The sequence below is a fragment of the Streptomyces cylindrosporus genome (assembly GCF_022698165.1).
GTDB lineage: Bacteria > Actinomycetota > Actinomycetes > Streptomycetales > Streptomycetaceae > Streptomyces > Streptomyces cylindrosporus.
The window spans coordinates 228,279-283,447 of sequence record NZ_JALDAY010000005.1 but is presented as its reverse complement, the minus strand read 5'-3'; the positions used below and the strand labels follow the sequence as shown (position 1 = coordinate 283,447).

The window sequence follows — 55,169 nt, the reverse complement described above, 5'->3', positions numbered from 1 at the left end:
ACCTCACCGACACCCCGCAGGCGCTCGTCGTCGTCCCCACGCGCGAGCTGTGCACGCAGGTCACCAACGACCTGCTGACCGCGGGCAAGGTCCGCAACGTGCGCGTGACCGCGATCTACGGCGGCCGCGCCTACGAGCCCCAGGTGGAGGCCCTCAAGAAGGGCGTCGACGTGGTCGTCGGCACCCCGGGCCGGCTCCTCGACCTCGCGGGCCAGAAGAAGCTCAACCTCAAGCACATCAAGTCGCTCGTCCTCGACGAGGCCGACGAGATGCTCGACCTGGGTTTCCTGCCCGACGTCGAGAAGATCATCGACATGCTTCCGGCCAAGCGCCAGACCATGCTGTTCTCGGCGACCATGCCGGGCGCGGTCATCGGCCTGGCCCGCCGCTACATGTCGCAGCCCACGCACATCCGCGCCACCGCGCCGGACGACGAGGGCGTGACGGTCGCGAACATCTCACAGCACGTCTACCGCGCGCACAACATGGACAAGCCCGAGCTGGTCGCGCGCATACTGCAGGCCGACGGCCGGGGACTGGCCATGGTCTTCTGCCGCACCAAGCGCACCGCGGCCGACCTCGCCGACCAGCTCAAGCAGCGCGGGTTCGCCTCCGGCGCGGTCCACGGCGACCTCGGCCAGGGCGCCCGCGAGCAGGCCCTGCGCGCCTTCCGCAACGGCAAGGTCGACGTCCTGGTCTGTACGGACGTCGCCGCCCGAGGCATCGACGTCGAGGGCGTCACCCACGTCATCAACTACCAGTCCCCCGAGGACGAGAAGACGTACCTGCACCGCATCGGCCGCACGGGCCGCGCGGGTGCCAAGGGCATCGCGATCACCCTGGTCGACTGGGACGACATCCCGCGCTGGCAGCTGATCAACAAGGCGCTGGAGCTGTCCTTCAACGATCCGCCGGAGACGTACTCCACCTCCCCGCACCTCTTCGAGGAGCTGAGCATCCCCGCGGGCACCAAGGGTGTCCTGCCGCGTGCCGAGCGCACGCGTGCGGGCCTCGACGCGGAGGAGCTGGAGGACCTGGGCGAGACCGGCGGACGCGGCGCACGCGGACGCGGTGGCCGGGGCGACCGCAACGGCCGCCCCGAGGAGCGCGGCGCGGACCGCGAGCGTCCGGCGCGTACGCCGCGTCGCCGCCGCCGTACGCGCAGCGGTACGCCGCTGGACGGCGCCGCCGCCCCGGAAGCCACGCAGGAGACCACCTCGGCCCCCGAGGAGGCCACGGCCACCCGGACTCCGCGTCGCCGTCGCCGCACCCGCGCGGGCGCGTCCTCGGACCAGCTGCCGGCCACGGCAACGACGACGTCCGAGCCGGCGCAGTCCGCCGTGGCCACGGCGGAAGGCCCCGCCCCGGAGACCCAGGCCGAGCCGCGCCGCCGCACCCGCAAGGCGACGGCCGCGGCGGAGACCGCGGTCGACACCGCCGAGGGGACCACCGAGTCCGCCCCGGAGGCGACGGAGACGGCACCGCGCCGCCGTACGCGCAAGGCGACGGCACCCGCGGAGACCGCCACCGAGCCGGCCGAGGCAACGGAGGCCAAGCCGCGCACCCGCACCCGCAAGGCGACGACCACCGCCGAGACGGCAGTCGACACGGCCGAGGCCACCGAGGCGAAGCCCCGCACCCGGACGCGCAAGGCAACGGCCGCCGCCGAGACGGCAGTCGACACGGCGGAGGCGACGGAGGCCAAGCCGCGCCGCCGCACCCGCAAGGCCACCGAGGCGGTTACGGCGACGGAGCCCACGGCGTCCGAGCCCAAGCCGCGCACGCGCACCCGTAAGGCAACGGCCGCCGCCGAGACGGCAGTCGACACGGCCGAGGCGACCGAGGCCAAGCCGCGCCGCACCCGCAAGACCGCGGCCGCCGCCGAGATCCCGGCCCAGACCGCGACGGAGCCCGAGGCCAAGCCCCGAGCCCGCCGCACCCGCAAGGCGACGGCGGCGGAGGCGGCGGTCAACACGGCGGAAGCCACGGCCCCGAAGCCGCGCACGCGCAAGTCGGCGGCAGCGGCCGAGGCCGCCGTCGACACGGCGGAGGCAGCGGAAGCCAAGCCCCGCCGCCGCACGCGCAAGGCCACCGAGGCCGCCGAGGCGGTCACCACGCCGGAGACCACCGAGGCCAAGCCCCGCACCCGCACCCGCAAGGCGACGGCAGCGACGGAGGCCACCGAGGTCGCTGAGACCAAGCCGCGCCGCACCCGCAAGACCGCGGCCGCCGCCGAGATCCCGGCCCAGACCGCGACGGAGCCCGAGGCCAAGCCCCGAGCCCGCCGCACCCGCAAGACCGCAGCCACAGCGGAGCCCACGGAGAGCTGACCCTCTCCGCACCGACGGCCCGGCCCACCTCACGTGGCCCGGGCCGTCGGCATTCCAGACGCGACAACGGAATCCAGCCGAGTCCAGAAGCCGCATGCGGACGAGAGCGGACCAGTGAAGGACCCACCGACCGCCAGCCACCCACGCACGCACGCACGGGAGCACACCCGCAGCCCCACCCACCCGCAGCCGCCCACGCACGGGAGTGGGGCGGTGCGGCGCAACCCGCCGCGTACGACGCCAGACGGGCTCGCCCGCCTCTCGACCGACAGCGACACCACCGGCGGCGGGTTCGCCGTACCGCCCCGATCCCGACCCCACCCCCGACCCCCCGCGCACCCCCCGCGCACCACCCGCGGCAAGGGGCCAGGCACCCGGCCGGCCCCGACACCTCCCCGTCACCCTCGCCGGATAACCTCACCCCATGAGCCGCCCTCCGTCCTTCACCCCTCCCCCCGGCGCCCGCGCGGTCACCCTCCGCACCTCCCGCGGGGACTTCGCCGCGGTGGACGCCCCCGCGGCGGCCGGCGTCCCCCCGAAGGGCACCGCCCTCCTCCTCCCCGGCTTCACGGGCAGCAAGGAGGACTTCAACCCCCTCCACGAGGCGCTCAACGCCCGCGGCTACCACACCGTCGCCGTCGACGGCCGCGGCCAGTACGAGTCGGACGGCCCGGAGACCGACGAATCGGCCTACGCCCAGGAGGAGTTGGCCCGGGACGTCCTCGCCCAGGCCGCCGCCCTCGGCACCCTCGACACCCTCGGCGCCCTCGACACGCCCGTACACCTCGTCGGCCACTCCCTCGGCGGCCAGATCGCCCGGGCCGCCGTACTGCTGGACCACTCCCCCTTCCGCTCCCTCACCCTCATGGCCTCGGGCCCCGCCCAGATCTCCGTCTCCCAGCAGCAGCGCGTCAAGCTGCTCCGGGACGCGCTCGCCGTCATGACGATGGCGGAGGTGTGGGAGGCGATCCAGGCGATGGAGCCGCCGGAGGAGACCGAGACCGGGGAGGTGGAGGGAGGCCTGGACGAGGGACTGGCCGACCAGGAGGACCTGCGCCGCCGCTGGCTGGGCAACAAGCCCGCCCAACTCCTCGCCACCGGCCGCCAGTTGTGCGTCGAACCGGACCGCGTCGCGGAACTCGCCGCCGTCCCGATCCCGTTCCACGTCCTCTCGGGCTCCCGGGACGACACCTGGCCGGTGACGCTCCTCGACGACATGGCCCTGCGTCTGCGCGCCCACCGCACGGTCGTCCAGGGTGCCGAGCACTCCCCGAACACCGACAATCCCCTGGAAACGGCCCGGGCCTTCGCCGACTTCTGGGACCGGACGGACGCCACCGGCCCGCGGTAATAGTTGGGTCCGGACGGACACCGCCGTCGCCGGACCACGCTACTAGTACTACTAGTACTGCGCCTGCAGGTGCTCCCAGAACCCGTCCCGCAACGCCCGCCGCAGATCCGCCTGCCCGCGCAGCGAGTACTGCAGCAGCCCCTCCGCCTCCACCAGCAGATCCTGGTCGACGGACCCGGGCAGATACGGGTGCCCGGGCAGCAGCTCGACCAGGGCCTCCCGCCCCCGCGCCGCCAGCCACTTCGCCGCGATCTGCGCGCCGACGAAACGCACGTCCTCGCGCGTCGGCCGGGTCGCCGTGGCGTCATAGGCGGGGGCCGCCCGCCGGGAGACGTACGGCTTGAAGAACTCCAGGTCGAAGGTCCGCTGGCTGTCGACCTCCCACAGCAGCGGCTCGGCCTGGTTGCGCCCCTCGGGCGCCTCGATGCCCCACAGGTGCACCCGGGCGCCGTACCCCTGCGCGGCCTCCACCGCCGACACCAGGTCCTCGTCGCCGCCGAGCAGTGCGGCGTCGCTGATGGCCCGGTGTCTGGCCAGCGACTCCAGGTCCGTCCGGATCAGTGAGTCGACGCCCTTCTGCTGGTTGTTGGCGTTGAGGTTGCCCAACCGGACCTTCACGTCCGGGAGTTCGGCGATCGACTGCTGCTCAGCCGTATGAATACGCCGCCGAGCCCCGTCGTACCAGTACACCCGCAGCAGTCGACTGTCCGCGAAAATCGTCCGGGCCCGGTCGATGAGCGCCTCGATCAGCCCCTCGGCGTCCAGGTCGAACGCGCGCCGGTCCTCGGTGCCGGCGACGAGCCGTCCCGCGGCCGCGTACAGATATCCCGCGTCGACGAAGATCGCATGTGTCGAGGGCGTCTTCGCCACCTCGGCGAGCATGCGCTGCAGCAGCTCGTTCGTGCGGTCGATGCGGGCACTGAGGGCCGCGTGGTCGTCGTTCATCGCTTCCATTGTCCCGGCGGTCACGCTGCGAACACAACCGGTCCCGGTCAGTCTCCTTCAACCACCTCACGCATGACTTACCGGTCAGTAATTAGCCGTTCGAAAAATTTCTTTAGCGTAGGGAATGTTTGTAACACGCAGCCCGTTGACTACTACGGAACACAGCGAGACGAAGGGAGAGGCCATGCGCTTCGAAATCATGCGACTCGACGAGGTCGACGGCACGCCCGTGGACAGCACTGTCGTGGACGCCGCCTCCGTCAACCGGATCGTCCAGCAGGCCGCCGCGATCGGCCAGCGCCTCTGGATCCGGCCGGCCGAGAACACGGCCGCGTAAGAGACGCGGATCACCGCAGAAGCTTCGGAGCCCTGGTACGGCAGCGACGCCGCACCAGGGCTCTAACGCTTTCCGGCGCCTCACGCGCCCTCACGCGCCCTCACGCGCCCTTGATCACCTGGGTCACCCCGTTGATGATCTGCTGCACGGCGATGGCGGACAGCATCATCCCCGCGAGCCGGGTCACCAGCACCACACCCCCGTCCTTGATGACGCGGATGATCAGCAGCGAGTACCGCATGACCACCCACAGCACCACGTGAATCGCGAGGATCGCGCACCACACCGACACCTGCGTGGCCACGCTGTCCGCCTTCTGCACGGCGAGGATCACGGACACGATCGCCCCCGGCCCGGCCAGCAGCGGCATGCCCAGAGGTACGAGCGCCACGTTGACGTCCTTGGTCTGCTTCGGCTCGTCGGTCTTGCCGGTCAGCAGGTCCAGCGCGATCAGCAGGAGCAGCAGCCCGCCCGCGATCATCAGCGCGGGTACGGAGACATGCAGGTAGTTCAGGATCTGGTGCCCCAGAAGCCCGAACACCACGATCACACCGCCCGCCACGCACACGGCCTGGAAGGCCATCCGCTTCTGCACCTTGCCGGGCCGGCCGGCGGTGAGGGCGAGGAAGATCGGGGTGATCCCAGGGGGATCCATGATGACGAAAAGGGTCAGGAAGAGAGAGCCGAAGACGGCGGCGTCGAACATGACTGAAGAGGCCTTGCGGGAGATACGGGAGATGCGGGAGATACGAGGGTGAGCGGGGAGTCGGGGGCGGCTCTCAGACCCCGCCCGCGCCCGGCACCGGGAACGCCCCGGTCGCCCGCCGGGTGATCTCCCCGTACACCTCGGGATCCGTCACGTACTCCCCGAGCACGCACGTCTTCCGGCTGCCGTGGTAGTCGCTGGACCCGGTGACCAGCAGCCCCAGTTCCTTCGCCAGCCCCCGCAGCCGCGCCCGGGTCTCGGGGTCGTGGTCCATGTGGTCGACCTCGATGCCGTCCAGCCCGGCGGCCGCCATCTCGGCGATCGCCGACTCCGGCACCGTACGACCGCGCTTGCTGGCCCCCGGGTGCGCGAAGACGGTGACCCCGCCCGCGGCCTTGACCAGCCGGATCGCCTCGAAGGGGTCGGTCTCGTGCTTGTCCACGAAGGCCCGCCCGCCGTCGGCGAGCCACTCGGGCGTGAACGCGTCGCTCACGCTCGCGACGACCCCCAGCTCGACCAGCGCGGTGGCGACATGCGGCCGTCCGACCGAACCGCCGCCGGCGATCCGCTCGACCTGCTCCCAGGTGACCGGCACCCCGAGCCCGTTCAGCTTGGCGACCATGCCCTTGGCCCGCGGCACCCGGTCGTCCCGCACCAGCTCGCGCTCGGCGAGCAGGGCCGGCTCCTCGGGGTCGAAGAGGTAGGCGAGCATGTGCATCGAGATGCCGTCGATTCGGCAGGACAGCTCGGCGCCGGTGACGAGGGTCAGCCCCTCCGGCACCGCGGCGATCGCCTCGGCGTACCCGCGGGTGGTGTCGTGGTCGGTCAGCGCGACGACGTCCAGCCCGGCCGCCGCGGCGTTCCGCACCAGCTCGGCGGGGGTGTCCGTACCGTCGGAAGCGGTGGAGTGGGTGTGCAGATCGATGCGCACGACGCGGACTCCAGGCGGTGACGGTACGGAAGGGGACACCCAAGGATAACGGGACTCCAGGGGTGCCTTGTCACACCCGAACCCGCACCGCGCCCCCTACAGCCGACTCTCAGGGTTCCAACAGCCGGGGCGAGAGCGCCCCACAGGGAACCAGCTCGACCTCCGCCCCCGCGTCCCGCAGATCCGTCAGCACCAGCTCGTCGTACATCAGCAGCCCCGACTGCTCGGGCCACACCACGGCCCACAGCCACAGCCCGCGCGCCTCGCCCGCGAACACCGCGCGGTCGTCCGGTGTGCCGGAGACATGCCACAGCGGCGTGGGGCGGCCGCCGGCCAGGACCTTGGCCTGGGGTGGCTTCTCGACGGTCATGTACGGTCCCGGGTCCGGGCCGTCGATGCCCGCGTACCGCGCACCGAGGCCGACGCCCAGCTCCTCGGCGACGAGGATCAGCTCCCCTATGCCGCCGAGCGGGCCCGGTCCCGAGCAGGCCACCGCGGTGGCCCGCCCGCCGTGCCGGTCGTCGCCCGCGCAGGCCACGCCCGTGTGCAACCAGCCGACCGGCAGCGGCCACGGCATCCACACCGGCACCTGCGTGCGGTGCACCACCACACTGAGGGCCTCGACGCTGGGCGGGATCACGGGCTGCACCGGATGCACGGTGCCGTGCACATCGCACTGCCAGGTATCGGCGAAGAGTCCGGGAGCCCTGACCCGGCCACCACACTTCGGGCAACTGGGTTCGCCCCTCATAGGGCCCCACGGTCCTACCCTCGCTCCCCCACGTCAAGGACGATCACCCGTCCGGAGGGAACCCTTCTCCGGCAGGAACTAGATGCATCTTGCATTAATTAGCTGACCTAACTTACTATGTGCATATACCAACCATCTAGATCCGGGAGGGCACGAAGACATGGACCCCTTCGATGCGGGAGCCGGCGGCATCCTGCGCCAGCCCAAGGCCGTGTGGGCGACGGCGGGCGCGTCGGTCGTCGCCTTCATGGGCATCGGCCTCGTCGACCCGATCCTGCCGTCCATCGCCAAGGGCCTGGACGCCACGCCCAGTCAGGTCTCCCTCCTCTTCACCTCGTACTTCCTGATCACGGCCGTCGCGATGCTGGTCACCGGCTTCGTCTCCAGCCGCATCGGCGGCCGCAAGACCCTGCTGCTCGGCCTAGCCTTCGTGGTCGTCTTCGCCGGCCTCGCCGGCACCTCGGACTCGGTCGGCGAACTGGTCGGCTTCCGCGCGGGCTGGGGCCTCGGCAACGCCCTCTTCGTCTCGACCGCCCTCGCGGTCATCGTCGGCGCGGCGGCGGGAGGGAGCGCCGCGGCGATCCTGCTGTACGAGTCCGCGCTCGGCCTCGGCATGGCCTGCGGCCCCCTGCTGGGCGCGCTGCTCGGCAACCAGAGCTGGCGCTACCCCTTCTTCGGCACCGCGTTCCTGATGGCCGTCGGCTTCCTGTGCATCACGGTGTTCCTGAAGGAACAGCCGAAGCCGGCCCGCAAGACCTCGCTGCTCGACCCCATCAAGGCACTGGGGCACGGCGGCCTCGCCTCCGCCGCCGTCTCGGCGTTCTTCTACAACTACACGTTCTTCACCGTGCTGGCCTTCACGCCGTTCGTGCTGAACATGACCCCGTACAAGTCGGGTGCCGTGTTCTTCGCCTGGGGAGTGCTGCTCGCCGTCTTCTCGGTGATCGTGGCGCCGCGCATGCAGGCACGGTTCGGTTCGCTGAAGGTGCTCGGCGGCTCACTGGTGCTGCTCGCGGCCGACGTCCTGGTCCTCGGTTACGGCAGCCACACCGCGGCCGTCGTCTGCACGATCCTGTCCGGCGCCTTCATCGGCGTGAACAACACCGTCTACACCGAACTGGCGCTCGGCGTGTCGGACGCGCCGCGCCCGGTGGCGAGCGCCGGCTACAACTTCGTGCGGTGGTTCGCGGCGGCCGCGGCGCCCTACTTCGCGCCGAAGATCGAGGAGTGGACCGACATCCACGTCCCGTTCGTGGTCGCGGCGGTGACCGCGGTGCTGGGCGCGCTCGTGGTCGTCGTACGGCGGAAGGCACTCACGCACGAGGCCGAGGAACTGGAGACGAGGCACGCGACGGAGGACGGTGTGGCCGTGTTCGCCAACTGACGGTTTTCGGCCACGGGTTGGTGAGCTTGCTCACTTGGTCAGTCACTCCAGTGGGACGGACTTCCGGGAGGGATCGCGGAGGTCCGTGCCGTTCGTCAGCCAGCGTTCCTGGAGGGCCTGGGCGCCGTGGACGCGCTTCCAGGCCGCCTCGTTCGCCGTCATCGGGAGCAGGGGGAGGAAGCGGACCGGGTCGAGGGGCTCGTCGAGTTCGAGGTCCTCGATCAGACCGCCCGGCTCGGCGACCAGGACCGAGCTGAACGGGGCGCCGGGCCACAGCGGTTCACCGACGTCGAGAGAGGCGCCGGGGGCCACGATCACGCCCTCGACCTGCGGGGACGCGGCGAGCACGGCGAGCGGGCGCAGCGCCTTGTCGGTGTCGGCGAGACCTCCCCGTACCGAGAGAACCAGTTCGGCGCGCGGGCCTTTGACCGGGTCCGCGATCACCACGGTGGGGTCGCTCATCGGCTGCGCGGACATGCCGAGCGTGGCGTAGCGGACGATGTCCTCCGACCGGAAACGCAGCACCTCGATGCGGTCCGTGCCCAGGAAGGTGACGGCCGCGCGCGCGTCCGGTTCGCCCAGCGCGGAGCGCAACCGGGCCTCGACCAAGGGAAGAACATCAACCATGCGGCGAGCATAGAACTCGTCAGTACCGGGCAAAGCAGCGCCTTGACAGTTTGGGCGGCTGATACTCTGGCCCGGTCGTTCGGGCAGCACGCAGAAGCGTCGCGATCAAGTCCCGACGCGACAGGGACTCCCTTACGAGGGACCGGCCGGAGGAGGTGGGGCTGTCATGGATCGAAGTCACCCGTGCAGTACCACTCGCTCTTCCCGCCGCTGATACAGCTGATCCGGCTCTGGCTGACCGCCGCCTTTCACGCTCACGTCTTCTTGCGGAAGAGCGCTTCGTCTCGTTTTGCCTGATCCGTCTGATCTGACTCTGCAGCGAAGCTCACCACCGCGATGGTGCGGTGCTCCCCGCTTTGTGGACGTGCCAAACACCCGCAGCAGGACGTCCCCATTCCGGGTAGTTCCAGCCGTCGTCGGCGGTCTTTCGTTGCCTGCCACGAAGGAGCCAGCCATGTCGATGATCCGTGACCTCCGAGCCGCGGTCCGGCCCTCCCGCCCGTCCCTGCGCAAGGACACCGGCACGTACGACACGACGCGCGACCCCGGCACCCCGTCGGCCGTCGTCGACTGCGCGGTCTACCGCGACGGCGCCCGCGTCGACACCGGCAGGCCGCTCACCCCGCACGAGGCGATGCGCGCGGTGCGCCGCGACGGGGGCTTCGTCTGGATCGGCCTGCACGAGCCGACCGAGGCCGAATTCGCCGGTATCGCAAGCGAGTTCGGGCTGCACCCGCTGGCCGTGGAGGACGCGGTCCAGGCCCACCAGCGGCCCAAGCTGGAGCGCTACGACGACTCCCTCTTCACCGTCTTCAAGACCGTCCACTACGTCGAGCACGACCGGCTCACCGCCACCAGCGAGGTCGTGGAGTCCGGCGAGGTCATGTGCTTCACCGGCCGGGACTTCTTCATCACCGTCCGGCACGGCGGCCAGGGCTCGCTGCGTGCCCTGCGGCACCGGCTCCAGGACGACCCGGAGCTGCTCGCCAAGGGCCCCTCGGCGGTGCTGCACGCGATCGCCGACCATGTCGTCGACGGCTATGTGGCGGTCGCCGACGCCGTCCAGGACGACATCGACGAGGTGGAGACCGAGGTCTTCTCGCCCGGCCGACGCGGGGTCGCGCGCGGTGTGGACTCGGCGCGGATCTACCAGCTCAAGCGCGAGGTCCTGGAGTTCAAGCGCGCGGTCTCCCCGCTGCTGCGGCCCATGCAGCTGCTGAGCGAGCGGCCGATGCGGCTGGTCGACCCCGACATCCAGAAGTACTTCCGGGACGTCGCCGACCACCTCGCCCGCGTCCAGGAGCAGGTCCTCGGCTTCGACGAGCTGCTCAACTCGATCCTCCAGGCCAACCTCGCGCAGGCGTCCGTCGCGCAGAACGAGGACATGCGGAAGATCACCGCATGGGCCGCGATCATCGCCGTACCGACCATGGTGACCGGTGTGTACGGCATGAACTTCGACCACATGCCCGAGCTGCACTGGCGGTTCGGCTACCCGATGGTGCTGTGCCTGACCGTCGGGCTGTGTCTGGGCATCCACCGCACGCTGAAGCGCAACGGCTGGCTGTGAGCGGGCCTGGATAGGCTGGGCCCATGACAAGCGAGCTGCTCGACCAGGCCCTCGTCGAGGAGGCCACGAAGAAGTCCGGCCTCGTCTGGGTCTCGGGAGCCGGCGTCCCGGCCCGTGCGCTGTGGCACGTGTGGCACGAGGGTGCCGCGTGCGTGGTCGGCGACGGACCGGGCGAGCAGCCGCTGCCTGGGCTCGTGGACGGCGGCTCCGCCGAGGTCACCGTCCGCAGCAAGGACAAGGGCGGCCGGCTGGTCTCCTGGTCCGCGAAGGTCGTGGAACTGACCGCGGGGACCGAGCAGTACGAGGCGACCGTCGCCGAGCTGAAGGGCAAGCGGCTCAACGCCCCCGACGGCGAGGCGATGCCGGAGCGCTGGGCGCGCGAGTGCCGGGTGCTGCGGCTGGAACCGACCGGGGCGACAGCGCCGTTGCCCGCCGACAGCCTGGCCGAGGCACCGCTGCCGACGCCGGCCACGACTCGCCGGCCGATCCCCGCGGGGCTGCCGCGGCTGCTGCTGAAGAAGCGCCGACGGTAACCGGCTAGGACGTCGGCAGCTGCTTGCCGTAGTCCACCGTCTCGCTGCCCTTCGGCTCGGTGAGGGCGAAGTCCTTGTCCCAGGAGGAGAAGGTCAGCGTGCCCGCGCCCGCCGCGCGCTCCAGCCGCAGTGGGTACGGCCTGCCCTCCAGGGAGACGTCGAGGGTGCCGCCGGAGCCCTTGTCACCGGTGATGCGGATGGTCCGGGTACCCGACTGCTCGTGGTGGCCGTCCGTCGCGAGGTCACCGTGCAGTGTCAGCAAGCCTTCGAGGAGTACGTCCATGTCCGTGAAGCCGCTGAACTTCTTGTACGCCGGGTCGCCCGACGGCACCTTCACGTACTTGCCGTCGAGCTTGCCCGCGGCCGACTCGTCCTTGTCGCCGTCCTTCTCCCCGTCGGCGTGGTTCCAGAACTCCGCGCCGGCCTTCAGATACAGCTGCTCGCCGATCCGCAGCAGCCCGAAGGCGATGCCCTTGGAGGTGACCGAGCCGGTGGCGCCGTCGGACTTCAGCCGCATGTCGAGCTTGTACGTGCGCCCGTTGGTGACCACGGTTCCGGCCAGCCGCACGGCGTCGGCCGAGCCGGCGGCGGCGCGGGTCTTCGACTGGATGGTGGCGGCCGGCAGCTTGCCGACCCCGTTGGTCCCCTCGTCCGGATCCGAACTGCACCCGACGAGCAACCCCGCCCCCACCACGGCCAGTGCGCACAGCGCGGTCCTGCGGTTACGGCCCTGGGGAATCGCGGTCACAGGCGGGGCTGCCTTTCGGTCGGGGGACGCGAGGAGCGTACGGCAGCGTACCGGTGAGCCGGGAGCCGAGCGGAGGCAGTCCGTCCGGACCTCCCACCAGCGCGGATCCGATCGGTACGGGCTAGCCTGAAGCCCATCCGAGCGGGCAATCCGGAAAAAGAAATCCAGAACGGAACTCTCGTGAGAAAAGGAGGCGCACCCATGGCAGCGGGCGCCCCTTCCCGGATCTTCGTCTCGCACCTGTCCGGGGTCGCCGTGTTCGATCCCAACGGCGACCAGGTCGGCCGCGTGCGCGACCTCGTCGTCATGCTGCGCGTCGGCCGACGGCCCCCGCGCGTGCTCGGGCTGGTCGTCGAACTGCCCACCCGGCGACGCATCTTCCTGCAGATGACCAGAGTCACCAGCATCGAGTCGGGCCAGGTCATCGCCACCGGCGTGCTCAACGTCCGCCGCTTCGAGCAGCGCCCCACCGAGCGCCTCGTCTTCGGCGAGCTGCTCGACCGCCGGGTCACCCTCGTCGAGACCGGCGAGGAGGTGACCGTCCTGGACCTGTCGGTGCAGCAGCTGCCGGCCCGCCGGGACTGGGAGGTGGACCGCGTCTTCGTCCGCAAGGGCAGGAAGGGCGGCGCCTTCAGAAGGGCCAAGGGCGAGGCGCTGACCGTCGACTGGTCCTCCGTCACCGGCTTCTCCCTGGAGGAGCACGGACAGGGCGCCGAGAGCCTCCTGGCCACCTTCGAGCAGCTGCGCCCCGCCGACCTCGCCAACGTCCTGCACCACCTGTCCGCCAAGCGGCGCGCGGAGGTCGCCGCGGCTCTCGACGACGACCGGCTGGCCGACGTACTCGAAGAGCTCCCGGAGGACGACCAGATCGAGATCCTCGGCAAGCTGAAGGAGGAACGTGCCGCCGACGTCCTGGAGGCCATGGACCCGGACGACGCGGCCGACCTGCTCTCCGAACTCCCCGAGGAGGACAAGGAGCGGCTGCTGAGCCTGATGCAGCCGTCCGACGCGGCCGACATGCGGCGCCTGATGTCGTACGAGGAGCACACCGCCGGCGGTCTGATGACGACCGAGCCGATCGTGCTGCGCCCCGACGCCACCGTCGCCGACGCCCTCGCGCGCGTGCGCAACCCCGACCTCTCCCCGGCCCTCGCCGCCCAGGTCTACGTCTGCCGCCCGCCCGACGAGACGCCGACCGGCAAGTACCTCGGCACGGTCCACTTCCAGCGGCTGCTGCGCGACCCGCCGTACACGCTGGTCAGCTCGATCATCGACGACGACCTGCAACCGCTGGACCCGGAGGCGCAGCTGCCGGTCGTCGCCGGGTTCTTCGCGACGTACGACATGGTGGCGGCGCCGGTCGTCGACGAGGCCGGGTCGCTGCTCGGCGCGGTGACCGTGGACGACGTACTGGACCACATGCTGCCCGAGGACTGGCGGGAGACCGAGTTCCACCTGGACGAGGGTGCGGAGGGGGTGGCCGCGCATGGCTCCTGAGCGTGAGAGCACACGGGAGCGGACGCCGGCCGGCGCGACGGCGGCCACGCGCCCGCGCGCCCGCCTCGACCAGCCGCGTCCGCCCCGCAGGCGGCTGCTGCCCGAGTGGGACCCGGAGGCCTTCGGGCGGCTCTCGGAGCGCATCGCGCGCTTCCTCGGCACGGGACGGTTCATCGTCTGGATGACGGTCGTCATCGTGCTGTGGGTGGTGTGGAACGTCTTCGCGCCGAGCGGCCTGCGCTTCGACAACTACCCGTTCATCTTCCTGACCCTGATGCTGTCGCTGCAGGCCTCCTACGCGGCCCCGCTGATCCTGCTCGCGCAGAACCGGCAGGACGACCGCGACCGGGTCAACCTCGAACAGGACCGCAAGCAGAACGAGCGGTCCATCGCCGACACCGAGTACCTGACCCGGGAGATCGCCGCGCTGCGCATCGGCCTCGGCGAGGTGGCGACCCGGGACTGGATCCGCTCCGAGCTGCAGGACATGGTGAAGGAGCTGGAGGAACGGCAGAACGGCCACCACAAACACGTGGTATTCCCGGCAGAACGGCCGTCGGGACGTGACGTAGACGACCGGTGACGGGCTTACCGGGGCCCGGCTACCGAGCCGTACCATCGTCTGTATGGCTAGCGAAGACGCGGTGCGCGAGGCACTGGCGACGGTGAACGACCCCGAGATCAACCGACCCATCACCGAGCTCGGGATGGTCAAGTCGGTGGACATCGGAGCGGACGGGGCGGTCGCGGTCACCGTGTACCTGACGGTCTCCGGCTGCCCGATGCGCGAGACGATCACGCAGCGCGTGACGGACGCGGTCTCGGCGGTCGAGGGCGTCACCCGCGTCGACGTCTCGCTGGACGTGATGAGCGACGAGCAGCGCAAAGAGCTGGCGAACGCGCTGCGCGGCGGCCAGGCCGAGCGCGAGGTCCCCTTCGCCAAGCCGGGCTCGCTCACCCGCGTGTACGCGGTGGCCTCCGGAAAGGGCGGCGTCGGCAAGTCCTCGGTGACGGTGAACCTGGCGGCGGCGATGGCGGCGGACGGTCTGAAGGTCGGTGTCGTGGACGCCGACATCTACGGCCACAGCGTGCCGCGCATGCTGGGCGCCGACGGCCTTCCCACCCAGGTCGAGAACATGATCATGCCGCCGTCCGCGAACGGCGTGAAGGTCATCTCCATCGGCATGTTCACGCCGGGCAACGCACCGGTGGTCTGGCGCGGTCCGATGCTGCACCGGGCTCTTCAGCAGTTCCTGGCGGACGTGTACTGGGGCGACCTGGACGTCCTGCTCCTGGACCTCCCGCCCGGCACCGGTGACATCGCCATCTCGGTCGCCCAGCTGGTCCCGAACGCCGAGATCCTCGTCGTCACCACGCCTCAGCAGGCGGCGGCCGAGGTCGCCGAGCGGGCCGGCTCCATCGCCGTGCAGACTCACCAGAAGATCGTCGGCGTGGTCGAGAACATGTCCGGCCTGCCCTGTCCGCACTGCGGCGAGATGGTCGACGTCTTCGGCACGGGCGGCGGCCAGACGGTGGCGGACGGCCTGACCCGCACGACGGGCGCGACGGTCCCGGTCCTCGGCTCCATCCCGATCGACGTCCGCCTCCGCGAGGGCGGCGACGACGGCAGGCCGGTGGTCCTGACCGACCCGGACAGCCCGGCGGGCGCGGCCCTGCGGGGCATCGCGGGGAAGCTGGGGGGCCGGCAGCGGGGTCTTTCGGGACTGTCCCTGGGGATCACTCCCAGGAACAAGTTCTAGAGCATCGCCCTGGGGGCGCGGGGAACTGCGCGGCCAGCCACCTACGGCCCGCAGTTCCCCACTGGTTTTCAGGCGTACTCGCCGATGTCCTTGATCATGGCGAAGCCGAGCCCGTACGCGCTCATGCCTCTCCCGTACGCCCCCACGTGCACGCCTTCCTGCGTGGACCCGGCGAGCACCCAGCCGAACTCGGACTCCCTGTAGTGGAAGGGTGTGGGCACGCCGTCGACGGGCAGGGACAGCGTCGACCACTCCGCGCCGTCCAGGTCGTCGGCCAGCGCCCAGGCGGTCTCGGTCTGCTGCTCCAGCCAGTCGTCCCGCAGCGAGTGGTCCATCTGACCGGGCCAGGTGAACGACAGCAGCCCCACCCCGGCCAGCCAGGCCGCCGAGGAGACCGACGTGGCCTCCAGCAGCCCCGTGCCGTCGGCGCTCCTGCGGGAGGGGTTCGCCGCGACGGTCACGACGACCGCGAACTTCTCCCTCGGCTCACCGACAGAACCCGCCTCGTTCTTCACCGAGGGCTCGTCGCCGTGTCCGATGGACCCGTGCTCGACGGCCCCGTCGGCCGCCGTCCCGACCTGCATCAGCCAGCGCGGCCCCGTGAAGGCCTCGTCGAGGCCGTACCACGGGAAGGGCGCCTGCAGGTAGCCGTCGACCGTGCGCCGGGCGGAGGGAACCTGTTGTCCGCCCTCCGCGGCCGGCGCCTGCGCGACCTGACTCGTCGTCTCCATGTGCCCGGACGCCTCCTCGCTCTCGTCGGACCGAAGCGGCCCGCCCCCCTTCGGGCTGACTCGTCCGGTCCGCACAACAACTCGGCAGCATAGCCACACCACGGAGAGCAACCGGGAAATCGCCCGGCGCGTGGGTCGTGCGGAAGGCGGGTTCAGGCCGTGCGAAGGCGCGAGCGAGTATGAAACGCGTCACGTACGACGGTTTCGAATCGGGTGTCCGTACGGCTCGGCCGGTGTCCGCCGGTACAGCTCAGGTGGCGTCCGCGTCGAAGGGCGGGCGGTCGTCGTCCTCGGGCTTCTTGGTCATGTCGACGCGGCCGGAGGAGGACGAACCGGAGGACGCGGAAGAGGAGGACGACGACGGCGCGTCGGTGCTGTGCACCGCGTCCGTGACCTCGGCCATCTCCTTCTTCAGGTCGAAGCCGTTGCGGATCTCCTTGAGCCCCAGTTCGTCGTTGTCCAGCTGCTTGCGGATGAACGTCTTGGGGTTCAGGTCCTCGAACTCGAAGTCCTTGAACTCGGGTCCGAGCTCGCTGCGGATGTCCTGCTTGGCGCTCTCCGAGAACTCCCGGATCTTGCGGATCGTCCGCATGACGTCCTGGATGACCTTCGGGAGCTTGTCCGGACCGAAGACGAGCACGGCGAGGACAACGAGCGTGATGAGCTCGAGCGGTCCTATGTCATTGAACACCTGAAGCTCCTTGCGATTCCGGGCCGGAACCACGGTACCCGGCGATCCGGCACGACCGGTACTGTCCCGAGCTCCGCGAGTGCGCGCGGACGGGCGGTTTTCCGCGATGTTTGCCTTGTGGGAGCCGCATACGGGCGGCCCCCTATGAGGTTCCTGTCAATCGTGCTCGGCCGCCTCGGCGGCCTCAGCTGCCTTCGGAGGAGCCGAGGACCAGCGAGATCCTCAGCTCCTTGCCGCCGCGCCGCACGGTCAGCTCCAGCCGGTCGCCGGGCCGGTGGGCGCGGGTCTTGACGATCAGTTCCTCGCCGGAGTGGACGCGCTGGCCGTCGACCTCGGTGATGATGTCGCCCGCCTTGATGCCGGCCTTGTCGCCGGGGCCGCCCGCGTTGACGGCGGGGCCGCCGCCGGTGGCCTTGGTGCCGACGCGGGCGCCGTCGCCGGTGTAGTCCATGTCGAGGGTGACGCCGATGACGGGGTGGGTGGCCTTGCCGGTGTTGATGAGCTCCTCGGCGACGCGCTTGGCCTGGTTGACGGGGATGGCGAAGCCGAGCCCGATGGAACCGGCCTGACCGCTCTCCGACCCGGAACCGTCGTCGGCGGACCGGATGGCGGAGTTGATCCCGATGACGCGGGCGCTGGTGTCGAGCAGGGGCCCGCCGGAGTTGCCCGGGTTGATCGGCGCGTCGGTCTGCAGCGCGTCGACGTACGACACATCGCTCCCGTCGGCGCTGTCGCCGCCGGCCGTGATGGGCCGTTCCTTGGCGCTGATGATGCCGGAGGTGACGGTGCCCTCCAGGTCGAAGGGGGCGCCGATGGCGACGACCGGGTCGCCGACCTGGACGTTGTCGGAGTTGCCGAGGGCCATGGGCTTGAGCCCGTGCACGCCGGTCACCTTCACGACGGCGAGGTCGTACCCCGTGTCCCGCCCCACGACGGTGGCCTTGGCGGTGTCCCCGCTGTTGAAGGTCACGGATATCTGCCCGTCGGCTCCGGCGGGCTGGACGACGTGGTTGTTGGTGAGGATGTGCCCCCGGTCGTCGAGCACGAACCCGGTCCCGGTGCCGGACTCCTCGGCCCCGGTCACATGCAGGGTCACCACGCTGGGCAGGGCCCGCGCGGCGATCCCCGCCACACTGTCGGGCGCCCGCCCGGCGGCCTCCTTCCCGGCCTGCGGAAGCGATACGTCGCCCACACCGCCGTTGCGCTCCAGATAGGCCCCGATGGCACCCCCGACGCCCCCGGAGACGAGCGCGAGGACGACGGCACCGGTGACGAGGGCCTTCCTCACCCGCCGACGGCGCTTGTGGTGGTCGTCGACGGGGGCGCCGTTCTGCTGGAGGGGGGCGGCGGGGACGGGGGCCCAGGGGTCGTAGTTCTGCCAGGGGTTGGCGGGGGCGGGGTGTTGGGGCGGCGGCGCACCGTGCTCGGGTGCGTGCGGGGTCGGCAGGGGCGTGCCGTGGGCCGGTGTGGTCGCGGGGTGCTGGACGGGCGGGGCGGGGGCCCAGGGGCCGGGTTCGCCGTACGGTGGGGTGCCGTAGGGGTCGGGAGCGTGCAGGGGCTTGGGCTGCTCGGCGCGGGGAGCGGGGGCGGGAACCGGAGCCGAGGGCGGCACCTCGGCGGGCCGAGCCAGCTCGAAGTCACCGTCGGCCCCGGACGCGTCGAGGACGCCCTGAGGAGGCCTCAACTCGAAGTCGCCATCGGAAGAAGCGGCATCCGGATCGGGGACGGCCGCCGAGTCCGGGACGGCTGCCGAGTCCGGGACGGCTGCCGAGCCCGGGACGGCTGCCGAGCCCGGGACGGCTGCCGAGCCCGGGACGGCTGCCGAGCCCGGGAGGACCGTCGGCCGGGCCAACTCGAAGTCCCCGCCGTCGTCTTCGCGCCGCACCGAAGCAGCCCCACCGACCGGCGCCGTACCCGCCAGCGCATCCGCGTCCGTATCCCTGTCCGCACCTGGCATCCCGTCGACGCTGCCGGCCGGTTCCGCCACCCGATCCGCACCGCCCGGGCCGCTCACCGCTCCCGGTGTCGCGTCTGCCAGCGTCTCCGCCGTCGGCATCACGCCCGCGGTCTTCCCCGGTGTCTCCGTCGCCGGTGTCTCCGCAGTCGGCGTCGTCGCAACCGGGGTCTCCACCGCCGGGGTCTCCACCGCCGGGGTCTCCCCCACCGGGGTCTCCCCCACCGGGGTCTCCCCCACCGGGGCCTCCCCCGCCGACGTCACCGCGGCCGCCCCCTCGGGACGCGGTCGGTTCCACCACCGCTTCGTGGGCTTCCCCTCGTCCATGCTCTCCCCACAGCTGGCCGCGGCGCGGCACGGCGGCGGCCCCAGTTCGTCGGCTCCGCGCCCGGCGGCCGAGGCCAGTCCCGGCCGTGGGCACGGCTCACCCAGGATTGAACCAGGTTCCCGGGCCGCGGGTCAGCGCGCGGTGTGGGAGGGGGAAGGAGAGGAAGTCGAGTCGGGGACGGGTGCGGCGAGGAGGCCGAGGCCCGTGGTCTCGGCGGCGGGGGACCACGAGGTCAATGTGAGCGGCTGGGAGTCGGTGAGCGGACGTATCAGCGGGGACATCACCGCCGCACCGGCCATCACGGGGGCGGCCAGCGTGTGCAGAGCCTGCTCGGAGACGGCCGGGCTCGGTACGCCGGGCAGCAGCGGTGCGGACACCTGGGTCGGGGCGGCCGGGGTCTCGCCGAGCGAACGCTGCCCCTGCACCTGCCCGAGCAGCGGGCCGACGCCACGGCGCCGCTGGGTCTCGGGAGCCGTCGCGGCCCCCGTGCCCGGCGTGCGCGCCGGAGTCACGTTGCTGCCGGCGCCGGAACCGCCGCGCGCGTCCGCGGCCGTGTCCGTCAGCGAGCCGGTCGTGACGCCGCCCAGCGCGATCGCGGCCAGCGACACCGCCCCGGCGGCGACGAACGCGAACCGCATCCCGCGGGAGGCCGAGCGGTCGGTCTCGTGACGGCTGACGTCATGGATGCGGAAGCCACGGTCGGAGGCGGGGAGGCCAGGTGCGGGGACGGCGTGCTGTGCGGCGGGCGCGTAGTCGAACTCGAAGCGGTCGGGGCGCTGCTTCAGTCCGAAGACTCCGGAGGTGCCGAACTTCCCGGTGGCGGAGCCGGGGAGTCTTCCCCCGCCGAACGGCGAGCCGCCGTCCGGATCGTCACCTCCTCCGGGGAGCCCCTGGAGCCGGGCCAGGAAGCTCTCGGAGGGCGGCGGGGGCGCCGCCTCCGCGAAGACGTTCTTCAGCTGTCGCTGGGCGTCGGCCTCCGCCTTGCACCGGGCGCAGGTGGCCAGGTGGGCGAGGACGCGCTCGCGCGACTCATGACCGAGCTCTCCGTCCACCAGGGCGGAGAGTCGGTCTCCCAGATGCTGCTCGGACAGATGCCGCTCGGCGGGGCCGGGTCGTGATCCACTCACGCGGTCGCGCCCCCTCCCCCCAGAGCGGCCACGCGTGGCACGAAGGACCGACGCTCGGCCGCGCGGGCCTCCGGCGAGCGGTGCGCGAGGGCCTTGCGCAGCTGGGAACGGCCGCGGTGGATCCGGGAGCGGACCGTGCCGAGCTTGACGCCGAGGGTCGCGGCGATCTCCTCGTACGACAGTCCTTCGATGTCGCACAGGACGACCGCGGCGCGGAACTCGGGCGCGAGCGTGTCGAGGGCCTGCTGGACGTCCGCGTCGAAGTGGGCGTCGTTGAAGATCTGCTGCGGGTTGGGCTCGCGGCTGGGCAGGCGCTCGGCCGCGTCGTCCCCGAGGGCGTCGAAGCGGATGCGCTGCTTGCGGCGGACCATGTCCAGGAACAGGTTCGTCGTGATGCGGTGCAGCCAGCCCTCGAAGGTGCCCGGCGTGTAGGTGGACAGGGAGCGGAAGACGCGGACGAAGACCTCCTGGGTGAGGTCCTCCGCGTCGTGCTGGTTACCGGTCAGGCGGTACGCCAGCCGGTAGACCCGGCCGCTGTGGGTGCTGACGATCTCCTCCCAGGTGGGCGGAGTCCATGCCTGCCCGTCCGCGTCGGTGGAGAAAGTCGCGGTCTGGGCCTCGCCCGCGGGGGCGTCGGCGTGGCTGGGGTCAGCAGCGGTGTCGTTCACGGATTTCGGCCTGCCCGCCGATCCGAGGAAGCGCCGCAGCACTCCTCCGCGATCCACAGGCGCAGCCGCACCTCCCCTGTCGGCTCTGGTGGTGTCCAGTGGAGCCCCTACCATAGCCACCTCGCCCGTTAGCTCCGGATAAGCGGTTTTACGAGAATTTGATCTGGGCTCATACCGCTCGGGCCCCTGCGTCTGCAGTTGCTCGGGCCGCTGCCCCTCGTCGTGATCCAACTGTGTCCCCCCGCTGTCGTCTCCACCCCTCTAAACGCCCGGTCCCATCTGCGGGTTCCCGGCCCCAACGGATACAGTCACGCCCAGGCAACCACGGGGACAGGAGAGGGTCATTACCGGCAACCGGCAGACGAGCTGGGCGTTCGCCGACGCCTACGTCGCCGAGGACGAAGTCCTGCGCTGGGCCCGTGACCGGGCCCGCGAGGCGGGGCTGCGCTCGGTGTCGCCCGGCACGGGCGCCGCGCTGCGGTTGCTGGCGGCCTCGGTGGACGCGAAGGCGGTCGCCGAGATCGGCACGGGCACCGGTGTCTCCGGCATCCATCTCCTGCACGGCATGCGCCCCGACGGGGTCCTCACCACCGTCGACCCGGAGCCGGAGCACCAGCAGTTCGCCCGCCAGGCCTTCCGCGCCTGCGGTTTCGCGAGCAACCGGGCCCGGTTCATCCCCGGGCGCGCCCTGGACGTCCTGCCCCGGCTCGCGGACGCCGGCTACGACCTCGTCTTCTGCGACGGCGACCGGCAGGAGGTCATGGACTACCTCGCTGAATCGTTGCGCCTGCTCCGTCCGGGGGGCCTGGTGGTCTTCGAGGGCGTCTTCGCCAACGGCCGCACGGTCGACTCGGGGCCGCAGCCGACCGAGGTCCTGCGGCTGCGGGAGCTGCTGCGCGCGGTGCGCGAGAGCCAGGAGCTGGTGCCGTCGCTGCTGCCGGTGGGCGACGGTCTGCTGTGCGCCGTCAAGCGGTGACGAGGCAAGCGGTGACGAGGTCCACAAACAGCAACCCCGGCACCACATGGGTGCCGGGGCAGCTGAAAGGGTATGGTCGCTTCCGCGTCAGCCGACGACCTTCTTGAGGGCGTCACCGAGCGCGTCGGCCTCGTCAGGGGTCAGCTCGACGACGAGTCGACCGCCGCCTTCGAGCGGAACGCGCATGACAATGCCCCGCCCCTCCTTGGTCACCTCGAGCGGGCCATCGCCCGTCCGCGGCTTCATGGCCGCCATGCTCGTTCCCCTTCCTGAAACCAGCTCATCGTCAAAGCCGACGGCCCGGGAGGGCACGCGCGGGCCACAGCGTGGGACTGGGACACGCGACACCGGCATCGAACACATTGCTTCCAAGCCATTATCCCGCATCTCAGGACCCGATGACCAACATCAGTCGGCATCGCTTGGGCAACGCGCGCGAGCAAAACCACCCAATTCGGCGATGTGACTGCGATACTGCGCGGCCGTTCGGACTTCCGCCGACCGGAAACCGTCCCGAATTCTTTGACGCAGGTCACACGTCCACTGAGGTCTCTCTCCGCCATGCTGTCCTACGGACAGGGGCGTACCGGCCGGTACGCCCGAGCCGCGACTGCGGAGGGGACACACCATGGCCGACACCGTGCTCTACGAGGTGACCGACGGTCTCGCGACGATCACGCTGAACCGCCCGGAGGCGATGAACGCGCTGAACATCGCGACGAAGGTCGCGCTGCTGGAGGCGGTGCGCTCGGCGGCCGAGGACGACACCGTACGGGCGGTGCTGCTGACGGCCGCCGGTGACCGGGCGTTCTGCGTCGGGCAGGACCTCAAGGAGCACATCGGGCTGCTCGCCGAGGGGTCGGCGCAGGTCATGAGCACGGTCAAGGAGCACTACAACCCGGTCGTGCGGGCGCTGACGGAGATGCCGAAGCCCGTGGCGGCCGGGGTGAACGGGGTCGCGGCGGGCGCGGGCTTCGGGCTGGCGCTGGCCGCGGACTACCGCGTGGTCGCCGACACCGCCGGGTTCAACACGTCCTTCGCGGGGGTCGCGCTCACGGCGGACTCCGGGATCTCGTGGACGCTGCCTCGGGTGGTGGGGCCGGGGCGCGCCGCCGACCTGCTGCTCTTCCCGCGCACGATCAAGGCGCAGGAGGCCTACGAGCTGGGGATCGTGAACCGTCTCGTGCCCTCCGCGGAGCTGCCCGCGGAGGCGGAGAAGACGGCGCGGGCGCTGGCCGAGGGCCCGACGGTGGCGTACGCGGCGATCAAGGAGTCCCTGGCGTTCGGCTTCTCGCACTCGCTCTCCGAGACGCTGGAGAAGGAGGACGAACTGCAGGGCCGGGCGGGGGCGTCCGAGGACCACACGATCGCCGTGCGGGCGTTCGTGAACAAGGAGACGCCGAAGTACCTGGGCCGGTAGCGGTCAGGCCCGTCTCGCGACGCAGGTTTCCAGGTGGTCGTCGACCAGTCCGCACGCCTGCATCAAGGCGTACGCCGTCGTCGGGCCGACGAAGCGGAGGCCCTGCTTCTTCAGGGCCTTCGACAGGGCCGTCGACTCCGGTGTGACCGCCGGGACGTCCGCGAGTGTCTTCGGGGCCGGGCCCGGCTCGGGCGCGTGGGACCAGATCAGCTCGTCCAGGGCGCCCGGCGCCCAGTCGGCCAGCACGCGCGCGTTGGCGAGCGTGGCGTCGATCTTGGCGCGGTTGCGGATGATGCCCTCGTCCAGCAGGAGGCGGGCGCGGTCCTCGTCGGTGAACGCGGCGACCTTGGCGATCCTGAAGTCGGCGAAGGCCTTACGGAAGCCGGGGCGGCGGCGCAGGATCGTGATCCAGGAGAGGCCGGACTGGAAGGCCTCCAGGCTGAGGCGCTCGAAGAGGGCGTCGTCGCCGTGGACCGGACGGCCCCACTCCTCGTCGTGGTACGCCACGTAGTCCTCGGTGGACAGCGCCCAGGGGCAGCGCAGCGCGCCGTCCGCCCCGGCGATCGCGCCCGGGCCGCTCACTGCTGCTCCCCCTGCCCGTGCACCGGCTTCTCCATGGAGACGTGGTGGGCGGCGGCCTGCGCGCCGGCCAGCGCGGACTCCAGGTCGGCGATCCGGGCGTCGCGCTCGGCGAGTTCGGCGGCGAGGCGGTTGAGGGCGTCGTCGACGTCGGCCATGCGGTAGCCGCGGGCGGCGAGCGGGAAGCGCAGGGCGTCCACGTCGGCGCGGCCCACCGGGCGGTCCAGCGGCAGGGGGTCCTGCAGGCGCTCGGGGTCCACCTCGGGCAACGGGCCCTCGCCCTCCCCGCCGCCCACCACGGCCAGTGTCACCGCGGCGACCACGACGGCGAGGGCGACGACCAGGAACAGGAACATAACCATCGCTGCGGTCCCCAAGCTCGATGTCAGGAAGCTGAATGTGTCAGGGTCCGATCGTGCCATGCGAGTCCGACAGTTAGGGTCGCAGGCGGCACAAAGGCCACCGACACCCAGGTCGTACTAGCGGAGGTCACAGGGGATGCTCAGGCTGGGCAGGCGCGAATTCGCGGCGCACGAGCCGGTGATCATGGCGATCGTGAACCGGACCCCGGACTCCTTCTACGACCAGGGGGCCACCTTCCGCGACGAGCCCGCCCTCGCGCGCGTGGAGCAGGCGGTGGCCGAGGGCGCCGCCATCATCGACATCGGCGGGGTGAAGGCCGGCCCCGGCGAGGAGGTCACCGCCGAGGAGGAGGCGCGGCGGACCGTCGGCTTCGTGGCGGAGGTGCGGCGGCGCTTCCCGGACGTGATCATCAGCGTCGACACCTGGCGCGCGGACGTCGGCGAGGCCGTCTGCGAGGCCGGCGCCGATCTGCTCAACGACGCCTGGGGCGGGGTCGACCCCCGGCTGGCGGAGGTCGCCGCGCGGTACCGGGTGGGCCTGGTGTGCACGCACGCCGGGGGCGCCGAACCCCGGACGCGGCCGCACCGGGTGACGTACGACGATGTCGTGGCCGACATCCTGCGGGTCACCCTGGGACTCGCGGAGCGGGCGGCGGAGCTGGGTGTGGCGCGGGAGTCGATCCTCATCGATCCCGGGCACGACTTCGGCAAGAACACGCGGCACAGCCTGGAGGCGACGCGGCGGCTCGGGGAGATGGTCGAGACGGGGTGGCCGGTGCTGGTCTCGCTCTCCAACAAGGACTTCGTCGGCGAGACGCTCGACAAGCCCGTGAAGGAACGGGTGGTCGGGACGCTGGCGACCACCGCCGTGTCGGCGTGGCTGGGTGCGCAGGTCTACCGCGTGCACGAGGTCGCGGAGACCCGGCAGGTGCTGGAGATGGTCGCGTCGATCGCGGGCCACCGGCCCCCGGCGGTAGCCCGCCGAGGGCTCGCGTAGAGGGTCCGCGCTAGCGCGCGGCCTCCTTCGACACCAGGGCGACCGCTTCGTCCACGTCGTCCGTGACGTGGAAGAGAAGCAGGTCCTTCTCCGCGGCCTTGCCCTGGGCGACCAGCGTGTTCTTCAGCCAGTCGACCAGGCCGCCCCAGTACTCGCTGCCGAACAGGACGATCGGGAACCGGGTGACCTTCTGGGTCTGGACGAGGGTCAGCGCCTCGAAGAGCTCGTCGAGGGTGCCGAGGCCGCCGGGCAGGACCACGAAGCCCTGCGCGTACTTGACGAACATCATCTTCCGCACGAAGAAGTAGCGGAAGTTCAGGCCGATGTCGACGTACGGGTTGAGGCCCTGTTCGAAGGGCAGCTCGATGCCCAGGCCGACGGAGATGCCCTTCGCCTCACAGGCGCCCTTGTTGGCCGCCTCCATGGCGCCGGGGCCGCCGCCGGTGATGACCGCCCAGCCCGCCTCCACCAGTGCGCGTCCGAGCCGTACGCCCGCCTCGTACTCCGGGGAGTCCGCCTTGGTGCGGGCCGAGCCGAACACGCTGATCGCGGGCGGGAGTTCGGCCAGCGTGCCGAAGCCCTCGATGAACTCCGACTGGATGCGCAGGACGCGCCAGGGGTCGGTGTGCACCCAGTCCGACGGACCGCCCGCGTCCAGCAGCCGCTGGTCGGTCGTGCTCGACGTCACCTGACCCCGCCTCCGGAGGACGGGTCCCAGGCGCTGTTCCTCCGGTGGCTGCTTCTTGCCCTCGGGGTTCCCGGTAGCCATGTGCGCTCCCTCCGCTTGCAGGTGTTCCTGCTTCAGCGTAGATCTACGCGGGTTACGGAGGGGGGACGTCAGCGTGTCAGCCAGTTCCGCAGGCGCTCCTCGCCCACCAGGATCTTTCCGGTTTCGACCCGTTCGTCCCGCTTGTGCGCCAAGTGTGGGTTTCCGGGGCCGTAGTTGACCGCGGGGATGCCCAGGGCCGAGAAGCGGGAGACGTCGGTCCAGCCGTACTTGGGCATCGGGGTGCCGCCGACCGCCTCGATGAAGGCCGCCGCGGCCGGGTGGGAGAGGCCGGGCAGCGCGCCGCCGCTGTGGTCGTCGATCACGAACTCCTCGACCCCGCAGTCCGCGAAGACCTCGCGGACGTGCGCGACCGCCTCCTCCTCGGTGCGGTCGGGGGCGTACCGGAAGTTGACCGTGACCACGCACTCGTCGGGGATGACGTTGCCCGCCACCCCGCCCGAGATCCGCACGGCGTTCAGGCCCTCGCGGTACTCCAGGCCGTCGATGACCGGGTAGCGGGGTTCGTACGAGGCCAGCCGGGCCAGGATCGGGGCGGCCGCGTGGATGGCGTTCGAGCCCATCCAGGAGCGCGCCGAGTGCGCCCGCTCGCCCTTGGTCTTCAGCAGCATCCTCAGCGTACCCTGGCAGCCGCCCTCCACCTCGCCGTCGGACGGCTCCAGGAGCACCGCGAAGTCGGCCTCCAGCCACTCCGGGTGGGCCGCGGCGATGTGCCGGAGGCCGTTGCGCTCGGCCTCGACCTCTTCGTTGTCGTAGAAGATGAAGGTCAGGTCCCGGTTGGGTGCGGGGACCGTGGCCGCGATGCGCAGCTGCACCGCCACCCCGGACTTCATGTCGCAGGTGCCGCAGCCCCAGAGCACCCCGTCCTCGTCCAGCCGGGAGGGGACGTTGTCCGCGATCGGCACGGTGTCGATGTGGCCGGCCAGGACGACCCGCTCGGACCGGCCCAGGTTCGTCCGGGCGATCACGTTGTTGCCGTACCGCTCGACCGTGAGGTGCGGCAGCGCGCGCAGGGCGGTCTCGATCGCGTCGGCGAGGGGCTTCTCGGTGCCGCTCTCCGAAGGGAAGTCGACGAGCTGGGCGGTGAGCTCGGCAGCGTTCAGAGTGAGGTCAAGCGGGGTGTCGGCCATGCCGTCGACCCTAACGCGCCAGGGTCTTCATCAGTTGTCCACACCCGTAGCAGGAGCCACAGCGCGCTCCGCTACCTTGTACGGCGTGCCAGAGCCGTCACCCACCCTCAAGCTCCGCGGCCGCCTCTTCCGGATCGGGGCGGCCTTCGTTGTCCTGCTCGCCCTCGCGGGCTACCTCGTGGTCCAGTACGTCACCGGGGGCAACCGACCGGGCTGCAAGGTGGTCTCGGGCACGGGGGACGGGAAGGCGTACGAGTTCACGCCGGAGCAGGCGGTGAACGCGGCGACGATCGCCGCCGTCGGCACCGGGCGCGGGATGCCCGAGCGGGCCGTGGCGATCGCCCTGGCGACCTCCATCCAGGAGTCGGGGCTGCGCAACATCCAGCACGGCGACCGGGATTCGCTCGGCCTGTTCCAGCAGCGGCCCTCGCAGGGCTGGGGCACCGAGAAGCAGATCCTGGACCCGACGTACGCGGCCGGCGTCTTCTACGAGCACCTGGCCAAGGTGCACGACTACCAGAAGCTCCCGCTCACCGTCGCCGCGCAGCGCGTGCAGCGCAGCGGCTATCCGGAGGCCTACGCCAAGCACGAGCCGGACGCCTCGCTGCTCGCCGCCGCGCTCACCGGGGACTCCCCCGCCACGCTGACCTGCCAGGGCCGGCCGGACGCGACGACGGTCCAGGCGGCGGGGCCGGACGCCGTACGGGCCGCGCTGGTACGGGACTTCGGGCGCGACGTGCTCCAGCCGGCCGGGGCCGAGGTGAGCCGGAAGCGCGCGTCGACGGCCTCCCCCTCGCCGACCGCGAGCACCGAGGCCTCCGGGCGGACCGTCACGCTGCCCGTCGCCGCCGGCAGCAGCCCTGCCAAGGGGCGTACGGTCCGCGAACGCGGCTGGCAGCTGGCGCACTGGGCCGTGGCCAACGCCACCGCCCTGCACATCGAGCGGGTCTCCTTCGGCGGGCGGGAGTGGACCGCCGGCAACACCGACAGCCAGTGGCGCACGGCCCGTTCGCAGGCGAGCTCGGTCCGAATCGTCACCGGGCAGTAGTACGGGGCTTCACCCGTCCGGGTCAGCGCGGTGGCGTCGGCGCCGCTGGGTGCGCAGGTTTTCGCGCCATCACCCTCGTATCCGTCAAAACCCTTGAGAACAAAGGGCTGCGGGGATTCGGCACACTTTCGGATCGGGCACAGTTTGCCCGTTTTTATCCGCAGCCGATTATGCGACGCATTGCCAACTCTTTACGTTTCGCCGCCGCAACCTTCGCGGGGGTTCGAGCGGTAGTCACTGCGTCCGAGCCCGGACGATCAACATCCAGTCGACCAACAGGAGCATCATGTCCCTCCCTCTGACCCGTCGGATCGCCCGTGCCGCGCTGCTCGTCGCAGCGGGAGCGGCCGCCGGGGTCGGTGCGGCCGGCTCCGCGAGCGCGGCCCCCCAGCTCCCCGCCACCCCGAACCTCGGCGGCCTGACCGCCCTGGACGGGGCGAACGTCGGCAACACCGTCGACGGCGCGGCCCAGAACGTCACGGGCCTCGCGGGCAGCACCGGCGGCAAGACGGTCGAGAAGGCGGTGCCGGCCGCGGGCAAGACCGGCGGCAAGGCCGTGAAGAAGGCGACGCCGGCGGCGCAGAAGGCCGCGGGGGAGGCGGCCGGGTCCGCCGGTGGGATCGTCGGTGACACGGCCCAGACCGCGACGAAGGGCGGCCTGCCGACGGACTCGCTGACCAAGGGCGGCCTGCCGGCCGCGCCCTCGCTGCCGGTTAAGGGACTGCCGCTCGGCGGCTGAGCACCCTCGTACGAAGGCGGGCCCGGGATCCACCGATCCCGGGCCCGCCTTCACACATGCCTGCGACTACAAACGCCCGACAGCCGCCCGCACACGCTCGTCCGTCGCCGTCAACGCCACTCGTACGAAGTTCCTGCCCGCCTCGCCGTAGAAGTCGCCCGGCGCGACCAGGATGCCTCGGTCGGCCAGGTGGGCCACCGTGGTCCAGCAGGACTCGTCCCTGGTCGCCCACAGGTACAGGCTCGCCTCGCTGTGTTCGATGCGGAAGCCGTGGGAGATCAGCGCCTCGCGGAGGGCGGTGCGGCGGGCGGCGTAGCGGGCGCGCTGTTCCTGCACGTGGGCGTCGTCGCCCAGGGCCGCCACCACCGCCGCCTGCGTCGGTGCCGACGTCATCATGCCGCCGTGCTTGCGGATCTCCAGGAGGGGGGCCAGGACCGCGGGGTCGCCCGCCAGGAAGGCCGCCCGGTAGCCGGCCAGGTTCGAGCGCTTGGAGAGGGAGTGGACCGAGACGATGCCCTCGTACGAGCCGCCGTTCACGTCCGGGTGCAGGACCGAGACCGGGTCGGCCTCCCAGCCCAGTTCGAGGTAGCACTCGTCGGAGAAGACCAGGACGCCGTGCTCGCGGGCCCAGGCCACGACGCGGGTCAGCTCTGCCTTCGAGAGGACCTTGCCGGTGGGGTTGGAGGGCGAGTTGAGCCAGAGGAGCTTCAGGCCCGCCGGGTCCAGGGCAGTCGGGTCGTCGTACGCCTCGTGGTCCGCTCGGGCCAGCCGGGCGCCCACCTCGTACGTCGGGTAGGCCAGGCGCGGGTACGCCACCCTGTCACCGGGACCGAGGCCCAGCTGGGTCGGGAGCCAGGCGACGAGTTCCTTGGAGCCGACGATCGGCAGGACGTGCCGGTGGGTGACCTCGCGCGCGCCGAGCCTGCGCTCGACCCAGCCCGTGATCGCGTCGCGCAGCGCCGGTGTGCCCCAGACCGTCGGGTAGCCCGGGGAGTCCGCCGCGTCGATCAGGGCCTTCTGGATCAGGTCGGGAACCGGGTCGACCGGGGTGCCGACGGACAGGTCGACGATGCCGTCCGGGTGCGCGGCGGCCGTCCTCTTGTACGGCTCCAGCTTGTCCCAGGGGAAGGTCGGGAGGCGGTCGGAGACTGCGGACACGGGCTGATGCTCACTTTCGGGTCGTACGGCAAACGCCTCGGTCCCGTACGGCGATCAGGGGTGATCGGGCCGTACGGGACCGAGGCGGCACGAGGATGCGGGCCGCTTGCGCCTACGCCTGCGGCGGCAGCGCGGCGATGAAGGGGTGGTCCCGCTCGATCAGACCCAGCTTGCTTGCGCCGCCCGGGGAGCCGAGCTCGTCGAAGAACTCGACGTTCGCCTTGTAGTAGTCCTTCCACTCCTCCGGGGTGTCGTCCTCGTAGAAGATGGCCTCCACCGGGCAGACCGGCTCACAGGCCCCACAGTCGACGCATTCGTCCGGGTGGATGTACAAGGACCGGGAGCCCTCGTAGATGCAGTCGACCGGGCACTCCTCGATGCACGCCTTGTCCTTGACGTCGACACAAGGCTGCGCGATGACGTAGGTCACGCTGTCGTTCCTCCTCGATAGGGCGCTGGCGGGCCTGTCGTAGGCTCCGCCGCCTGGCGCGCGGGAGCGCGGCGTCGTCGATGCCCGCCCCTAGTATCTCCGTTCTTGGGCATGATCCGAACAGGAGGGGTGAACAGACCTGTGGAAATCTCGGCCGGCGGACGACTCGAGGTCCGTATCACCGCTGCTGACGTGGGTAAACGAGTCTCCGTACGGCGCCGATGCGAACCCGGAGTCACGGAAGAGAAGTTCACCGACACGGTGGGTGTTCTCACATCCTGGAACGACGGTGTGCTGCTGATCACACGGAAGAGCGGCGAGAGTGTCCGTATCCCGGAATCCTCGCTGGTCGCGGGGAAGGTCGTGCCGGCCGCGCCGGCGCGCCGCCGGGGGCCCGCCGCGTCGTACGAGGAACTCGCGCGCGTCGCCTCGCGCGCGTGGCGGCCGGTGGAGAGCGAGCGGCTCGGCGAGTGGGAGCTGCGGGCGGCCGCCGGCTTCACCCGGCGCGCCAACTCGGTGCTTCCGCTCGGCGACCCCGGCATACCGCTCGACGAGGCCCTGGATGTCGTACGACGGTGGTACGGCGACCGAGGCCTGCCCGCGTACGTCCAGACCGCGACCGGGGCCGAAGGTACGCAGGAGTTGCTGTGCGCGGAGCTGGAGCGGCGTGGGTGGGTGCGTGAGGTGACGGCCGAGCTGTGGGTCGGCGCGCTCGCGCCGGTCGCGGACCGGGTGGCGGCGGAGAAGGTCGTGCTGTCCCGGGAGGCCGATGAGGCATGGCTGTCGCGGTATCAGCGCAAGGGGGTGAGCGAGGTGGCGTTGCGGGTGCTGGGGAGCGGGCCGTCGGTGTGGTTCGCGAGCGTTCCGGGGGCGGACGGGCCCGCCGCGATCGGGCGGTGTGTCGTGGACGGGCGCTGGGCGTCCTTCGCGGCCGTGGAGGTGGATCCGGCGCTGCGGCGGCAGGGGCTGGCCACCACCGTGATGGCGGCGCTGGCCGGGCGGGCCCTGGAGGAGGGCGCCTCGGCGGCGTGGCTTCAGGTCGAGGAGGAGAACGCGGGCGCACGGGCCCTGTACGCCGGGATGGGCTTCGGCGCGCACCACGCGTACCACCACTACCGGGAACCGGCGGCTCCCGGCGACGGCCGGTAACGGATCGCCGTGAAAGGGCACGACCCAGCTATGCGTCCCCCGAATCCCCCGTCCCCCGAGCGCTCCGCGGAACTGCGCCGCCGGTTCGCCGAGGAAGCGCGCGGAGAGCGGCCCGACCTGTCCCTGCTCTGTCTGCTGCTGGGCGCGGAAGCGGACGGCGGGCTGGACGAACCAGGCATCGACGCGGCCCAGATGGAGCTGGACCGGCTGGCGGGCCTGGTCCCCTTCCGGCCCGGCGGCCCGATGTCCTGGGCGACGGCACTGCACCACCTCCTGGGCGCCCGCGAGGGCTTCCGCGGCTCCCCCGCCGACTACCAGCGCCTGGAGTCGTCCCTGCTGCACGAGGTGCTGCGCCGGCGGCGCGGGCTGCCGATCCTGCTGTCGGTGGTGTGGATGGAGGTCGCGCGCCGGGCGGGCGCGCCGGTGTACGGCGTCGCGCTGCCCGGGCACTTCGTCGTCGGCTTCGGCCCGCAGGAGCAGCAGGTGCTCGCCGACCCCTTCGACGGCGGGCGGGTGCTCAGCGGCGGCGACGCGGAAATGCTGGTCGCGGGCGCGACCGGGACACCGCTGCATCCGTCGATGCTGAGCCCGGCGGACCCCCTGGACGTGGTGCTGCGGATCCTCAACAACGTCCGCGCGTGGGCCGCGGCCCGGCCGGAGCGGTCGGATGTCGGGCTGTGGGCGGTGGAGCTGTCGCTGCTCCTGCCGTCGCATCCGGCGCGGCTGCGGTACGAGCGGGCCCAACTGCTGGTCCAGCGCGGTGACTTCCTCACCGGGGCCGCCGAACTCGACGCGTACGCCGAGGTGGTGGCCGCGGTGGACGAACCGGCGGCGGAACGGGTGCGGAGGCAGGCCGACTCGGCTCGGGCGATGCTCAACTAGGCACGCGGGCGCGCCTCAGAGCCAGCCCTTCTCCCGTGCGATCCGTACCGCTTCCGCCCTGTTGCGGACCGCCAGTTTCTGGATCGCCGTGGAGAGGTAGTTGCGGACCGTGCCCTGGGAGAGGTGCAGGGCCGCCGCGAGCTCGGCGTTGGTGGAGCCGTCGGCCGCCGCGCGCAGGACTTCCCGCTCGCGGTCCGTCAGGGGGTTGGCTCCCTCCGCCAGGGCCGCCGCAGCCAGGGTCGGGTCGATCACGCGTTCGCCCGCCAGTACCTTGCGTACGGCTTGAGCCAGCTGGGCCGCCGGGGCGTCCTTGACCAGGAAGGCGTCGGCGCCCGCCTCCATGGCGCTGCGGAGGTAGCCGGGGCGGCCGAAGGTGGTGAGGACGACCAGCTTCACCGCCGGGAGGGCCTTGTGGACCTGGGCCGCCGCCTCGATGCCCGTGCAGCCCGGCATCTCGATGTCGAGGAGGGCCACGTCCACGGCGTGCTCCCGGGCCGCGGTCAACACCTCGTCGCCGCGCGCCACTTGGGCGACGACCTCGATGTCGTCCTCCAGGCCGAGCAGCGCGGCCAGCGCCTCGCGGACCATGGACTGGTCCTCGGCGAGCAGCACCTTGATCGTAGGGCTCATGCCCCGGATCCTACGGTGGCCGACGCGTCCACGGGGACGCGGGCGACCAGGCGGAAGCCGTGCTTGAGGCGGCCCGCGTCCAGTGCGCCGCCGGCCTTCTCCAGGCGCTCGGTCAGACCGGTCAGACCGTTGCCGGGGGCCTTGCCCGAGCCGCCCGAGCCGTTGTCCTCGACGGTGAGTTCCAGGACCCGTCCGTCGAGGGTCTGCCGGGTGAGCAGCTCCACCGTGCAGCGGCTGGCCCCGCTGTGCCGCACGACGTTGGTGACGGCCTCCCGCAGCGCCCACGCGAGGGCGGCCTCGCTCTCGTCCGGGACGCCCGTGAGGTCGGGCTCCACGGGCACCTCGGCGACGACCTGGGCAGCCGTCAACGCGACCTGCGCACCCGCGAGTTCGGCGGACAGCCGGGGGCGCCGGTAGCCGGTGACGGCCTCGCGGACGTCGACCAGGGCCTGGCGGCTGACCTGTTCGATGTCGGCGACCTGCTGGGCCGCCTTGTCGGGGTGGTCGGGGAGCATCCGGCCCGCGAGTTCGCTCTTGAGCGTGATCAGGGAGAGGGAGTGGCCGAGCAGGTCGTGCAGGTCGCGGGCGAGCCGCAACCGCTCCTCGTTCGCGGCCAGTTGGGCGACCGTCGCCCGCGCCTTGCGCAACTCGACGGTCGTACGCACCAGTTGCTTGACGCCCGTCATCGCGAAGCCGAGGAGGACCACGATCAGCAGCAGGCTCCAGTCGACACCGCCCACCCGCAGGCCGACCAGGAGCATCGCGAGGGCGTTCGCCCCGATCGCCCAGTACGCCGTCCGCAGCGGCAGGGTGGCGCCGCAGGTGACGGAGACGTACACGAACAGGCCGATCCACGCGTCGCCGAGGGTGAGGCACAGGACGACGGCGAGTGTGCCGAGCAGGACGACCAGGGCGAGGACGGCCCGGTCCGGCAGGGCCCGGCCCATGTTCCGGAACACCAGCGTCAGATAGACGGTCGTGAAGGTCACCAGGGCCACCCAGCCGAGCACGACCGCGGTGGTCGCGTGGTGGCCGGTGGTCAGGTCGCTCACCGGGGATCCGAGGAAGACCAGCCACGGCACGATCCAGATCAGCTTGCGCATCGCCTCGCTCATGGTGCGGGGCGCCTGGCCGATCCGCATCGAGTTCTCGGGCCGCACGTCCTTCGGCAGCGTGTCGTCCGTCATCGTGCTCACGCCTTCAGCGTGTCCTTCCGGTACAGCCAGGCCGCGCCGCCCGCGAAGAGCAGGAAGAAGGCGACGAGGATGGCGATGTCCTGGGCGTGGGGGGCCTGGCTCTGCTCGATGGCCCGTCCGAGGGCAGCGTACGCGTGCGTGGGCAGCCACTTGGCGATGTCCTGCAGCCAGGACGGGAAGGACGAGGACGGCATCCACAGGCCGCCGAGGATCGACAGGCCGAAGTAGACGATCATCGTGATCGGGCGGACCGCGTCCCCGGAGGCGAGGTAGCCGATGGCGACGCCGAGGGCGGCGAAGACGAAGCTGCCCGCCCAGATCGCGCCCGTGAGGGCGACCCACTGCCAGGCGTCCAGTCGTACGTCCTTCACGGCGGCGGCGACCAGGAAGACGACCACGATGGACGGCAGGCTCACCACGGCCGCGCTCGCGGTCTTGGCGAGGACATAACCGCGTCCGGGCAGCGTGGTCAGCCGCAGCTGCCGTACCCAGCCGCCCTCCCGCTCCTTGGCGATGCGCTCGCTGTTGCCCATCAGGACGGCGGTCAGCGCGCCGAAGGAGGCCATGGAGACCATGACGTACTTGGCGACGCTCAGGCCGCTGCCGTCGACGTTGCCCGTCTGGTTGGAGACGAGCAGGAAGATCACCGACGGGTAGATCACCGAGAAGAACAGAAACTTGCGGTTGCGCAGGGCGCGGGTGAGTTCCAGCTTGATGAGACTGTTCATGACTGCCTGGCCTCCTCGGCGGCGGTGATGGCGACGAAGGCCTGCTCCAGGCCGAGCCCGGCGACTTCGAGGTTGCGGGGGTAGACGCCGAGGCCGTAGAGGGCGTGCACGGTCGCGTCGGCGTCGGTGGACTGGATGCGGATGGTCTGACTCGAACCCGCGGCGGAGCCGCTTTTGGACACAGTGATGGAGGTGAGGAAGGGGAGGTTCCGGAGAGGCGCCTCGTCGATCTCGCCCTCCAGGTCGAACGACACCCGCCGCGCACCCGCCTTCGCCTTGATCTCGGCCGCCGTGCCGTCCGCGAGCAGCCGCCCCCGGTGCAGCACCAGCACGCGGTCGGCGATCGCGTCGGCCTCCTCCAGGTAGTGCGTGGCGAACAGGACGGTCCGCCCCTGGTCGGCCTGCTCGCGCATGGTGGCCCAGAAGGCCTGGCGGGCGGAGACGTCCATGCCGGTGGTCGGCTCGTCCAGGACGATCAGGTCGCTGTCGCCGGCCGTGGCGAGCGCGAAGCGGACCCGCTGGGCCTGGCCGCCGGAGAGCTTGTTGACCTTGCGGTCGGCGATCTGGGTGAGGCTCGCTCGGGCCAGCACGTCGGCCACCTTGTACGGCTTCGGGTGCAGATCGCAGGCGAGCTTGACCAGCTCGGCGACGGTGACCTCGTCCATCAGGCCGCCGCTCTGCAGCATGGCGCCGACCCGGCCGTTCACGATGGCCTCGCGGGGGCTGGTGCCGAAGACGCGGACCGTGCCGCTGTCGGCGTTGCGCAGGCCGAGGAGGAGGTCGAGGGTGGTCGACTTGCCGGCACCGTTGGGGCCCAGCAGGGCCACGGTCTCCCCCGGGTGCAGGGCGAGCGACAGCCCGTCCACGGCCCGTACGCTCCCGTAGGTCTTGCTCACCTGGTCGAAGCCGACCACCGGGGTGGTGGCTGTCGCTGTCGTCGTCATGTGATCCATCGTGGCTGCGACGGCCGTACGGACGGCAGTGTCGGCGGTCCTGAGTGGCGGATGACAGATGTCATACGACGACCAGGGGGCACCCGGCGCGTGCCGGGTGCCCCCTGCTGAGGTCGGGCTCCGCTAGCTGGGGTTCGTGTCGATGACGCCGACCCGGTTCGTCTTGCTGAGCAGGGCCTGGCGCAGGGCGACGTAGACGTCCTGGGGGGTGACGGCGGTCTTCTTGCCGGTGGCGCGGGTGATGAGGACGCCGTCGAACTGGCCACCGTAGAGCTTCTTGAGCGCGACGAGGTCCGGCTTGTCGACGAGCTTGCCGTTGACCGCCTCGACCCTGAGGAACTTCCACAGGGAGTTCTGCGGACTGAGCGGCAGCGAGATGCCCGTGTCCGTCTTGACCGTCACCAGCCCCGACATCGCCGGCTCCGCGAAGGCCTTCATCTCGCGGTCGACCTCGGCGTTCGTGATCGTGGGCTGCTTGGTCGTGGTGGCGACCGCGACCGGGTCGGTGGAGCCCGTCTCCACCTGGGTGCGGTACGCCTGCGCGACCGCCTCGGTCGACTTGGCGGCGTCGATGCCCTTGCCCGCCTTGCCGTAGACGGCGACGGCCTTGCCGGACTTGAACTCGATCGTGCCCTCGGTCATCGAGCCGGAGCCGCCGGCCGCGCTCTGCAGGGCGGCGGTGAGCTTCTCCTCGTCGACCGGCATGTCCGGCTCGACGACGCGGTGCTGCCCGAACAGGGAACCGATGACGGAGATCGGGTTGTAGTCGCTCTTCGCGGCCGCGGAGACCGTCGACTGCTCGTCGAAGTGGAGGCCCGCCTGGTCCGGCGTGAGCGAGACGGTGGAGCCGCCGACCTTGAGCTTCAGCGGCTTGTTCACGCTCTTGCCGAAGGCAGCGTCGAGCTTCTTGACCGCGTCGTCGCGGGTGCCGCCGCCGATGTCGACGCCGAGGACGGTGGTGCCCTTGGGCACGTCGGAGTGGTTCATCAGCAGCCCGGCGCCGTAGGCACCGACGCCGGCGACGACCACGAGACCGCCGAGCAGGACCAGCTTGTTGCGGCCCTTCTTTTTCTTCTTGGGCGCGGTGGACGCCGACGAGTTCTGCGAGGGCGCGTCGGGCAGCTTCGGGGGCGTGTGCGGGCCCGGGGCCTCGGCGTCGGTGTCCTGGCCGAACGCGCCCGGACCGAACGGGGAGTTGGAGCCCTGCGGCACCACGGGGATGCCGCTGGTGACGGTGTGCCCGGAGACGTTGTCGGGAGCCGGGTAGCCCTGCGTGCCCGGCTCGGGGGCCGGCTTCTGCGGGGTGAGGATCGCGGTGTCGTCACTGAGCCCGCCACCGGGGCCGAGGCTCGCGCCGGGGCCCTGCGGGCCGGCGTTGATGCCGGTGCCGGGCCCCTGCGGGCCCGTGCCGATGCCCGTGCCGGGGCCCATGGGACCGGCGCCGAGAGCCTGCCGGCCGGCGCCCGGGCCGAGGGGGCCGCTGCCGGAGCCCTGCGGGCTAGCGCCCGGGCCGCGCAGGCCGGAACCCGGGCCCTGGGGGCCGGTGCCGCTGCCGGGGCCGAGGGGACCCGCGCCCGGACCGGAGGGTCCGCCGGGCCCCGCGCCGATGCCGGAGGGACCCGTGCCGATGCCGCCGGGGCCCGCGCCGATCGGCGGGACCATCGGGCCGTCGCCGGTGACCGGGCCGGTCGTCGGGCCCGCGGGGCCCTGCGAACCGCCCTGGCCGCCGCGGCCGTTCGGCCCGTTGAAGCCGCTGGCGCCGCCCTGACCGCCGTAACCGTCCGGGCTGTTGAAGTCGTTCGCACCGGCGTAGGGGTCCGAGCCGTTGAAGTCGTGCGCGCCGCTCGGGCCGCCGTAGGTGTCCGGGCCGGCGTAGGTGTCCGGGCCGCCATAGCCGCCTTGGCCGTTCGGCGAACCCTGGCCGTTCTGCCCGCCGAGGCCGTCCTGACCGCCGCGATCGTTCTCCGAGAAGTACGGCAGGTCGTCGCGGCGGGGCTCGCCGCCGGGGCGCGAACCGCCCGCGCCGCCCAGCGGTCCCGCGGCCAGTGCCTCGGTGACGTCGAAGGAGCCGGTGCCGCCGCCGTGCCCGGGGGCCACGGGCCCGCCGGTCGCTCCGCCGGGAAGTCCCGCGCCGTTCGTGCCGCCCGGCCGCGCGCCGCCGGACCGGGAGCCGCCCGGCACGCTCATGGAGCCGACCACACCACCGGGACGCCCAGTGCCCGCACGCGGAGCGGCGGGAGCACCCGTACCGCCGCCCGGGCGCGCGCCGCCGGGAGCGGCACCCGCCGCGGACGCGCCCGCGCCCGCACCCGAACCGCCCGGCAGACCGGCCCCGTTGGTGGCGCCGCCGCCCTGACCGCCCTTGGCGGGGCCGGACTTGCGCGGGGCGAACCAGTCGCTCTGCTTCTCGGCCGGCTGGCCCGGCTCGGCGGGCGGCTCGACGGTGCCCGTGGCCGGGCCCGCTGCCGGAAGCTCGGTCTCGCCGGTCTCCTCGGCGGGGCTCTCGGTGCCCGCGACGGGCGTCCGCACGACGACCGGCGGAATGGGCCGCGACCCGGGGATGTTGATCCGGATACGGGTCGTCAGCGTGGTCTCGGTCTTGCGCTCCTCCGGCTGCGCGGCCGAACGGCCCGCATCCGTACCGGCGTCGGAAGCCGTGGGGGTCCCGTACGGCGGCGTGCCGGAGGGGTATGCGGCCCCGCCGTGCCCGTTGGGCCCGGAGGACGGAGTGTCAGTTTCACGACTCAAGGCAGGTTCTCCCGGTTGGCTCCGCCGCCCGACACGACCTGAACACGCGGGCGGCTCGGCGGCGCGCACCACCATACTGGCCACTTCTGGCGCGTATCCCACGACCGCCGGGGAAACCCACACGGCACTTGCACGCGCCCTTAACGGCGAAGTGGTACGTCACTTGCCAAGTCGGACGTCACGACCGACCGGTTGCCGCCCCTGACCAAGGGTGGCGCAGATCACAGCGACGGCCATCCCTCCGAGGAGGAAGAGGTACGAGCCCCCTCCCGCACCGAAGAGGAAGTCCCCTTCGGGTCTGCTCGCGGTGAGCAGGATGACGGCGATCATCCAGCCGGCCGCGGGCGCCACGGCCCCGCCCCGGCTGCCGGTGGCCCGCGCCCCGCCGAGGCAGAGTCCGGCCTCACCGGCGAGCGCGAGCAGCAGCCCGCCGGGGAACCAGCCGGCCTGCACGAGGGAGCCGGCGGCGCCCACGACCGCGCCGAGCACGAAGAGGGCCACATACAGCAGCGTCCGCCCGGCGGAGGGCCGCTGCAACGGCTGGGCGAGCAGGGAACCGCGCTCGTTCACGACGCCTCCCCGGCGCCGAGCCCGGCGAACAGGTCGTTCTCTCTCGGGGCCCCGGCCCGCCCGCGCACCAACTCGTAGTACTCGGTGGTGAAGAGGGGTTGTGCGAGCTCGTTCGAGAGCGCGAAGTACGGCTGGGCGACCTCGATCTGCGTCGCGTGCGCCCGCATGGCGGCCGCTTTGGCCCCGGCGTACGCGGTGCCGTCGATCTCGGTGGTGACGCGCTCGTCGGCCACGACGCCCGGCACGTCGTCGAGGGCGCCGGCCTTGGAGAAGGGCAGAGCGGACAAGTCGCCCTCAAGCCGGGCGAAGGCGGCTTCTCCGACGGACCTGGGCACGCGGTTCCAGTAGACCTTGGGGATCTCCCAGCCCCGCTCCGCGGCCAGCTCGGCGGCGCGCATGGCGACGCGGTGGGCCTGGATGTGGTCGGGGTGGCCGTAGCCGCCGTTGTCGTCGTACGTGACGAGGACCTGGGGGCGTACCTCCAGGATCACCTCGGCGAGCCGGCCGGCCGCCTCCTCCACGTCGGCCTGCCAGAAGCAGGCCGGGTCCTCGTTGTCCGGCAGGCCCATCATTCCGGAGTCCGTGTAGTGGCCCGGGCCGCCGAGCAGACGGAAGTCCTCGACGCCGAGCTCGGCCATGGCGGCGGTGAGCTCGCGCAGCCGGTGCTCGCCCAGCGCGGCGCCGGTGAGGTGGCGCAGCTCGGGCGGGATGACCTCGCCGCGCTCGCCGAGCGTGCAGGTGACCAGGGTCACGCGGGCACCCTCGGCCGCGTACCTGGCCATGGTCGCGCCGTTGTTGATCGACTCGTCGTCCGGGTGCGCGTGCACCAGCAGCAGACGCCGGGTGGGTTCCGTCATGGAGCCCACCCTACGAGGCGCCACTGACAGCGCGGCGCAGCCCCGGTCAGAACTTGATGCTGCCGATCATGCTCGCGATGTTCGTCGTCAGGTCGTTGATGGTGGGCGCGACAGTCGAGGAGGCGAGATAGAACCCGAGAAGGATGCAGACGACCGCGTGCCCGCCCTTCAGCCCGGACTTCTTGACCAGTAGGAAGACGACGATCGCCAGCAGCACCACCGCCGAAATCGAGAGTGCCACGGCGGCTCACCTCCAAAGATCCACAGGAGCGCGGGGGTCGGACCAAGGGGCAGAAAAGTCCGTGCAGATAAATCCACAAGGACCAGCAGGTTCATACCCACTATGCGCTAGTGATCATAACTATCCGTACGTGCGCATCGGTCGGCGCACGGCCGCACAAGGGGGCGCATGGCCAATATGGTCGGGGCATGACGACGACGTCCGACTCCTTCCCCCGCCGGCACGCCCGCACCCAGCGCTTCACGCTCGGCGCGCCGCGTGCTTTCGCCGTGGCGCCCGACGGTGCCCGTGTCGTGTTCCTGCGCTCCACCTCCGGTACGGACAGGGCGAGTTCCCTGTGGGTTCTCGACACGGCGGACGGCGGGGAGCGCGTGGCGGCCGACCCGCGCGCCCTGCTCGGCGGCGGCTCGGAGGACCTGTCGCCCGAGGAGCGGGCGCGGCGCGAGCGCAGCCGTGAGGGCGGCGCCGGCATCGTCGGCTACGCCACCGACGCGGCCGTGGAGTTGGCCTCTTTCGCCTTGTCAGGGCGGCTTTTCACGGCCGAGCTGCGGGCCGGCACGGCACGTGAACTCCCGGTCCCCGGACCGGTGATCGACCCCCGCCCCTCCCCCGACGGCCGGCACATCGCGTACGTCGCACAGGGCGCCCTGCGCGTGGTGGGCGCCGAGGGCGAGGGCGAACGGGCGCTCGCGGAGCCGGAGTCGGCCGAGGTCACCTATGGACTGGCCGAGTTCATCGCGGCCGAGGAGATGGGCCGTTCGCGGGGCTTCTGGTGGTCCCCGGCGTCGGACCGGCTGCTGGTCGCGCGCGTGGACGACACGCCGGTACGGCGGTGGTGGATCTCGGATCCCGCGCAGCCGGAACGTGACCCACAGCACGTCGCCTATCCGGCGGCCGGCACCGACAACGCGGACGTCCGGCTGTTCGTCATGGGCCTGGACGGGTCGCGCACGGAGGTCGTCTGGGACTGGGCCCGCTATCCGTATCTGGCGCATGCGCACTGGTCAGAAGCGGGGGCGCCGTTGCTGCTCGTACAGGCGCGCGACCAGCGCAGCCAGCTGTTCCTGGCCGTGGACCCGGACACCGGGGCAACCCGCCTGGTGCACGCGGACGAAGATCCAGTTTGGCTGGATCTTTTCGCCGGGGTGCCCTGCTGGAGCCCTTCGGGGCGGCTCGTGCGGGTCGCGGACGAGGGCGGCGCGCGGGTGCTCGCGGTGGGTGAACGGCCGCTCACGGGACCGCAGTTGCACGTCCGGGCGGTGCTGGACGTGAGCGACGCCGACGTACTGGTCTCGGCCTCGGCCGGCGCGGAGGCCGAGCATCCGGAAATCGGCGAGGTGCACGTCTACCGGGTCAACGAGCTCGGCCTGGAGCGCGTGTCGCAGGAGCCCGGCGTGCATTCCGCGGTGCGCGCCGGGGGCGTGACCGTGCTGGTCTCCGCCGCCCTGGACCCGCCCGGCGCCCGGGTGCAGGTGCTGCGGGACGGCAAGCAGATCGCGACCGTCGCCTCGTACGCCGAAGATCCCGGTTTGTCCCCGCGCGTGACACTCACCGAAGGGGGCGCACGGCGAATCCCGTGCGCCGTGCTCTTGCCACGTGACTACGCCGGTGACACCTCGCTGCCGGTGCTCCTCGACCCGTACGGCGGTCCGCACGGGCAGCGCGTGGTCGCCGCGCACAACGCGCATCTGACCTCGCAGTGGTTCGCCGACCAGGGCTTCGCGGTGATCGTCGCCGACGGGCGGGGCACCCCTGGGCGCTCCCCCGCCTGGGAGAAGGGCGTCCACCGGGACTTCACCGCCTCCCTGGACGACCAGATCGAGGCCCTCCAGGACCTCGCGAAGACGCACCCCCTGGACCTGTCCCGGGTGGCGATCCGCGGCTGGTCGTACGGCGGCTGGCTGGCGGGCCTCGCGGTGCTGCGCCGGCCGGACGTCTTCCACGCGGGCATCGCGGGCGCGCCGGTCACCGACTGGCGGCTGTACGACACGCACTACACGGAGCGGTACCTGGGCGACCCGGGCGCGGAACCGGAGGCGTACGCGAAGAGCTCGCTCGTCACCGACGAGGGGCTGTCGGACCCGGCCGAGCCACACCGGCCGCTGATGATCGTGCACGGCCTCGCGGACGACAACGTGGTCGTCGCGCACGCCCTACGACTGTCCTCCGCGCTGCTGGCCGCGGGCCGCCCGCACGAGGTGCTGCCACTGTCCGGGGTGACCCACATGACGCCACAGGAACAGGTCGCGGAGAACCTGCTGCTGCTCCAGGTGGACTTCCTCCGGCGCTCGCTCGGCACGGCGTAGGGCACGGCAACGGGCCGGGGCGACATGGCGCGCCCCGGCCCGTTTACGGCACCCGCACGGCCGTACGCTCTAGAGAGTGCCGTGTCCGTATATCGGAGGCGGGTCGGCCAAGTTGCCTGCGTGTTACTCCTCTTGCCCCTCGGGTGACATCCCACCGGGCTCCTCCGAGGGCACCACCTGCTTCTCCTCCGCGAAGTGGCACGCCGAGTCGTGGGCGGCCGGACCGCTCACCGAGCGGAACTCCGCCGGGACCGCGAGCAACGGCACCTCCAGCGCGCAGCGCTCCCGCGCCTTCCAGCAGCGGGTGCGGAAGCGGCAGCCGGAGGGGATGTTCGTCGGGGACGGCACGTCACCGGCCAGGATGATCCGCTCCCGGTGCTCGCGCGCCTCCGGGTCGGGCACGGGCACGGCGGACAGCAGCGCCTGGGTGTACGGGTGCGTCGGGTGGTCGTAGATCTCCTCGTCCCGGCCGATCTCCACGATCCGCCCGAGGTACATCACCCCCACCCGGTCCGAGATGTGCCGCACGATCGACAGGTCGTGCGCGATGAAGACGTAACTCAGCTCGAACTCGCTCTGCAGCCGGTCGAGCAGGTTGATCACCTGGGCCTGCACGGACACGTCGAGGGCGGAGACCGGTTCGTCGGCGACGATGACCTCGGGGCGCAGCGCCAACCCGCGCGCGATGCCGATGCGTTGGCGCTGGCCGCCGGAGAACTGGTGCGGGTAGCGGTTGATGTACTCGGGGTTGAGCCCGACGACGTCCAGCAGCTCCTGGACCTTCTTGCGCCGGTCGCCCTTGGGGGCCACCTCGGGGTGGATCTCGTACGGCTCCCCGATGATGTCGCCGACCGTCATGCGGGGGTTGAGGGAGGTGTACGGGTCCTGGAAGACCATCTGGATGTTGCGGCGGACCGACTTGAGGGCCTTGCCGGACAGCTTGGTGAGGTCCTCGCCCTTGTACTTGATCAACCCTTCGGTGGGCCGCTCAAGATTGACCAGCATCTTGGCAACGGTTGACTTGCCGCAGCCGGACTCCCCCACGATGCCGAGGGTCTCGCCTTTGTTGAGCGTGAAGTCAACGCCGTCAACGGCCTTGACGGCACCGACCTGTTTCTTGAACAGAATGCCCTGGGTCAACGGGTAATGCTTGACCAGTCCACTCACTTCCAGAATCGGCTCAAGGTGATCAACCATTGAGGCACTCCCTCCAGAAGTGACAGGCGCTGCCCCGGTCCTCGTCAACCTCGTACAGAGGCGGTACATCGGTCCGGCAGACGTCTTGAGCCATCGGGCAGCGGGGGTTGAACGCGCAACCCGGAGGGATGTTCATCAAGTTGGGCGGCAGTCCCTTGATCGCGTACAGCTCCTGCCCCTTCTGATCAAGACGCGGGATGGAATCAAGGAGTCCCCGCGTGTAGGGGTGGGCCGGCGCCTTGTAGATGTCGTGCACCGGCGCCGACTCGACGATCCGGCCCGCGTACATCACGGCGATCTTGTCGGCGACGTCGGCGACCACGCCGAGGTCGTGGGTGATGAGGATGAGCCCCATGTTGTACTCGCGCTGCAACTCCGCGAGCAGGTCCATGACCTGGGCCTGGACGGTGACGTCCAGCGCCGTCGTCGGTTCGTCGGCGATGATGAGCGCGGGCTCCAGGGCCAGCGCCATGGCGATCATGATGCGCTGGCGCATGCCGCCGGAGAACTGGTGCGGGTAGTCCTTGACCCGGGCCGCGGCGGCCGGGATGCGCACCCGGTCCATCAGCTCGACGGCCTTGGCGCGGGCGTCCTTCCGGGACATCCCGCGGTGCACGACGAACATCTCGCCGAGCTGGTCGCCGACGGAGAGCACGGGGTTGAGGGAGGACAGCGCGTCCTGGAAGATCATCGCCATCTCGGCGCCGCGGACCTTGCGCCGCTCGTCCTCCTTGAGCTTGAGCAGGTCCTGGCCGCGGAAGAGGATCTCGCCGCCGGTGATCCTGCCGGGCGGCATGTCGAGGATCCCCATCACGGCCTGCGCGGTCACCGACTTGCCCGACCCGGACTCACCGAGCACGGCAAGGGTCTCCCCCTCGTCCACGCTGTAGTCGACGCCGTTGACGGCCTTGGCGACCCCGTCCCGGGTCCGGAACTCCACGTGCAGATCACGCACTTCGAGCAGCATGACGGCGCTTCACCTCAGCTTCGGGTCGAGGGCGTCGCGGACCGCGTCGCCGAGCATGATGAAGGCGAGGACCGTGATCGCGAGGGCTCCGGCCGGCCACAGGAGCATGTGCGGGGCGTTGCGGATGTAGGCGGAGGCCGACGAGATGTCGATGCCCCAGCTGACCGTGGGGGGCTTCAGGCCCACGCCGAGGTAGGACAGGGTCGCCTCCAGGGCGATGTACGTGCCCAGCGCGATGGTCGCCACGACGATCACCGGGGCGACGGCGTTGGGGGCGATGTGGCGCAGGAGGATCCGGGAGTCGGACGCGCCCAGGGCGCGGGCCGCCTGGACGTAGTCGTTCTGCTTGGCCGTGATGACCGAGCCGCGTGCGATGCGGTAGACCTGCGTCCAGCCGAGCAGCACGATGAACCCGATGACCGGCCAGATGGTGTTGCTGGTCACCACGGAGAGCAGGACGAGACCGCCGAGCACGACCGGGATCGCGAAGAAGATGTCGGTGATCCGGGACATCACCGAGTCCCAGGCCCCGCCGAAGTACCCGGCGAGCCCGCCCAGGACGGAGCCGAGGACGGCGACGCCCAGCGTGGCGAGGACACCGACGCTGATGGAGATGCGGGTCCCGTACACCGTGCGCGTGTAGACGTCGCAGCCCTGGCCGTCGTATCCGAAGGGATGGCCCGGCTGGGATCCCTCCTGCGCCTTGGCGAGGTCGCACTTCAGCGGGTTTCCCGAGGCGATCAGGGACGGCCAGAGGGAGATGACGACCAGGAAGAGGATCACCAGGCCGGAGATGATGAAGACCGGGTTGCGTCGGAGGTCACGCCAGGCGTCGGACCAGAGGCTGCGGGGCTTCTGTTGGGGTCCCGTGCCCTCCGGTCCGCCCGGTGTCTTCTCCAAGGTCACGGCCTCGCTCGCCGCCAGGTCCATCGCGCCGCCCATGCCGGTCCCGGCGATGGCGCCCTCCGGTTCGTACGGCTGCTCAGGCATAGCGGATCCTCGGGTCGAGTACGGCGTACAGGAGGTCGACGAGCAGGTTGGCCACCAGGAAGACGAGGACGAGGACCGTCACGAAGCCGACCACGGTCTGGGTGTTCTGGCGGAGGATCCCCTGGTAGAGCTGGTAGCCCACGCCGTGGATGTTGAAGATCCGCTCGGTGACGATCGCGCCGCCCATCAGGGCGCCGATGTCGGTGCCGATGAAGGTGACCACGGGGATGAGCGAGTTGCGCAGCAGGTGCCGGATGATCACCCGTTGGCGGGGCAGGCCCTTGGCGATGGCCGTACGGACGTAGTCGGCGCGCCGGTTCTCCGCGATGGAGGTGCGGGTCAGCCGGGTGACGTAAGCCAGGGACACGGACGCCAGGACCAGGCCCGGCACGATCAGTTCGCTGAAGGTGGCGTCCGTGGAGACCGAGGGTTTGATCCAGCCCCACTCGACGCCGAGCAGCAGCTGGAGCAGCAGGCCGGTGACGAAGGTGGGGACGGAGATGACGACGAGGGTGAGGAGGAGGACCGAGGTGTCGACGGGCCTGCCTCGCCGCAGACCCGTGACGACCCCCAGCGTGATGCCGATGACGATCTCGAAGAGGATCGCCACGATCGTCAGCCGGATGGTGACGGGGAACGCCGTCGACATCAGCTCGGTGACCTTCTGGCCGTTGAACGCCGTGCCGAAGTCGCCGGTGAAGACGTTCCCCATGTAGGTCAGGTATTGCTGCCAGACCGGCTTGTCGAGGCCGAACTCCTTCTTCAGCTGGGCGGCCGTGGCCGGGTCGCACTGCTTGTCGCCGCACAGGCCCGCGATGGGGTCGCCCATCACGTTCACCATCAGGAAGATCAGCAGCGTGGCCCCGATGAACACCGGGATCATCTGGAGCAGACGCCGGACCACGTACCGTCCCATGCGCGGTCAGCCCACCTTGATCTCGTTGTAGACCGGGACGCTGAACGGGTTGAGGGCGACGTTGGAGAGGCGGTCGGACCAGCCGGCGCTGCCGTTCTGGTACCAGAGCGGGATGGCCGCCATGTTGTCGCGTACGACCTTCTCGGCGTCCTGGAAGAGCCCGATCGCCTTGCTGGTGTCGGTCTCCTGGTTGGCCTGGTCGACGAGCTTGTCGAAGTCCTTGTTGGACCACTTGCCGTCGTTGGAGGAGGCGTTGGTGTAGTAGAGCGGCTGGAGGAAGTTCTGGATGAGCGGGTAGTCCATCTGCCAGCCGGCCCTGAACGGCCCGGACATCTTCTTCTGGGTGATCTGGTTGCGGAAGTCGGCGAAGGTGCCGACCGGGTTGCCGACGCAGGCCTTGTCGTTGCCGAGCGCGTTGTTGATGGAGTTGCACACGGCGTCCACCCACTCCTTGTGCGAGCCCGTGTCCGCGTTGTACGAGATCTTGACCTGGCCGCCGGGCAGCCCGCCGCCCTCCTGGATCAGCTTCTTGGCCTCGTCGGGCTTGTACTCGCAGCCGTCGCCGCACAGCCCGTCCTGGAAGCCGCCCTTCTCGCCGAGCACCGGCGAGGTCCAGTCGGTGGCCGGGGTGCGGGTCTTCTGGAAGATGGTGTTGGTGATCTGCTCGCGGTTGATGGCCATGGACAGGCCCTTGCGGACCTTCTCCGAGCCGCTCTTGTTCCAGTTCTTGTCGTAGAACGGGAAGGCGAGCGTCTGGATGATGCCGGCGGGGGTGTTCAGGTAGCGGTCGCCGAGGTCGTTCTTGACGTTCTTGAGCTGGGCGGCCGGGACGTCGTCGACCAGGTCGAGGTTGCCGGCCATCAGGTCGGTGTAGGCGGTGTTGTTGTCGGTGTAGACCTTGAGGTCGACGCCGCCGTTCTCCGCCTTGTCGTCACCGGGGTAGCCGTCCCACTTCCTGAGGGACATCTTCGAGCCCTTGGTGTACGACTCGATCGCGTACGGGCCGTTGCCGACCGGCTTCTTGATCCAGGCGGCGTGGTCGCTGAAGAAGGCCTTGGGCAGCGGGGCGAAGGCCGGGTAGCCGAGGGTGTCCGGGAAGGTCGAGAACTTCTGGGTGAGCTTCACGGTGAAGGTGTTCGTGCCGGTGACCTTCAGGCCGGAGAGGGTGTCGGCGGTCTGCTTGGAGCCGTCCTCCGGGTGCACCTTGTCGTAGCCCTCGATGTATCCGAAGAAGTACGCGTTCTTCTGGTTGTTCTTGAGGGAGGCGCCGTAGTTCCAGGCGTCCACGAAGGACTGGGCGGTGACCGCCTCGCCGTTGCTGAACTTCCAGCCGCTCTTGACGGTGACGGTGAAGTTCTGCGAGTCCGAGGTGTCGATCTTCTCGGCGAGCATGTCCTCGGCGGCACCGGTCTTCGGGTTGTACCGCTTCAGGCCGCGGAAGATCATGTCGAGCACCTTGCCGCCCTGCACCTCGTTGGTGTTGGCCGGCTCCAGCGGGTTCTGCGGGTCTCCCCAGGAGGAGCTGAGCACCGCGCCGCTGTCACCGCCGCCGCTGTCGCTCCCACCGCCCCCACAGGCCGTGGCGGCGAGTGCGACCGCCGCCGCGCATGCGGCCCACTTGGCGTGCGTGGCTCCACGCATGGAGTGCCTCCTCAGAAATGCCAGTCCGTTATCGGCAAATATCGGGGCAAGCCACATACACCGCACATTCGGCGCGCCCATTTGCAGGAGTCACGAGATCGTCACGGTGGCGGAATCCGTTCCGCGACGGCGTCAGCGCCTCACCAGGACCCCTTCAGTGGTCTGGACCAATATCGGCAGGATCGCACATCAATTCGGCGTTTCCGCAGGCCACGCAGGTTTCATGCGCCGTTGACGGGTGCAGACCACCGCTGATAGACACACTCATCACCCAGCTGGCGTCACCAGGCGAAATCCGGTCCCGAAGCTCCGACAAGCCGTCCCTGTGCGAGCGATGACGCGAGGTCACGATTCCATGAGCACTCAAGACCAGCACGGCAGAAGGCGTTCACACCCGAGAAGCCCGCACTCGCGCGCCCCGCGCCTGGTCGCGGCCGCCGGCGCCGCCGCGCTGACCCTCTCGGCAGGCCTCGCGACACCGCTGAACCCGGCGCCCGAGCGGGCGCAGGCCGCCGACGGCGACAAGGTGCTCACGGTCGCCGTCGCCCAGAGCGTCGACTCGCTGAGCCCCTTCCTCGCGGTACGGCTGCTCAGCACCAGCATCCTGCGGCTGACGTACGAGTACCTGACGGACTACGACCCCGGGGACGCGCACCCGGTGCCGGGCCTCGCCACCAGCTGGAAGCCGTCCGCCGACAAGCTGACGTGGACGTACACGATCCGCTCGGACGCGAAGTGGTCGGACGGGCAGAAGGTGACCGCCGAGGACGCCGCCTGGACGTTCAACAAGATGATGACCGACGAGGCGGCCGCCACCGCGAACGGCAGCTTCGTCACCAACTTCCGCAAGGTGACCGCCCCGAGCCCCACCCAGCTGGTCATCGAGCTGAAGAAGCCGCAGGCCACGATGACCGCCCTGGACGTGCCGATCGTCCCGGAGCACATCTGGAAGGACGTCAAGGACTTCTCGAAGTTCAACAACGACAAGTCCTTCCCGGTCGTCGGTGACGGCCCGTTCGTGCTCACCGACTACAAGGCGGACAGTTACGTCCGTCTGAAGGCGAACAAGAGCTTCTGGCGCGGGGCGCCCAAGTTCGACGAGCTGGTCTTCAAGTACTACAAGGACCAGGACGCGGCGGTCGCCGCCCTGCGCAAGGGCGAGGTCTCCTTCGTCGCCGGCCAGCCCGCCCTGACGCCGGCTCAGGCGGCCTCCCTCAAGGGCCAGCAGGACATCCACGTCAACGAGGGCCCCGGCCGCCGCTTCTACGCCCTGGCCACCAACCCGGGCGCCCAGGCCAAGAACGGCCAGAAGTTCGGCGACGGCGACCCCTCCCTGCTCGACGAGCGGGTCCGGCACGCCCTGTTCATGGCCGTCGACCGCAAGACCATCATCGACAAGGTCTTCCAGGGCCACGCGGTCGAGGGCCAGGGCTACATCCCGCCGCGCTTCTCCACGTACTTCTGGCAGCCCTCGGGCAGCCAGACCCTCTCGTACGACCCCGCGAAGGCGGCCCAGCTCCTCGACCAGGCGGGCTACAAGAAGAACGCCGACGGCAAGCGGGTCGGCAAGGACGGCAAGCCGCTGAACTACCGCGTCCTGTGCCACGCCACCGACCCGAACGACAAGGCGGTCGGCCAGTACCTCAAGGAGTGGTGGGGCAAGCTCGGCATCGGCATGACGCTCGACTGCCTCGACAACGTCACCGACCCCTGGCTCGCCGGCAAGTACGACCTCGCCTTCGACGGCTGGTCCGTCAACCCCGACCCGGACTACGTGCTGTCCATCCACACCTGCGCGGCCCTGCCCGCGACCCCGAAGGACACCGGCGCGACCGACAACTTCATCTGCGACAAGACGTACGACAACCTGTACGCCAAGCAGCTCGCCGAGTACGACTCGGCCAAACGGGCCGACATCGTCAAGCAGATGGAGTCGCGGCTGTACGACCTCGGGTACATGAACGTCATGGCGTATCCGAACGCCGTCGAGGCGTACCGCACCGACCAGATCAAGTCGATCGAGACCATGCCCAAGGCGGCCGGGAACATCTACGGCCAGGACGGCTACTGGAGCTGGTGGTCGGCCGTGCCCGCCGACTCCTCGTCCTCCTCCGGGGGTTCCTCGACCGGCGTGATCATCGGGGTCGTCGCGGGAGTCGTCGTCCTCGCCGCGGCCGGGGTGTTCCTCGCGATGCGCCGCCGCACCACCGCCGACGACCGCGAGTAGGTGGTCCATGGTCTCCGAAGCGGTAACAGCGCCGGTCGCCAGGGCGAGACGGCCCCGCACCGGCACCGGCTATCCGAGATACGTCGCCGCCAAGGCGGGCGGTGCCGTCGTCTCGCTGCTGGCCGTGCTCGTCACCGGCTTCTTCCTGTTCCGGCTGATCCCGGGCGACCCGGTCAAGACCATGACCGGCGGCCGCCCGGTGTCCGCCGAGCAACTCGCCGCGTACCGGAGGGAGTTCGGGCTGGACCTCCCCCTCTGGCACCAGTTCACCGACTACTGCGGCAAGGCGCTCACCGGCGACCTTGGCACCTCGTACCAGTTCCGCACCCCGGTCATCGACAAGATCACGGAAGCCCTCCCCAACACCCTCCTCCTCACCGGCACCGCCTTCGTCCTCTACACCGCGCTCGGCATGTGGCTCGGCACCCGCTCGGCCTGGCGGCACGGAAAGCTCGGCGACCGCCTCAACACCGGCCTGGCGCTCACCCTTTACTCCGTCCCGTCCTTCTGGCTCGGCCTGCTGCTCATCATCGTGTTCGCGGTGGGCCTCGGCCCGATCCCCGGCCTGTTCCCGACCGGCGGCATGGAGTCGGGCGGCAAGGAGGGCTTCGCGTACGTCGTGGACGTCGCCCACCACCTCGTCCTTCCGGTGATCACACTGGTCGCGGTCGAGTACGGCCAGACACTGCTCGTGACCCGCTCGGCGCTGCTGGACGAGATGGGCAGCGACTATCTGACCACCGCCCGCGCCAAGGGACTTCGGGACGACCTCGTCCGCCGCCGGCACGCCGTACCGAACGCGCTGCTGCCCACGGTCACCCTGGTCTTCGTCAACCTCGGCCGGACCGTCGCGGGCGTCATCCTGGTCGAGACCGTCTTCTCCTGGCCGGGCCTCGGCGGACTGTTCTACCAGGCCCTCAGCGTGCCCGATCTGCCCCTGGTGCAGGGGCTGTTCCTCGTCTTCGCCTCGGCGGTGATCGTCATGAACACCCTGGCCGACCTGATCTATCCGCTGCTCGACCCCCGGGTGGGCCGATGACGACCGACCTGGTACGGGCGACCCCCCGCCGGCTCGCCTGGCAGCGGCGCCGCCGCTCCGCCGTACGGTTCTGGAAGCAGTACCGCACCCACCGCGCGGGACTGGTCGGCCTGGCCGCACTCGTCCTGTTCGCGCTGGTCGCGCTGACCGCACCGCTGACCGTCGGCTCCGACGTGACGGGCGTGACCGACGCCCCGGGCAACCCCCTCGAAGCACCGAGCACCGAATTCCCGCTGGGCACCGACCGGTTCGGGCGCGACCTGCTCGGCCTGGTCGTCTGGGGCTCCCGGGTCTCCCTGCTCGTCGGCCTGCTCGCGGCCGTGCTGTCGGTGGCGATCGGGGCGGTCGTCGGGATCACCGCCGGGCACTTCAAGGGCGCGTACGCGACCGTGCTGATGCGGATCACCGACTGGTTCCTCGTCATGCCGACGCTGGTCCTCGCCATCGCGCTGGCCACCGTGATGTCCCGCTCGCTGGGCACGGTGATTCTCGCGATCGGCGTCACCTCCTGGCCGACGACGGCCCGGCTGGTGCGCGCCCAGACGCTGGCGGTGGAGTCACGGCCGTACATCGAACGCGCGAAGGCGCTGGGCGGCGGCCACTGGCACGTCATGACGAGACACGTGCTGCCCAATGTGATGCCGCTGGTGCTCGCCCAGACGACCCTGATGATCTCCTCGTCCGTGCTGGCGGAGGCGACGCTGGCCTTCCTCGGGCTCGGGGATCCGACCGTGATCTCGTGGGGCGGGCTGCTGCAGGACGCGCGGGAGGCGGGTGCGGTCAGTGCGGGCGACTGGTGGTACCTGGTGCCGCCCGGCATCGCGATCGCGGTGGTCGCGCTGACGTTCACGCTGTGCGGGCGGGCCGTGGAGTCCGTGCTCAACCCGAGGCTGGGGGTGGCCCGTTGACGCTCCTGGAGGTCCGGGACCTGACCGTGACGTACCCGAACGGGGCGGCTGCCGTACGGGGCGTGGACCTGTCCCTCGACTCCGGCAGCAAGCTCGGTGTCGCGGGCGAGTCCGGCTGCGGCAAGTCCACGCTGGCACTGGCGCTGCTGCGGCTGCTGCCGGCCGGCACCGAGGTCGGCGGGGAGATCCTGCTCGACGGCGAGGACGTCCTGAAGATGCGGTGGGGGCAGGTCCGCGCGGTGCGCTGGGCGGGCGCCTCGATCGTCTTCCAGGGCGCCATGCACTCCCTCAACCCCGTGCACCGCGTGGGCGACCAGATCGCCGAGCCGATCCTGCTGCACGGCGGCGCGGGCGCGGCGGCGGCGCGGAAACGGACCGGCGAGCTGCTGGAGCAGGTGGGCCTGCCGACGGCGCGGGCACGGGCGTATCCGCACGAACTCTCGGGTGGCCAGCGGCAACGCGTGATGATCGCGATGGCGCTGGCCTGCGATCCGAAGCTCGTCATCGCCGACGAGCCCACCACCGCCCTGGACGTGATGATCCAGGCGCAGATCCTCCGACTGATCGAACAACTGGTCAGCGAGCAGGAGTTGGGCCTGATCATGATCAGCCACGACCTCGCGGTGCTTGCCGACACCTGCGACCGGTTGGCGGTCATGTACGCGGGCCGGGTGGTCGAGGAGGGCCCGGCCCGGGCGGTGTACGAGGACGCGCTGCACCCGTACGGCAAGGCCCTCTCGGGCGCCTTCCCGCGCATCGGCGACCCCGCCTCCCGGTTCGCCCCGCGCGGCCTGCCGGGCGACCCCCCGGACCCCTCGGACCTGCCGTCCGGCTGCACCTTCCATCCGCGCTGCCCGGTGGCGCTGGACGGGTGCGAGGTGGAGGACCAGTGGCTGCGGGAGGGCGCGCCGGGGCGGCGGGCGGCCTGTGTGCACGTGGGTGCTGCAGTAAGGAGTACGACATGACGACTCCCGGTCCTCTGCTCAGCGCACGGGGACTGCACGTGACGTTCCCGGGACGGCACGGGGCGCCCGAGGCGCGGGCCGTGGACGGCGTCGAACTCGACATCGGGGCCGGGGAGATCGTGGCGCTGGTCGGCGAGTCGGGCTGCGGCAAGACGACGCTGGCCCGCTCACTGCTGGGCCTGGTGCCGCCGACCGGGGGCAGCGTCAGCTTCGCCGGGAAGCCGCTGGCGTACAACTCCCGTGCGCTGAAGGCGTATCGGAAGCGGGCACAGCTGGTGTTGCAGGACCCGAGCGGCTCGCTGAACCCCCGGCACACGGTGTACGAGGCGGTGGCGGAGGGCCTGCGGATCCATGGCTACGGGGGTGACGAACAGGCGGCGGTGGCAGGGGCGTTGGCGCGCGCGGGGCTCCGACCCCCCGAACGCTTCTTCCTCCGCTACCCGCACGAGCTGTCGGGGGGCCAGCGGCAACGGGTGGTGATCGCGGGCGCGTTGGTACTGGAGCCCGAACTCCTGGTCGCCGACGAGCCGGTGGCGTCCCTGGACGCCTCGGTGCGCGGCGAGATCCTGGCCCTGCTACTACGCCTGCGTACGGAACTGGGCCTGTCCGCGCTGGTGGTCACCCACGACCTGGGGCTGGCGTGGAACATCGCCGACCGGGTGGCGGTGATGTACCTGGGCCGGATCGTGGAGACGGGCACGGTGGAGCAGGTCCTGACGGCACCGAGACACCCGTACACACAGGCGTTGTTGTCGGTCCTCCCGGAGGCGCCGGGTGAGCCGGTTGTGCTGACCGGCGAGCCCCCGGACCCGTCCCGCATCCCGACCGGCTGCCGCTTCCACGCCCGCTGCCAGGTGCTGGCGAGCGGAGAGGCGGAGGAGGCGGGGGTGGCGGACGCGTGCCGGACCCGGGATCTGGAGGTGCTGGCGGGGAGCGGGGAGGGGCAGGTGGCGTGCCACTGGGCGCGGGCGCGGGTGACTACTTGACCTCGCCGGCCACCAGCTCCACCTCGAAACCGTCGGAGTTGGCGAGATAGGCGGCGTAGTGCTCGGGCCCGCCGGCGTAGGGGTACCGCTCGGCGAAGAGCGGCTGCCAGCCGTGGGCGGGGGCGGCTTCGGCCAGTGCGTCGACGTCAGCGGCTGAACCGGCGTGGAAGGCGAGGTGGTTGAGGCCGGGACGGGTGCGGTCGTGCGTCGGGGCGCTGATCGCCGGGGACTCCTCGACGACGAGGTAGGTGTCCCCCGCCCGCCAGCTCCGTCCCCGCTCCCACTCCTGATACGGCACCCAGCCGAGCCGACCGAGCAGCCAGCCCCACTCTCCGGTTGCCCGCCGCAGATCCGGCACCCACAGCTCAACGTGGTGCAGCAAGTCGACCTCTCTTCGGGCTCTCTTCGGGAAAACGCCGGTTCCCGGCACCCACCTGGGATGCCGGGAACCGTTGGCCGTTGCAGAGGTCACGCCGCG

Annotated in this window: 55 protein-coding genes (2 of these 55 cut by a window edge); 22 read left to right on the top strand and 33 right to left on the bottom strand. The window is 71.1% G+C overall.

Features of this window, described 5'->3' with window-relative positions; translation table 11 throughout:
* Together MQP27_RS17620 and MQP27_RS17615 are read left to right on the top strand one after the other, a co-directional pair.
* A protein-coding gene (locus tag MQP27_RS17620) for a DEAD/DEAH box helicase (protein WP_242766136.1) crosses the window boundary here: on the top strand, positions 1–2,330 show its 3' portion. The gene continues 145 nt to the left of window position 1, outside the view; 2,330 of the gene's 2,475 nt are visible here — the last part of the coding sequence; its start codon lies off the left edge, out of view; it ends in the stop codon at positions 2,328–2,330.
* Positions 2,331–2,754: 424 nt separating this feature from the next.
* Positions 2,755–3,681 (top strand): alpha/beta fold hydrolase, encoded by a 927-nt coding sequence (locus MQP27_RS17615; RefSeq protein ID WP_242766135.1) that lies wholly within the window; start codon positions 2,755–2,757, stop codon positions 3,679–3,681.
* Between the two features lie 51 nt (positions 3,682–3,732).
* On the opposite strand, the gene MQP27_RS17610 is transcribed toward MQP27_RS17615, so the two are convergent.
* Positions 3,733–4,626, bottom strand: coding sequence for an NYN domain-containing protein (locus MQP27_RS17610; RefSeq protein WP_242766134.1), 894 nt, complete (start codon positions 4,624–4,626; stop codon positions 3,733–3,735).
* 184 nt (positions 4,627–4,810) lie between these two features.
* Here MQP27_RS17610 and MQP27_RS17605 point away from each other — a divergent pair, with 184 nt between their 5' ends.
* Complete coding sequence (locus MQP27_RS17605) at positions 4,811–4,963, top strand: DUF8834 family protein (protein ID WP_133044490.1); 153 nt, start codon at positions 4,811–4,813, stop codon at positions 4,961–4,963.
* A gap of 100 nt (positions 4,964–5,063) precedes the next feature.
* On the opposite strand, the gene MQP27_RS17600 is transcribed toward MQP27_RS17605, so the two are convergent.
* The 3 genes from MQP27_RS17600 to MQP27_RS17590 form a co-directional block, all read right to left on the bottom strand.
* Complete coding sequence (locus MQP27_RS17600; protein ID WP_242766133.1) at positions 5,064–5,669, bottom strand: MarC family protein; 606 nt, start codon at positions 5,667–5,669, stop codon at positions 5,064–5,066.
* Positions 5,670–5,742: 73 nt separating this feature from the next.
* Positions 5,743–6,600, bottom strand: coding sequence for a PHP domain-containing protein (locus MQP27_RS17595; RefSeq protein ID WP_242766132.1), 858 nt, complete (start codon positions 6,598–6,600; stop codon positions 5,743–5,745).
* Positions 6,601–6,709: 109 nt separating this feature from the next.
* Positions 6,710–7,351 (bottom strand): DUF6758 family protein, encoded by a 642-nt coding sequence (locus MQP27_RS17590; RefSeq protein ID WP_242766131.1) that lies wholly within the window; start codon positions 7,349–7,351, stop codon positions 6,710–6,712.
* A gap of 160 nt (positions 7,352–7,511) precedes the next feature.
* Here MQP27_RS17590 and MQP27_RS17585 point away from each other — a divergent pair, with 160 nt between their 5' ends.
* Entirely contained in the window at positions 7,512–8,735 is a 1,224-nt protein-coding gene (locus MQP27_RS17585; RefSeq protein ID WP_242766130.1) for an MFS transporter, read from the top strand.
* Between the two features lie 42 nt (positions 8,736–8,777).
* Here MQP27_RS17585 and MQP27_RS17580 read toward each other — a convergent pair whose 3' ends face one another.
* The gene (locus MQP27_RS17580; RefSeq protein WP_242766129.1) at positions 8,778–9,362 is read right to left on the bottom strand and encodes a suppressor of fused domain protein; all 585 of its coding nucleotides are present in this window, start codon (positions 9,360–9,362) and stop codon (positions 8,778–8,780) included.
* 454 nt (positions 9,363–9,816) lie between these two features.
* Between MQP27_RS17580 and MQP27_RS17575 the strand changes: the two genes are divergently transcribed.
* Together MQP27_RS17575 and MQP27_RS17570 are read left to right on the top strand one after the other, a co-directional pair.
* Positions 9,817–10,932, top strand: a complete 1,116-nt coding sequence (locus MQP27_RS17575; protein WP_242766128.1) for a magnesium and cobalt transport protein CorA — start codon at positions 9,817–9,819, stop codon at positions 10,930–10,932.
* 23 nt (positions 10,933–10,955) lie between these two features.
* A complete protein-coding gene (locus tag MQP27_RS17570; RefSeq protein WP_242766127.1) occupies positions 10,956–11,465 on the top strand; it encodes a hypothetical protein in 510 nt (169 codons plus the stop codon).
* A gap of 4 nt (positions 11,466–11,469) precedes the next feature.
* Here the strand turns inward: MQP27_RS17570 and MQP27_RS17565 are convergent, their stop codons facing one another.
* A complete protein-coding gene (locus MQP27_RS17565) occupies positions 11,470–12,213 on the bottom strand; it encodes a hypothetical protein (protein WP_242766126.1) in 744 nt (247 codons plus the stop codon).
* A gap of 201 nt (positions 12,214–12,414) precedes the next feature.
* On the opposite strand from MQP27_RS17565, the gene MQP27_RS17560 reads away from it, so the two are divergent.
* Genes MQP27_RS17560 through MQP27_RS17550 form a run of 3 tightly spaced genes read left to right on the top strand, consistent with a single transcriptional unit; the run spans position 12,415 to position 15,470 of the window.
* Positions 12,415–13,710: a magnesium transporter MgtE N-terminal domain-containing protein gene (locus tag MQP27_RS17560; RefSeq protein ID WP_242766125.1), complete on the top strand. Its 1,296-nt coding sequence runs from the start codon at positions 12,415–12,417 to the stop codon at positions 13,708–13,710.
* Entirely contained in the window at positions 13,700–14,293 is a 594-nt protein-coding gene (locus MQP27_RS17555; RefSeq protein ID WP_242766124.1) for a DUF1003 domain-containing protein, read from the top strand. The genes MQP27_RS17560 and MQP27_RS17555 overlap by 11 nt, the downstream gene beginning before the upstream one ends.
* A gap of 43 nt (positions 14,294–14,336) precedes the next feature.
* Positions 14,337–15,470 (top strand): Mrp/NBP35 family ATP-binding protein, encoded by a 1,134-nt coding sequence (locus tag MQP27_RS17550; RefSeq protein WP_242766123.1) that lies wholly within the window; start codon positions 14,337–14,339, stop codon positions 15,468–15,470.
* A 68-nt stretch (positions 15,471–15,538) separates the two neighbouring features.
* Here the strand turns inward: MQP27_RS17550 and MQP27_RS17545 are convergent, their stop codons facing one another.
* The 5 genes from MQP27_RS17545 to sigE all read right to left on the bottom strand — a co-directional run bounded on the left by MQP27_RS17545 (position 15,539) and on the right by sigE (position 21,011).
* Positions 15,539–16,201, bottom strand: a complete 663-nt coding sequence (locus MQP27_RS17545; protein WP_242766122.1) for a hypothetical protein — start codon at positions 16,199–16,201, stop codon at positions 15,539–15,541.
* A gap of 250 nt (positions 16,202–16,451) precedes the next feature.
* Positions 16,452–16,892 (bottom strand): sec-independent translocase, encoded by a 441-nt coding sequence (locus tag MQP27_RS17540; RefSeq protein ID WP_242766121.1) that lies wholly within the window; start codon positions 16,890–16,892, stop codon positions 16,452–16,454.
* Between the two features lie 184 nt (positions 16,893–17,076).
* Positions 17,077–18,948 carry a S1C family serine protease gene (locus tag MQP27_RS17535; protein WP_372511239.1) on the bottom strand — a complete coding sequence of 624 codons (1,872 nt, stop codon included), beginning with the start codon at positions 18,946–18,948 and terminating at the stop codon, positions 17,077–17,079.
* A gap of 357 nt (positions 18,949–19,305) precedes the next feature.
* Positions 19,306–20,301, bottom strand: coding sequence for an anti-sigma factor family protein (locus MQP27_RS17530; RefSeq protein WP_242766119.1), 996 nt, complete (start codon positions 20,299–20,301; stop codon positions 19,306–19,308).
* Positions 20,298–21,011, bottom strand: coding sequence for an RNA polymerase sigma factor SigE (gene sigE / locus MQP27_RS17525; RefSeq protein WP_242766532.1), 714 nt, complete (start codon positions 21,009–21,011; stop codon positions 20,298–20,300). The genes MQP27_RS17530 and sigE overlap by 4 nt, the downstream gene beginning before the upstream one ends.
* A gap of 235 nt (positions 21,012–21,246) precedes the next feature.
* Here sigE and MQP27_RS17520 point away from each other — a divergent pair, with 235 nt between their 5' ends.
* Complete coding sequence (locus MQP27_RS17520; protein ID WP_308289952.1) at positions 21,247–21,945, top strand: O-methyltransferase; 699 nt, start codon at positions 21,247–21,249, stop codon at positions 21,943–21,945.
* An 87-nt stretch (positions 21,946–22,032) separates the two neighbouring features.
* Here MQP27_RS17520 and MQP27_RS17515 read toward each other — a convergent pair whose 3' ends face one another.
* Positions 22,033–22,200, bottom strand: a complete 168-nt coding sequence (locus MQP27_RS17515) for a DUF3117 domain-containing protein (protein WP_003966491.1) — start codon at positions 22,198–22,200, stop codon at positions 22,033–22,035.
* 373 nt (positions 22,201–22,573) lie between these two features.
* Here MQP27_RS17515 and chcB point away from each other — a divergent pair, with 373 nt between their 5' ends.
* Positions 22,574–23,365: a 2-cyclohexenylcarbonyl CoA isomerase gene (gene chcB / locus MQP27_RS17510; RefSeq protein WP_242766118.1), complete on the top strand. Its 792-nt coding sequence runs from the start codon at positions 22,574–22,576 to the stop codon at positions 23,363–23,365.
* A 3-nt stretch (positions 23,366–23,368) separates the two neighbouring features.
* On the opposite strand, the gene MQP27_RS17505 is transcribed toward chcB, so the two are convergent.
* Positions 23,369–23,947, bottom strand: coding sequence for a DNA-3-methyladenine glycosylase I (locus MQP27_RS17505; RefSeq protein ID WP_308289940.1), 579 nt, complete (start codon positions 23,945–23,947; stop codon positions 23,369–23,371).
* On the bottom strand, positions 23,944–24,300 hold the full coding sequence (locus MQP27_RS17500) for a DivIVA domain-containing protein (protein ID WP_372511238.1): 357 nt from the start codon (positions 24,298–24,300) through the stop codon (positions 23,944–23,946). Before MQP27_RS17500 ends, MQP27_RS17505 begins: the two co-directional genes overlap by 4 nt.
* A gap of 142 nt (positions 24,301–24,442) precedes the next feature.
* Here MQP27_RS17500 and folP point away from each other — a divergent pair, with 142 nt between their 5' ends.
* A complete protein-coding gene (gene folP / locus MQP27_RS17495; protein WP_242766116.1) occupies positions 24,443–25,303 on the top strand; it encodes a dihydropteroate synthase in 861 nt (286 codons plus the stop codon).
* Between the two features lie 10 nt (positions 25,304–25,313).
* On the opposite strand, the gene MQP27_RS17490 is transcribed toward folP, so the two are convergent.
* Together MQP27_RS17490 and dapE are read right to left on the bottom strand one after the other, a co-directional pair.
* On the bottom strand, positions 25,314–26,072 hold the full coding sequence (locus MQP27_RS17490; protein ID WP_242766115.1) for an LOG family protein: 759 nt from the start codon (positions 26,070–26,072) through the stop codon (positions 25,314–25,316).
* Positions 26,073–26,140: 68 nt separating this feature from the next.
* Positions 26,141–27,220 carry a succinyl-diaminopimelate desuccinylase gene (dapE, locus tag MQP27_RS17485; RefSeq protein ID WP_242766114.1) on the bottom strand — a complete coding sequence of 360 codons (1,080 nt, stop codon included), beginning with the start codon at positions 27,218–27,220 and terminating at the stop codon, positions 26,141–26,143.
* 85 nt (positions 27,221–27,305) lie between these two features.
* Between dapE and MQP27_RS17480 the strand changes: the two genes are divergently transcribed.
* Both MQP27_RS17480 and MQP27_RS17475 read left to right on the top strand, forming a co-directional pair.
* Positions 27,306–28,268: a VldE C-terminal domain-containing protein gene (locus MQP27_RS17480; protein WP_242766113.1), complete on the top strand. Its 963-nt coding sequence runs from the start codon at positions 27,306–27,308 to the stop codon at positions 28,266–28,268.
* A gap of 286 nt (positions 28,269–28,554) precedes the next feature.
* Complete coding sequence (locus MQP27_RS17475; protein ID WP_242766112.1) at positions 28,555–29,007, top strand: ATP-binding protein; 453 nt, start codon at positions 28,555–28,557, stop codon at positions 29,005–29,007.
* Positions 29,008–29,073: 66 nt separating this feature from the next.
* Here the strand turns inward: MQP27_RS17475 and MQP27_RS17470 are convergent, their stop codons facing one another.
* Positions 29,074–30,165: a bifunctional succinyldiaminopimelate transaminase/glutamate-prephenate aminotransferase gene (locus MQP27_RS17470; protein WP_242766111.1), complete on the bottom strand. Its 1,092-nt coding sequence runs from the start codon at positions 30,163–30,165 to the stop codon at positions 29,074–29,076.
* A gap of 112 nt (positions 30,166–30,277) precedes the next feature.
* The gene (fdxA, locus tag MQP27_RS17465) at positions 30,278–30,595 is read right to left on the bottom strand and encodes a ferredoxin (protein ID WP_010047804.1); all 318 of its coding nucleotides are present in this window, start codon (positions 30,593–30,595) and stop codon (positions 30,278–30,280) included.
* Between the two features lie 141 nt (positions 30,596–30,736).
* On the opposite strand from fdxA, the gene MQP27_RS17460 reads away from it, so the two are divergent.
* Both MQP27_RS17460 and MQP27_RS17455 read left to right on the top strand, forming a co-directional pair.
* On the top strand, positions 30,737–31,744 hold the full coding sequence (locus tag MQP27_RS17460; RefSeq protein WP_242766529.1) for a GNAT family N-acetyltransferase: 1,008 nt from the start codon (positions 30,737–30,739) through the stop codon (positions 31,742–31,744).
* Positions 31,745–31,774: 30 nt separating this feature from the next.
* The gene (locus tag MQP27_RS17455) at positions 31,775–32,626 is read left to right on the top strand and encodes a transglutaminase-like and tetratricopeptide repeat-containing protein (RefSeq protein ID WP_242766110.1); all 852 of its coding nucleotides are present in this window, start codon (positions 31,775–31,777) and stop codon (positions 32,624–32,626) included.
* A gap of 15 nt (positions 32,627–32,641) precedes the next feature.
* Here the strand turns inward: MQP27_RS17455 and MQP27_RS17450 are convergent, their stop codons facing one another.
* The 8 genes from MQP27_RS17450 to MQP27_RS17415 form a co-directional block, all read right to left on the bottom strand.
* Positions 32,642–33,256 (bottom strand): response regulator transcription factor, encoded by a 615-nt coding sequence (locus MQP27_RS17450; RefSeq protein WP_242766109.1) that lies wholly within the window; start codon positions 33,254–33,256, stop codon positions 32,642–32,644.
* The gene (locus tag MQP27_RS17445; RefSeq protein ID WP_242766528.1) at positions 33,253–34,443 is read right to left on the bottom strand and encodes a sensor histidine kinase; all 1,191 of its coding nucleotides are present in this window, start codon (positions 34,441–34,443) and stop codon (positions 33,253–33,255) included. The genes MQP27_RS17450 and MQP27_RS17445 overlap by 4 nt, the downstream gene beginning before the upstream one ends.
* A gap of 5 nt (positions 34,444–34,448) precedes the next feature.
* Entirely contained in the window at positions 34,449–35,180 is a 732-nt protein-coding gene (locus MQP27_RS17440) for an ABC transporter permease (protein WP_242766108.1), read from the bottom strand.
* A complete protein-coding gene (locus tag MQP27_RS17435) occupies positions 35,177–36,124 on the bottom strand; it encodes an ABC transporter ATP-binding protein (RefSeq protein WP_242766107.1) in 948 nt (315 codons plus the stop codon). The genes MQP27_RS17440 and MQP27_RS17435 overlap by 4 nt, the downstream gene beginning before the upstream one ends.
* Positions 36,125–36,256: 132 nt before the next feature.
* Positions 36,257–38,881 (bottom strand): hypothetical protein, encoded by a 2,625-nt coding sequence (locus MQP27_RS17430; protein ID WP_242766106.1) that lies wholly within the window; start codon positions 38,879–38,881, stop codon positions 36,257–36,259.
* A gap of 159 nt (positions 38,882–39,040) precedes the next feature.
* On the bottom strand, positions 39,041–39,451 hold the full coding sequence (locus MQP27_RS17425; RefSeq protein ID WP_242766105.1) for a DUF6113 family protein: 411 nt from the start codon (positions 39,449–39,451) through the stop codon (positions 39,041–39,043).
* Positions 39,448–40,308: an N-acetyl-1-D-myo-inositol-2-amino-2-deoxy-alpha-D-glucopyranoside deacetylase gene (mshB, locus tag MQP27_RS17420; RefSeq protein WP_242766104.1), complete on the bottom strand. Its 861-nt coding sequence runs from the start codon at positions 40,306–40,308 to the stop codon at positions 39,448–39,450. The genes MQP27_RS17425 and mshB overlap by 4 nt, the downstream gene beginning before the upstream one ends.
* Positions 40,309–40,354: 46 nt before the next feature.
* On the bottom strand, positions 40,355–40,549 hold the full coding sequence (locus MQP27_RS17415) for a hypothetical protein (protein ID WP_058923418.1): 195 nt from the start codon (positions 40,547–40,549) through the stop codon (positions 40,355–40,357).
* 188 nt (positions 40,550–40,737) lie between these two features.
* Here MQP27_RS17415 and MQP27_RS17410 point away from each other — a divergent pair, with 188 nt between their 5' ends.
* Positions 40,738–42,855, top strand: a complete 2,118-nt coding sequence (locus MQP27_RS17410; protein ID WP_242766103.1) for a S9 family peptidase — start codon at positions 40,738–40,740, stop codon at positions 42,853–42,855.
* Positions 42,856–42,978: 123 nt separating this feature from the next.
* Here MQP27_RS17410 and MQP27_RS17405 read toward each other — a convergent pair whose 3' ends face one another.
* Genes MQP27_RS17405 through MQP27_RS17385 form a run of 5 tightly spaced genes read right to left on the bottom strand, consistent with a single transcriptional unit; the run spans position 42,979 to position 48,566 of the window.
* Positions 42,979–44,052, bottom strand: coding sequence for an ABC transporter ATP-binding protein (locus tag MQP27_RS17405; protein WP_242766102.1), 1,074 nt, complete (start codon positions 44,050–44,052; stop codon positions 42,979–42,981).
* Positions 44,045–45,019 (bottom strand): ABC transporter ATP-binding protein, encoded by a 975-nt coding sequence (locus MQP27_RS17400; RefSeq protein ID WP_242766101.1) that lies wholly within the window; start codon positions 45,017–45,019, stop codon positions 44,045–44,047. The genes MQP27_RS17405 and MQP27_RS17400 overlap by 8 nt, the downstream gene beginning before the upstream one ends.
* Before the next feature lie 9 nt (positions 45,020–45,028).
* Positions 45,029–46,009, bottom strand: a complete 981-nt coding sequence (locus tag MQP27_RS17395) for an ABC transporter permease (RefSeq protein ID WP_242766100.1) — start codon at positions 46,007–46,009, stop codon at positions 45,029–45,031.
* Positions 46,002–46,925, bottom strand: coding sequence for an ABC transporter permease (locus MQP27_RS17390; RefSeq protein WP_242766099.1), 924 nt, complete (start codon positions 46,923–46,925; stop codon positions 46,002–46,004). The genes MQP27_RS17395 and MQP27_RS17390 overlap by 8 nt, the downstream gene beginning before the upstream one ends.
* Before the next feature lie 6 nt (positions 46,926–46,931).
* Positions 46,932–48,566, bottom strand: a complete 1,635-nt coding sequence (locus MQP27_RS17385) for a peptide ABC transporter substrate-binding protein (RefSeq protein ID WP_242766098.1) — start codon at positions 48,564–48,566, stop codon at positions 46,932–46,934.
* A 355-nt stretch (positions 48,567–48,921) separates the two neighbouring features.
* On the opposite strand from MQP27_RS17385, the gene MQP27_RS17380 reads away from it, so the two are divergent.
* From MQP27_RS17380 to MQP27_RS17360, 5 genes are read left to right on the top strand one after another with little or no spacing between them, the layout of a single operon-like run.
* Positions 48,922–50,793: an ABC transporter substrate-binding protein gene (locus MQP27_RS17380; RefSeq protein WP_242766097.1), complete on the top strand. Its 1,872-nt coding sequence runs from the start codon at positions 48,922–48,924 to the stop codon at positions 50,791–50,793.
* A gap of 7 nt (positions 50,794–50,800) precedes the next feature.
* On the top strand, positions 50,801–51,832 hold the full coding sequence (locus MQP27_RS17375; protein ID WP_242766096.1) for an ABC transporter permease: 1,032 nt from the start codon (positions 50,801–50,803) through the stop codon (positions 51,830–51,832).
* Positions 51,829–52,740, top strand: coding sequence for an ABC transporter permease (locus MQP27_RS17370; RefSeq protein WP_242766095.1), 912 nt, complete (start codon positions 51,829–51,831; stop codon positions 52,738–52,740). The genes MQP27_RS17375 and MQP27_RS17370 overlap by 4 nt, the downstream gene beginning before the upstream one ends.
* Positions 52,737–53,705, top strand: a complete 969-nt coding sequence (locus MQP27_RS17365) for an ABC transporter ATP-binding protein (RefSeq protein ID WP_242766094.1) — start codon at positions 52,737–52,739, stop codon at positions 53,703–53,705. The genes MQP27_RS17370 and MQP27_RS17365 overlap by 4 nt, the downstream gene beginning before the upstream one ends.
* Positions 53,702–54,691, top strand: a complete 990-nt coding sequence (locus MQP27_RS17360) for an ABC transporter ATP-binding protein (protein WP_242766093.1) — start codon at positions 53,702–53,704, stop codon at positions 54,689–54,691. Before MQP27_RS17365 ends, MQP27_RS17360 begins: the two co-directional genes overlap by 4 nt.
* Here the strand turns inward: MQP27_RS17360 and MQP27_RS17355 are convergent.
* Together MQP27_RS17355 and MQP27_RS17350 are read right to left on the bottom strand one after the other, a co-directional pair.
* Positions 54,684–55,073: a VOC family protein gene (locus MQP27_RS17355; RefSeq protein ID WP_242766092.1), complete on the bottom strand. Its 390-nt coding sequence runs from the start codon at positions 55,071–55,073 to the stop codon at positions 54,684–54,686. The genes MQP27_RS17360 and MQP27_RS17355 overlap by 8 nt on opposite strands.
* A gap of 86 nt (positions 55,074–55,159) precedes the next feature.
* A protein-coding gene (locus tag MQP27_RS17350) for an ABC transporter ATP-binding protein (protein WP_242766091.1) crosses the window boundary here: on the bottom strand, positions 55,160–55,169 show its final stretch. It continues 1,139 nt past the right edge of the window; only the last 10 of its 1,149 coding nucleotides appear in the window; the start codon falls outside the window, past its right edge — the gene reads right to left on this strand; its stop codon occupies positions 55,160–55,162.

Coding starts and splice junctions, on each gene's coding strand:
- MQP27_RS17615 (WP_242766135.1), top strand. CDS start 2,755: ATGAGCCGCCCTCCGTCCTTCACCCCTCCCCCCGGCGCCCGCGCGGTC.
- MQP27_RS17610 (WP_242766134.1), bottom strand. CDS start 4,626: ATGAACGACGACCACGCGGCCCTCAGTGCCCGCATCGACCGCACGAAC.
- MQP27_RS17605 (WP_133044490.1), top strand. CDS start 4,811: ATGCGCTTCGAAATCATGCGACTCGACGAGGTCGACGGCACGCCCGTG.
- MQP27_RS17600 (WP_242766133.1), bottom strand. CDS start 5,669: ATGTTCGACGCCGCCGTCTTCGGCTCTCTCTTCCTGACCCTTTTCGTC.
- MQP27_RS17590 (WP_242766131.1), bottom strand. CDS start 7,351: ATGAGGGGCGAACCCAGTTGCCCGAAGTGTGGTGGCCGGGTCAGGGCT.
- MQP27_RS17585 (WP_242766130.1), top strand. CDS start 7,512: ATGGACCCCTTCGATGCGGGAGCCGGCGGCATCCTGCGCCAGCCCAAG.
- MQP27_RS17580 (WP_242766129.1), bottom strand. CDS start 9,362: ATGGTTGATGTTCTTCCCTTGGTCGAGGCCCGGTTGCGCTCCGCGCTG.
- MQP27_RS17575 (WP_242766128.1), top strand. CDS start 9,817: ATGTCGATGATCCGTGACCTCCGAGCCGCGGTCCGGCCCTCCCGCCCG.
- MQP27_RS17570 (WP_242766127.1), top strand. CDS start 10,956: ATGACAAGCGAGCTGCTCGACCAGGCCCTCGTCGAGGAGGCCACGAAG.
- MQP27_RS17560 (WP_242766125.1), top strand. CDS start 12,415: ATGGCAGCGGGCGCCCCTTCCCGGATCTTCGTCTCGCACCTGTCCGGG.
- MQP27_RS17555 (WP_242766124.1), top strand. CDS start 13,700: ATGGCTCCTGAGCGTGAGAGCACACGGGAGCGGACGCCGGCCGGCGCG.
- MQP27_RS17550 (WP_242766123.1), top strand. CDS start 14,337: ATGGCTAGCGAAGACGCGGTGCGCGAGGCACTGGCGACGGTGAACGAC.
- MQP27_RS17545 (WP_242766122.1), bottom strand. CDS start 16,201: ATGGAGACGACGAGTCAGGTCGCGCAGGCGCCGGCCGCGGAGGGCGGA.
- MQP27_RS17535 (WP_372511239.1), bottom strand. CDS start 18,948: ATGCCGACGGCGGAGACGCTGGCAGACGCGACACCGGGAGCGGTGAGC.
- MQP27_RS17515 (WP_003966491.1), bottom strand. CDS start 22,200: ATGGCGGCCATGAAGCCGCGGACGGGCGATGGCCCGCTCGAGGTGACC.
- chcB (WP_242766118.1), top strand. CDS start 22,574: ATGGCCGACACCGTGCTCTACGAGGTGACCGACGGTCTCGCGACGATC.
- MQP27_RS17500 (WP_372511238.1), bottom strand. CDS start 24,300: ATGTTCCTGTTCCTGGTCGTCGCCCTCGCCGTCGTGGTCGCCGCGGTG.
- folP (WP_242766116.1), top strand. CDS start 24,443: ATGCTCAGGCTGGGCAGGCGCGAATTCGCGGCGCACGAGCCGGTGATC.
- MQP27_RS17490 (WP_242766115.1), bottom strand. CDS start 26,072: ATGGCTACCGGGAACCCCGAGGGCAAGAAGCAGCCACCGGAGGAACAG.
- dapE (WP_242766114.1), bottom strand. CDS start 27,220: ATGGCCGACACCCCGCTTGACCTCACTCTGAACGCTGCCGAGCTCACC.
- MQP27_RS17475 (WP_242766112.1), top strand. CDS start 28,555: ATGTCCCTCCCTCTGACCCGTCGGATCGCCCGTGCCGCGCTGCTCGTC.
- MQP27_RS17455 (WP_242766110.1), top strand. CDS start 31,775: ATGCGTCCCCCGAATCCCCCGTCCCCCGAGCGCTCCGCGGAACTGCGC.
- MQP27_RS17450 (WP_242766109.1), bottom strand. CDS start 33,256: ATGAGCCCTACGATCAAGGTGCTGCTCGCCGAGGACCAGTCCATGGTC.
- MQP27_RS17445 (WP_242766528.1), bottom strand. CDS start 34,443: ATGACGGACGACACGCTGCCGAAGGACGTGCGGCCCGAGAACTCGATG.
- MQP27_RS17440 (WP_242766108.1), bottom strand. CDS start 35,180: ATGAACAGTCTCATCAAGCTGGAACTCACCCGCGCCCTGCGCAACCGC.
- MQP27_RS17435 (WP_242766107.1), bottom strand. CDS start 36,124: ATGACGACGACAGCGACAGCCACCACCCCGGTGGTCGGCTTCGACCAG.
- mshB (WP_242766104.1), bottom strand. CDS start 40,308: ATGACGGAACCCACCCGGCGTCTGCTGCTGGTGCACGCGCACCCGGAC.
- MQP27_RS17410 (WP_242766103.1), top strand. CDS start 40,738: ATGACGACGACGTCCGACTCCTTCCCCCGCCGGCACGCCCGCACCCAG.
- MQP27_RS17405 (WP_242766102.1), bottom strand. CDS start 44,052: ATGGTTGATCACCTTGAGCCGATTCTGGAAGTGAGTGGACTGGTCAAG.
- MQP27_RS17400 (WP_242766101.1), bottom strand. CDS start 45,019: ATGCTGCTCGAAGTGCGTGATCTGCACGTGGAGTTCCGGACCCGGGAC.
- MQP27_RS17395 (WP_242766100.1), bottom strand. CDS start 46,009: ATGCCTGAGCAGCCGTACGAACCGGAGGGCGCCATCGCCGGGACCGGC.
- MQP27_RS17390 (WP_242766099.1), bottom strand. CDS start 46,925: ATGGGACGGTACGTGGTCCGGCGTCTGCTCCAGATGATCCCGGTGTTC.
- MQP27_RS17385 (WP_242766098.1), bottom strand. CDS start 48,566: ATGCGTGGAGCCACGCACGCCAAGTGGGCCGCATGCGCGGCGGCGGTC.
- MQP27_RS17380 (WP_242766097.1), top strand. CDS start 48,922: ATGAGCACTCAAGACCAGCACGGCAGAAGGCGTTCACACCCGAGAAGC.
- MQP27_RS17375 (WP_242766096.1), top strand. CDS start 50,801: ATGGTCTCCGAAGCGGTAACAGCGCCGGTCGCCAGGGCGAGACGGCCC.
- MQP27_RS17370 (WP_242766095.1), top strand. CDS start 51,829: ATGACGACCGACCTGGTACGGGCGACCCCCCGCCGGCTCGCCTGGCAG.
- MQP27_RS17360 (WP_242766093.1), top strand. CDS start 53,702: ATGACGACTCCCGGTCCTCTGCTCAGCGCACGGGGACTGCACGTGACG.